Source organism: Vreelandella andesensis, from assembly GCF_003989795.1.
In the GTDB taxonomy this organism is placed as follows: domain Bacteria; phylum Pseudomonadota; class Gammaproteobacteria; order Pseudomonadales; family Halomonadaceae; genus Vreelandella; species Vreelandella andesensis.
In genome coordinates this window covers 1-45293 of the sequence record NZ_RZHG01000024.1, presented here as the reverse complement: position 1 = coordinate 45293, position 45293 = coordinate 1, and the positions used below count along the sequence as shown (strand labels likewise).

The 45293-nt window shown below is 52.1% G+C and carries 41 protein-coding genes and 1 rRNA gene; 20 read left to right on the top strand and 22 right to left on the bottom strand.

The features are described from left to right. The first annotated feature begins 75 nt into the window (after positions 1-75). Positions 76-1646, top strand: a protein-coding gene (locus ELY33_RS13725) for an IS3 family transposase (RefSeq protein ID WP_126942763.1) whose coding sequence is annotated in 2 segments (ribosomal slippage) — positions 76-529 and positions 529-1646 — 1572 coding nt in all. Because the reading frame shifts where the segments join, the coding sequence is not laid out codon by codon here. A gap of 30 nt (positions 1647-1676) precedes the next feature. Here the strand turns inward: ELY33_RS13725 and ELY33_RS18405 are convergent. From ELY33_RS18405 to ELY33_RS13685, 8 genes are all read right to left on the bottom strand, one after another. Beyond that, positions 1677-1985: a DUF2062 domain-containing protein gene (locus ELY33_RS18405; protein ID WP_422822297.1), complete on the bottom strand. Its 309-nt coding sequence runs from the start codon at positions 1983-1985 to the stop codon at positions 1677-1679. Positions 1986-2073: 88 nt separating this feature from the next. Next, complete coding sequence (locus ELY33_RS13715; protein WP_126948475.1) at positions 2074-2664, bottom strand: class I SAM-dependent methyltransferase; 591 nt, start codon at positions 2662-2664, stop codon at positions 2074-2076. A gap of 264 nt (positions 2665-2928) precedes the next feature. Then, positions 2929-3837 (bottom strand): glycosyltransferase family 2 protein, encoded by a 909-nt coding sequence (locus tag ELY33_RS13710; protein WP_126948474.1) that lies wholly within the window; start codon positions 3835-3837, stop codon positions 2929-2931. Positions 3838-3882: 45 nt separating this feature from the next. After that, entirely contained in the window at positions 3883-4836 is a 954-nt protein-coding gene (locus tag ELY33_RS13705; RefSeq protein WP_126948473.1) for a DUF6492 family protein, read from the bottom strand. Continuing rightward, positions 4836-5735 (bottom strand): glycosyltransferase family A protein, encoded by a 900-nt coding sequence (locus tag ELY33_RS13700; RefSeq protein WP_126948472.1) that lies wholly within the window; start codon positions 5733-5735, stop codon positions 4836-4838. The genes ELY33_RS13705 and ELY33_RS13700 overlap by 1 nt, the downstream gene beginning before the upstream one ends. Positions 5736-5929: 194 nt before the next feature. Then, positions 5930-6850 carry a glycosyltransferase family A protein gene (locus tag ELY33_RS13695; RefSeq protein WP_167470092.1) on the bottom strand — a complete coding sequence of 307 codons (921 nt, stop codon included), beginning with the start codon at positions 6848-6850 and terminating at the stop codon, positions 5930-5932. Further along, positions 6847-7689: a glycosyltransferase family 2 protein gene (locus tag ELY33_RS13690; protein WP_126948470.1), complete on the bottom strand. Its 843-nt coding sequence runs from the start codon at positions 7687-7689 to the stop codon at positions 6847-6849. Before ELY33_RS13690 ends, ELY33_RS13695 begins: the two co-directional genes overlap by 4 nt. Positions 7690-7727: 38 nt before the next feature. Continuing rightward, a complete protein-coding gene (locus tag ELY33_RS13685) occupies positions 7728-8735 on the bottom strand; it encodes an NAD-dependent epimerase (protein WP_126948469.1) in 1008 nt (335 codons plus the stop codon). Between the two features lie 527 nt (positions 8736-9262). Between ELY33_RS13685 and ELY33_RS13680 the strand changes: the two genes are divergently transcribed. Further along, entirely contained in the window at positions 9263-9976 is a 714-nt protein-coding gene (locus ELY33_RS13680) for a Crp/Fnr family transcriptional regulator (protein ID WP_126948468.1), read from the top strand. A gap of 37 nt (positions 9977-10013) precedes the next feature. On the opposite strand, the gene ELY33_RS13675 is transcribed toward ELY33_RS13680, so the two are convergent. The 4 genes from ELY33_RS13675 to ELY33_RS13660 form a co-directional block, all read right to left on the bottom strand. Then, positions 10014-12581 (bottom strand): chemotaxis protein CheB, encoded by a 2568-nt coding sequence (locus tag ELY33_RS13675; protein ID WP_126948467.1) that lies wholly within the window; start codon positions 12579-12581, stop codon positions 10014-10016. A 31-nt stretch (positions 12582-12612) separates the two neighbouring features. Then, positions 12613-13215, bottom strand: a complete 603-nt coding sequence (locus ELY33_RS13670) for a PAS domain-containing protein (protein ID WP_126948466.1) — start codon at positions 13213-13215, stop codon at positions 12613-12615. Positions 13216-13484: 269 nt separating this feature from the next. Beyond that, the gene (locus tag ELY33_RS13665; RefSeq protein WP_167470091.1) at positions 13485-14246 is read right to left on the bottom strand and encodes a PRC-barrel domain-containing protein; all 762 of its coding nucleotides are present in this window, start codon (positions 14244-14246) and stop codon (positions 13485-13487) included. A gap of 625 nt (positions 14247-14871) precedes the next feature. Then, the gene (locus ELY33_RS13660) at positions 14872-16698 is read right to left on the bottom strand and encodes a putative bifunctional diguanylate cyclase/phosphodiesterase (protein WP_167470090.1); all 1827 of its coding nucleotides are present in this window, start codon (positions 16696-16698) and stop codon (positions 14872-14874) included. Between the two features lie 426 nt (positions 16699-17124). Between ELY33_RS13660 and ELY33_RS13655 the strand changes: the two genes are divergently transcribed. Next, complete coding sequence (locus tag ELY33_RS13655; protein WP_208644251.1) at positions 17125-19464, top strand: catalase; 2340 nt, start codon at positions 17125-17127, stop codon at positions 19462-19464. Between the two features lie 58 nt (positions 19465-19522). Here ELY33_RS13655 and iadA read toward each other — a convergent pair whose 3' ends face one another. The 3 genes from iadA to ELY33_RS13640 are packed head-to-tail and all read right to left on the bottom strand — an operon-like array spanning position 19523 to position 24233. Further along, positions 19523-20692 carry a beta-aspartyl-peptidase gene (gene iadA, locus ELY33_RS13650; RefSeq protein ID WP_126948463.1) on the bottom strand — a complete coding sequence of 390 codons (1170 nt, stop codon included), beginning with the start codon at positions 20690-20692 and terminating at the stop codon, positions 19523-19525. Next, complete coding sequence (gene cphA, locus ELY33_RS13645) at positions 20689-23328, bottom strand: cyanophycin synthetase (protein ID WP_126948462.1); 2640 nt, start codon at positions 23326-23328, stop codon at positions 20689-20691. Before cphA ends, iadA begins: the two co-directional genes overlap by 4 nt. Next, complete coding sequence (locus ELY33_RS13640; RefSeq protein WP_244208613.1) at positions 23325-24233, bottom strand: cyanophycinase; 909 nt, start codon at positions 24231-24233, stop codon at positions 23325-23327. Before ELY33_RS13640 ends, cphA begins: the two co-directional genes overlap by 4 nt. Positions 24234-24540: 307 nt before the next feature. Between ELY33_RS13640 and ELY33_RS13635 the strand changes: the two genes are divergently transcribed. From ELY33_RS13635 to ELY33_RS13600, 8 genes are all read left to right on the top strand, one after another. Next, positions 24541-25842, top strand: a complete 1302-nt coding sequence (locus tag ELY33_RS13635; protein WP_126948461.1) for an ATP-grasp domain-containing protein — start codon at positions 24541-24543, stop codon at positions 25840-25842. A gap of 56 nt (positions 25843-25898) precedes the next feature. Continuing rightward, positions 25899-27956, top strand: a complete 2058-nt coding sequence (locus tag ELY33_RS13630; RefSeq protein ID WP_126948460.1) for a CocE/NonD family hydrolase — start codon at positions 25899-25901, stop codon at positions 27954-27956. A gap of 337 nt (positions 27957-28293) precedes the next feature. Then, on the top strand, positions 28294-28905 hold the full coding sequence (locus ELY33_RS13625) for a phasin family protein (RefSeq protein WP_126948459.1): 612 nt from the start codon (positions 28294-28296) through the stop codon (positions 28903-28905). A gap of 691 nt (positions 28906-29596) precedes the next feature. Then, a complete protein-coding gene (locus tag ELY33_RS13620; protein ID WP_126948458.1) occupies positions 29597-30073 on the top strand; it encodes a GNAT family N-acetyltransferase in 477 nt (158 codons plus the stop codon). A gap of 3 nt (positions 30074-30076) precedes the next feature. After that, entirely contained in the window at positions 30077-30865 is a 789-nt protein-coding gene (locus ELY33_RS13615) for a phytanoyl-CoA dioxygenase family protein (RefSeq protein WP_126948457.1), read from the top strand. 5 nt (positions 30866-30870) lie between these two features. Next, a complete protein-coding gene (locus tag ELY33_RS13610; protein ID WP_126948456.1) occupies positions 30871-32151 on the top strand; it encodes a type III PLP-dependent enzyme domain-containing protein in 1281 nt (426 codons plus the stop codon). An 84-nt stretch (positions 32152-32235) separates the two neighbouring features. Beyond that, complete coding sequence (locus ELY33_RS13605; protein ID WP_167470089.1) at positions 32236-33339, top strand: ATP-grasp domain-containing protein; 1104 nt, start codon at positions 32236-32238, stop codon at positions 33337-33339. Between the two features lie 549 nt (positions 33340-33888). Then, entirely contained in the window at positions 33889-34833 is a 945-nt protein-coding gene (locus ELY33_RS13600; protein WP_126948454.1) for a co-chaperone YbbN, read from the top strand. 30 nt (positions 34834-34863) lie between these two features. On the opposite strand, the gene ELY33_RS13595 is transcribed toward ELY33_RS13600, so the two are convergent. Continuing rightward, positions 34864-36027, bottom strand: a complete 1164-nt coding sequence (locus ELY33_RS13595; protein WP_126948453.1) for a MalY/PatB family protein — start codon at positions 36025-36027, stop codon at positions 34864-34866. A gap of 39 nt (positions 36028-36066) precedes the next feature. Between ELY33_RS13595 and ELY33_RS13590 the strand changes: the two genes are divergently transcribed. Further along, a complete protein-coding gene (locus ELY33_RS13590) occupies positions 36067-36498 on the top strand; it encodes a hypothetical protein (RefSeq protein ID WP_126948452.1) in 432 nt (143 codons plus the stop codon). A 32-nt stretch (positions 36499-36530) separates the two neighbouring features. Here the strand turns inward: ELY33_RS13590 and ELY33_RS13585 are convergent, their stop codons facing one another. Continuing rightward, complete coding sequence (locus ELY33_RS13585; protein WP_208644250.1) at positions 36531-36890, bottom strand: hypothetical protein; 360 nt, start codon at positions 36888-36890, stop codon at positions 36531-36533. 114 nt (positions 36891-37004) lie between these two features. On the opposite strand from ELY33_RS13585, the gene ELY33_RS13580 reads away from it, so the two are divergent. The 5 genes from ELY33_RS13580 to ELY33_RS13560 all read left to right on the top strand — a co-directional run bounded on the left by ELY33_RS13580 (position 37005) and on the right by ELY33_RS13560 (position 39780). Beyond that, the gene (locus tag ELY33_RS13580; protein WP_126948450.1) at positions 37005-37811 is read left to right on the top strand and encodes a hypothetical protein; all 807 of its coding nucleotides are present in this window, start codon (positions 37005-37007) and stop codon (positions 37809-37811) included. Between the two features lie 64 nt (positions 37812-37875). Then, positions 37876-38283, top strand: coding sequence for an acyl-CoA thioesterase (locus ELY33_RS13575; RefSeq protein WP_126948449.1), 408 nt, complete (start codon positions 37876-37878; stop codon positions 38281-38283). 39 nt (positions 38284-38322) lie between these two features. Further along, positions 38323-38625 carry a hypothetical protein gene (locus tag ELY33_RS13570; RefSeq protein ID WP_126948448.1) on the top strand — a complete coding sequence of 101 codons (303 nt, stop codon included), beginning with the start codon at positions 38323-38325 and terminating at the stop codon, positions 38623-38625. A 12-nt stretch (positions 38626-38637) separates the two neighbouring features. Next, a complete protein-coding gene (locus ELY33_RS13565) occupies positions 38638-39159 on the top strand; it encodes a DUF501 domain-containing protein (RefSeq protein WP_126948447.1) in 522 nt (173 codons plus the stop codon). 69 nt (positions 39160-39228) lie between these two features. Further along, entirely contained in the window at positions 39229-39780 is a 552-nt protein-coding gene (locus ELY33_RS13560; RefSeq protein WP_126948446.1) for an LOG family protein, read from the top strand. A 48-nt stretch (positions 39781-39828) separates the two neighbouring features. Here the strand turns inward: ELY33_RS13560 and ELY33_RS13555 are convergent, their stop codons facing one another. Together ELY33_RS13555 and ELY33_RS13550 are read right to left on the bottom strand one after the other, a co-directional pair. Further along, positions 39829-40341 (bottom strand): hypothetical protein, encoded by a 513-nt coding sequence (locus ELY33_RS13555; RefSeq protein WP_126948445.1) that lies wholly within the window; start codon positions 40339-40341, stop codon positions 39829-39831. A 48-nt stretch (positions 40342-40389) separates the two neighbouring features. After that, positions 40390-40884 (bottom strand): tetratricopeptide repeat protein, encoded by a 495-nt coding sequence (locus tag ELY33_RS13550; RefSeq protein ID WP_126948444.1) that lies wholly within the window; start codon positions 40882-40884, stop codon positions 40390-40392. A 250-nt stretch (positions 40885-41134) separates the two neighbouring features. Between ELY33_RS13550 and ELY33_RS13545 the strand changes: the two genes are divergently transcribed. After that, positions 41135-42166, top strand: a complete 1032-nt coding sequence (locus ELY33_RS13545) for an NADP(H)-dependent aldo-keto reductase (protein WP_126948443.1) — start codon at positions 41135-41137, stop codon at positions 42164-42166. A 93-nt stretch (positions 42167-42259) separates the two neighbouring features. Further along, the gene (gene yaaA, locus ELY33_RS13540) at positions 42260-43039 is read left to right on the top strand and encodes a peroxide stress protein YaaA (protein ID WP_126948442.1); all 780 of its coding nucleotides are present in this window, start codon (positions 42260-42262) and stop codon (positions 43037-43039) included. 11 nt (positions 43040-43050) lie between these two features. Here the strand turns inward: yaaA and ELY33_RS13535 are convergent, their stop codons facing one another. Further along, positions 43051-43626 (bottom strand): isochorismatase family protein, encoded by a 576-nt coding sequence (locus ELY33_RS13535; RefSeq protein ID WP_126948441.1) that lies wholly within the window; start codon positions 43624-43626, stop codon positions 43051-43053. Between the two features lie 143 nt (positions 43627-43769). On the opposite strand from ELY33_RS13535, the gene ELY33_RS13530 reads away from it, so the two are divergent. After that, positions 43770-44618 (top strand): Tim44 domain-containing protein, encoded by an 849-nt coding sequence (locus tag ELY33_RS13530; RefSeq protein WP_126948440.1) that lies wholly within the window; start codon positions 43770-43772, stop codon positions 44616-44618. A 131-nt stretch (positions 44619-44749) separates the two neighbouring features. Here the strand turns inward: ELY33_RS13530 and ELY33_RS13525 are convergent, their stop codons facing one another. Beyond that, positions 44750-44938 (bottom strand): hypothetical protein, encoded by a 189-nt coding sequence (locus ELY33_RS13525; RefSeq protein WP_126948439.1) that lies wholly within the window; start codon positions 44936-44938, stop codon positions 44750-44752. A gap of 209 nt (positions 44939-45147) precedes the next feature. Beyond that, positions 45148-45263: ribosomal RNA gene (gene rrf / locus ELY33_RS13520) — 5S ribosomal RNA — on the bottom strand. Between the last annotated feature and the right edge of the window lie 30 nt (positions 45264-45293).

The following is a 45293-nucleotide window of genomic DNA, read 5'->3' as shown; positions in this document are numbered from 1 at the left end:
CCCCCTCTGTCAACCTAGTTGTCCGGTTGGCGATATTGCCCAAATCTATTCCAGAGGGAGCGGCATGGAGCACGTGTGCCACGTTATTCTGCAGAGCGTAAAGCCGCCGTACTGAAAAAGTTGTTGCCCCCCCATAATCGCAGTGTGGTGTCGGTCGCCACTGAAGAAGGCATCTCTGACGCGACGCTGTATAGTTGGTTAAAACAGTGTCGAGAAAAAGGAGTGCCTGTGCCGGGTTACACCCAAAGCGACAACGAGTGGTCGCCTGACGCCAAGCTTGCCGTGGTCATCGAAACCGCCACCCTCTCAGAAACAGAGCTTGGTGCTTACTGCCGCGAAAAAGGCCTTTATCCCGAGCAAATCCAGCAGTGGAAAGCCGCTTGTCTCCAGGGCGCTGGCCAACAAGAAGACCAGCAAAAAACGGCACAAAAGCAGCGTAAACAAGACCGTAAGACGATCAAACAACTCAAAGCGGAAGTGCGCCGCAAAGACAGAGCCCTAGCGGAAACCACGTCGTTGCTGGTGCTCTCAAAAAAGCTCGACGCCTTGTACAGCGAAGACCCGAACAGCGGCGAGGACGACTGACGCCGTTTGAGGAACGTGCAAGGCTCATTGCGTTATTTGATGAAGCGATAACGGGGGGTGCTTCCCGTTATCAAGCAGCGGCGATTATCGACGTGAGCGAGCGCACACTGAAACGCTGGCGTTCTGCGTGTGGCGCGGTGGCTGAGGATCAGCGTCCACACGCGGTACAAGGCCGTCAGCCGCATCAACTGACTCACGAGGAGAAACAGGCCATTTTGAACGCCTGCCATCGCCCCGAGTATCAGAGCCTGCCGCCGTCTCAAATCGTGCCGTTACTGGCCGATCAAGGGGCCTACTTGGCGTCCGAATCGTCGTTCTACCGGGTGCTGAAAAAGCACGAACAGCAGCACCACCGAGGGCGAATGAAACCACGCCGACCAGTACCTGAGCCGACGAGCTTTACGGCCACTGGGCCGAACCAGGTCTGGTGTTGGGATATCAGCTACTGTTCTTCCGTTGTGCGTGGTCAGCACTGGTATCTCTATCTGATCATGGATATCTACAGCCGCAAAATCATCGCGTGGGAAGTCCATGAGGCGGAATCAGGCGAGTTAGCGAAACAACTGCTGGAACGCGCCTTATTGCGAGAAGGCTGCTGGCATCAGCCCCCGGTGCTGCACTCAGATAACGGTGCGCCGATGACGTCTTATACGCTTAAAGCAAGATTAACAGAGCTGGGAATGTTGATGTCTTACAGCCGGCCGAGAGTGAGCAATGACAACCCTTACTCGGAAGCGTTGTTCCGCACCGTCAAATATTGCCCCGCGTGGCCTACGAAGGGGTTTGCATCGCTGAGTGCGGTACGAGACTGGATGCTGGCGTTCGAACGCGCTTATAACGAACAGCACCTGCATAGTGGCATTCGGTACGTGACACCCGCTGATCGGCATCGAGGTGTCGACCGAGAACGTCTTGAGCACCGCAAAGCGGTTTACGAAAGGGCTAAGCGCCGGCATCCACAACGCTGGTCGGGCAGCACCCGAAACTGGGAGGTGCTCGGTTCGGTGTCGCTCAACCCTGGAAAAATGCACGAAATCGAGCGTAATAAACAGGCTGCTTAGAGGCAGCCATTTGGACAACTGGGTTGAAAATCACCGTGTTCCGGACGTGATGAGTTGAAGTATAGGCCATGCCACTGCAGTATCGGGAGAAAGTATTGAACCCGAGATAAATAGGCTGCCAATATTTTCAAACATCCAATAAAGGGGTACCAATGTTAGTGGATTACTCACCCAAGTTGCCGTAAAGGCCATAGGGAAATTTCCTCTTAGTATCAAACAGCTTGTCAGTACCAGAAGCGTTTGAACTCCCACAGTCGGGGTTAAGCCATAAAAAATCCCAATTGCAAAGCCACGACTGACCGATTCAGGGTCTCCACTGAAGCAGCGAAATTGTCTCATTCTCTTAAGCCATTTTGGATTTTCTCTCAGCCAACGTCGCATTTTTAATTTAGTAAGATATCGTAACCGGTTAAGCACGTTCATCTCCTTAATGATGTACGTTATCTGGTGTTTTTGAAAAAGATGTTTTTCGACATAAATAGACATAGGCAGGGGGTAAGTTAGCCCATACTTTATGACAATTTAACTTATCGTAAGAAGATACAAGAAATGGCTGAAGCTGGCGAGTATACTGAAACGCCACAAATAAACCACCCGGATTTAACACATCATAAATATCGCTGAGAAGATTATCACGTTGCTGCTGAGAGAAATTTGCAAACGGCAAGCCAGATATAATGCAGTCAGCTCTCGTTCCCCCCTTTTGCTGAACAGCAACATAATCTTTTAATCGAAAGGCATCTTTATAAAAGTTAATATTAGGATAACGTTGAGTAAGGTTTTCACGCAGTAAATTTTCGTATTCGAAAGATAAAAAGGATGAGTCCTTATGGCGCAGGGCATTAATTTCTTGCGTTATAACACCTGTACCAGCGCCAAGTTCAACGATAACACGTGTTTTCTCCCATTCTACACAGCGAACCATAGCGGCAGCCAGGTGGCGTGAACTGGGCATGACGCTGCCAATTGCGATTGGAGAGCGTAAAAAATGTTTTAAAAACAACCAGTTTTGCGACATAAAAAGCTCCAAAATTTTAATATTTTTTTATATCTATTTATCGCCAAACACTGTGTTCCAGAAAAAAATTGAATAATTCATACCCGTAGAACACATATGAAAACACAACAGGCTAAAACCTAATAATACCAATATTCACTTATCCTATGGTGAATTGATCGTTCACACTTCATTCATATGAATTAAAAAATGTCTTTTAACTAAAATCAGATGATTTATAACAATACACATCCAGTGCATAGCCAGTTATAAGAAAAAAATAGCTCATCGACGGAACCAGCGTCGGATTGCAACCTCAAAATTATTAACGTGCTTTAGAAACCTTAATCCTGTTAAAGGGTTATAAGTCCAAGGAAATGGAGGGGAAAATGGGAAGCATTCGAGGAAATCTTCTGCGACAGGTAACCGAGGTGACATTTGTTCTTCAACTAATTCTACTTCATTTAACGTAAGGATTTTAAAAGGATAAAAGCCTACCTTTTTTTTTCGTTCGGCCAAACGCAGACCAAGTGTTTTCTTTTTGCCGCGATAGGCTGGAACTTCCGGCAACCACATCGCAAAGGGACGCCACATATAAGCCATCATGCCAAACATCCGCTTTGCTTGCTTATCGTTTTCTGGCTCGGATTGCTGAAAATCCCACCCTGCTTCTATGAGACGGTCTGGTTTAAACACAACTAGATCCGAATAATGGATACCTGCACTTTGCCCAAAATCTTCGCGATAAAAGAAATCAGGTGTCGGCGCCATTAACGGTATCACTGGTCGTTTCTTCAGATCGATACCTCTAATGAAACAAGGATGAATAAAACCAACGGTTGGGTTATCTTCAAACAGTGATTTCATTTCTTCAAGTTCGTCCGTAGAAACAAACCGTACGACTTGAGTGTCATCCTGCAGAAAGCACATTAACCGACTTTCTTTAAACCTTTCGAGGGCCACATTCATATTGTGGTAAAGACCACCATGCTTGATAGAACCCATTTTTTCAGGCGTTATGACTTGGCAAGAGCTTTCTACTAGCCGAAGATACTCTAGAGTTTCAGGATCATCGCTATGGTCATCAAAAATAACAATGGCGGCATTCGGAATACAGCGCTGGATAGATTCCACACAATTACGCAAATACCTGCCACGATTAAAAGAAAAGACACATACCGTTAAATTAGTCATACTTATCTCTATTAATTAACATATAGTTAAGCACTTAATAGCATCTCAATGATCACGATAAAATAAAGCAAGAATAGGCTTTAGGTATTCGTTAGGGTCTTGGAATTCGCGACCGTTCGCCTGAGAGTGAATGGTCACATAATGAATCTGCGGATCGTGCATCATGTCAGACACGGTATTAACAACGGCTTTTGAGTCTTTAGTATCGTAAAGATAACGACAAAAAGATGGGTCGCGCCAGTCGGTGCTCACTAGCGGCTGTTTTTTTATCAAAAACGCTTTATAAAAACCAAACTCAGACCATCTGCGCGGCGGACGATTTAGAAAGACGTTCCACCAATCTTTACCGAATCTTGTTTCGAGTGAGGAAAGGGCTTCACAAAGTAGCAACTGGTTAAAAACAAAAGGAGTATCGAAGTACACATTAACATAATCAGTATCAGGCTTTATGTTAACCAAGTACTCAGATTCATCTATCCAATTTTTAACTTTTCCTTTTGTTTCAGTTCTCTTTAGCCAATTAGCAAAGCATACGGGGCCAGATGTACTTAAAAAGTCTTCGATGACTGCAGTTTTTGTAATAATCACATCTGAATCAAGAATAACAGCAGTATCACATGTCAGCTCACTCGCAAGCTTCAATTTGCATATCTGCTGGGTGTGCCAGCCGGTATAAGACGGCCAGATAGGCCAGGAAAAAATTCGTTTGAGACTGCCACAAATTCGCGTGGAATGTCGTCCTAAGCGCTTAGATAGCCTTCGTGCACGCTTCCTGTGATATTCAACAACTTCAGGTAATACGTCTTTTGTAGAAAGCAATATAAGTCCGCTACGACCGCGAAATTCCTCAAATAATGCAATATCTTCGTCCTGCACAACAACGTAGTGATCAAACCTGGCGAACGACGACTGCTCAAAGGACGCTCTCATTACCCGAAAGTGATCAAGATCGCCCGCCCAAGTCGGCGTAATAAAGACAACCCGATGTTCTTCGCTCATTAGGCGTTTTCTCCCTGACGCCAATCCCGCCAACGAGACTGCCAAATCCGCAGCCAAGTCCGAAAATTACTTCTTGTTCCACTTCCGTTGTAACGTCCTTTAGCTATGTGCCGTATCCGATAAACTCCCGGCACCGCAACCGGTTCACCTTGGCTGCGCAATAGCCAGCGAAAGGCACGATCTTCGTGACATTTAGCGAAATTTTCAACTGGCTGCTGATACAAGTTAATATGTTGGCAATAGCCGACAGCTCGACACACATCACCATGGGCAATTTGCAATGGCCCGGTAGCCTTCGTGATCTTCCGAGTAGTAAAGGAGGAAACATCGATATCCAATATTTGTAAGCCGCTATTAACGGCACTAAGCATAGGATTGTCTTCCGCTAGAAGACCCGTCGTGCGTTCTTCAACCGGGAACAACAAAACATCGCGTCGTCCTTGTAAGCATTCTGCTAAGCTATCCAAACAATTTTCCCGAAACATAAGATCGCAATCGGTAAACCATACCCAGTCGGCTTTTGTAGCAAGCGCTGCACGATTACGACCAATACTACGACGAAACAGCTCCCGCTTTAGAATCGGCTGCCAGTTCCAGGTGACACCAGGAACCTGCTGTTTTTCGAAAAATGTTAATAATTCAACAGTTTTCGTGTCCTCTGGACTATAAAAAATGGTCATAGTGACATCAAGTTGTTTAGGCGGGAAGAGCACTAAAGAGCTTAATTGGTAAACCAGGAAGTGAGAGTAATTCCAGCAGTGACTGACCACTTCAAGGGTGAGATGCCCTGTTTTAGCCGCCCGATCACGTTCCAGCGGCAGCTTCGGCTCGAACCATTGAGGGGGTACCTTCCCCCCTGCTGCGAATCGGAAAAAAGCGAGTTGTAGCGTATTCCACATTTCTATAATCCTAAGCAACTAAGGTTTATATTCCCATTGGGTTTGTATTCCCATTGATAGATAGTGCTTTAGGCTAAGCTGGCAATAGTCTCCGATCCTACATGGCGTACTGTTGAACCTTCCTCTAACCAAAGCCAAAGGCGTAAATAAGTCAATCAAGCGGCGAACTGACATCAAGCGCCGGCTTTAAGAGTTCAATTAGGCGTTTTTGTTCTACCCAAGCCCCTCACAAATCCCTCAAGCTTGGCGAGTTTGCGGAGCAATCGATAGCGTCTTAACGGGTCATAAATCCATGGCTTTTTTAAGCCTTCAACAGCAACCGTCAGGTAGTCTTCAGCGATTGGCGCATGCTCTGTTGAGCGTTTTCTAAGTTTTTCTGTCGTCTCACTATCCATAATATTAAAAGGATAAAAACCTGCTTGGTTGACGATCTCTGCCAATCTGAAGGTAACGTTCTTTTTTTTGTTTCGATAAGCAGGTGGGTTGGGTAGCCACATAGCAAATGGCGCAGGTAAATAACCCATTTCTAGGAAGCTAGCTTTTGCCTGCTGCTCGTTATCAAATTCGCCGGATAAAAATGTCCAGTTTGCTTTACGTAGACGATCACTCCGGGTTATCGAAATGTCTGAGTAGTAAACACCGGCAACTTGCTTGCGGCTGCGGTGTTCGCAGACATAAGTCCCTCGATCTGGGCGGAAAACAAAGCGGTCAAGCGTACGCTGCCGGGTGATTTTTTTCTGAAACACCGGTGCAAGAAATCCACCATTTGGAAACGTTTCAAAATAATCTTCTATAAACTGAATATCCTGCTCATCAATCTTACGAACCAGTTGAGTATCGTCCTGGAGAAAGCAGATGAGACAGTCTTCTTCGACGGAATCAATAGCTCTCTGCATATTGGTGTAAAGCGCCCCATGCTGATTACTCGACTCTTTGTCACTCCGACGCCTAACCTCATGCCGGGTCTCGATTTCATCAAGGATATGCTGGGTTTCAGAATCATTGCTGGCATCATCAAAAACAATAATGCGATGGTTAGACGCGCAGGTCTCGATAGACTCAATGCAGTTCTTTAAGTGAGGCCCACGATTGTAAGAAAAAACGAAGAAAATCAACAGATTGCTCCTGTTGCATCCGACTGTAGGTGCTGCTCAATACCAAATGCTGTGCGAATGGTTCCATCTTTATCAATGTTGATGCGATGCCGTTTATTAGATGCAACGATATCAGGATCAACATAACCTCTTGCATGATCCAGATGAATAACAATGGCGTTGTAGCGGACGTGCTTCGGCTTGATGCCCAAATTTACTAACCTAACGCCAAATTCTCTATCCTCTCCGCCGTAAGCTAAGGTTTCATCAAAGCCATTAACGTTGAGCACATCTTTTTTCCAAGCAGAGCCGTTAGAACCTTTGAAACGGCAGCGGGTCGGCGTAAGCGTGTTAAATAACCTTGCTTGCCTACGCGTTGCTGTCAATTTGCTGTTTTTATATGAGCATGCTAGGCCACGAGCCCTTAGCCATTTCAGATCGAAACATCGATTAGAGATCACGTCATCCTTAGTTATGGCTTCACTGGTAACCATTGGCAATTTATGGTAGCCACCCGACAGGAAATAACCGGGTAAGGCTTCTATTGCATGTACATTTAGGAAATCCTGGCGTGGGATGCAGTCGCCATCGCTAAAAACTAAATACGCTGATGTAGACTCAATAATAGCTTTATTTAAGATTCGACATTTTTGAAATCCGTTATCTTCCTGCCAAACATGCTTGATCGTAAGCCCTGTTTCTTCTCGCATGCGATCAATAAGATAGCGCGTTTCACTGGTAGAGCCATCATCGGCAATAATCAACTCAAAATTATTGTAGGATTGCACACTGTAGCCCCAAAGCACTTTTTCCAGCCATTCTGGAGAATTATAAGTACTGAGAATGACGGAAAGTTTCATCGCTATTCACCATGCTTTTAAAATCGATGCTTATCAAACTATACTTTGTAAAAATCACGGTACCAGTGCACAAAGGCAGTAACACCTTCTTCTAAGCAGGTAGTGGGCTGATAGCCAAATTGATCGATCAAATCCTCTACATCTGCATAAGTATCAGGCACATCTCCTGGTTGAATGGGCAATAGCTCTTTGTGAGCAGCAATGCCCAAAGCATTTTCCAGGGCTGCTATGTAATCCATCAACACAATAGGCTGATGATTACCGATATTGTAAAGGCGCCAGGGGGCACGACTGGTAGCTGGATCAGGTGATTGACCCGACCAATCCAAGTTGGTTTGCGCAGGTTTCTCCAGCACCCGAATAATTCCTTCAACTATGTCATCGATATAAGTGAAGTCACGCCGATGTTGGCCATAGTGATATACGGGAATCGTTTCGCCAGCCAGAATAGCTTGGGTAAACTTGAATAGCGCCATGTCTGGGCGCCCCCAAGGGCCGTAGACAGTAAAAAAACGTAGCCCGGTGGTAGGGATGCCATACAAATGGCTATACGAGTGAGCCATTGATTCATTGGCTTTTTTAGTCGCTGCGTAAAGGCTTATAGGGTGGTCGACGTGGTGATGAGTCGAGAAAGGCATCGTTTCGTTAGCGCCGTAAACACTGGAGCTACTGGCGTAAACTAGATGTTCAATTTCTTGCTGGCGGCACCCTTCCAGCACATTAGCAAACCCAACTAAATTGCTGTCGATATAGGCGGCGGGATTTTCCAGCGAATAGCGCACGCCAGCTTGTGCTGCTAAGTGAATAGCGCGTCTGAATACGTAACGTTTAAATATATTAGCCATTTCCGCACGGTCGGCAACATCGACGCGTAAATGACGATAATTAGGATAGGCAGTTAAACGTAACACGCGTGCTTCTTTCAGCAAGGGGTCATAATAGGCATTATGATCATCTACTCCGACCACATGCTCACCGCTGTCAAGCAGGCATTTGGCAACGGCGGCGCCAATAAAACCAGCCGTACCAGTGACTAGTATAGACAATTGGCCTCTCCATCAGTTTAAAAAATTCAGCGCCTACCCAACCGCTAAATTACTACAACCACATAAATTTTCGTCTCTTTTACTTGATACGGTGCTGGCTAATCTAAAAGAGTTTTCACCACTTCTACGTTACATTGATGCATATCAACGATGGGCAATCGAAAAAAGAAAGCATGCTGCCCTTTCCGATGCGTACAAGATACCAATTAAAACATGAATGCTAGATGAACAATGTAGTGATTAAGTGACTGATCGCCAACATGCTGGTGGTCAAGTGCGAGTACGGCCGTCTACTTACCCATAACGATATTCTTTAAGTGCTTGGATAATAACAAAATATAACCAAATGACGCCCAACAAAAAAGGCATTAGCACGCTATGTACGCTAGCGAGCCGACGCTTGATAAACCCAACGCTAATATCCGGAAGACTGTTAAACGAAAAATCATAGACAGTCCTGCAGCGACATCAAATTGACCATTATCGTCACTGTGCCGCTTGCCAGGTTTTCCTAACCGGAGAGGCAAATGACATCTATTTTCCACGTTGCCGATGCCAATCGGCTGCTCGCAGGGCTACCGTCCGTCGAGCAAGACGCTTTTATGGCTGCCTGTGAAACCGTTGAGCTGGTGTTTGGCGAGGTGCTCATCAAGCCCACCGAGACGATTACTCATGTTTACTTTCCTATCGACAGCTTTATCTCACTGATTGCCTCCCTTGATACTGACGACCAGCTAGAAGTCGCGATGGCAGGGCGAGAAGGAATGTTCGGCATCTCCCTGGTGTTGGGCATTGACGAGTCACCGCTGCTTGCGTTGGTTCAAGGGGCAGGCTCGGCGTTTCGCCTCAATGCGGTTAGTTTTCAAATGCTACTATTGAAATGCCCGGTATTACATCAACGGCTAAAGCACTACATTTATGTCATGATGCGTCAACTGGCTCGGTCAGCAGCCTGTAATCACTTCCATCGAATTGAAGCGCGACTTGCCCGCTGGCTGCTGATGACCCAGGACCGCGCCGGCGGTGAACAGTTACATCTTACCCATGAGTTTCTGGCGATGATGCTTGGCGTGAGGCGCGCGGGGGTGACTTTAGCCGCGATATCGCTGCAAACGCGTGGGCTAATTCATTACCAGCGTGGTGAAATCACCGTGCTTGACCGGCCAGGCCTGATCGAGGCGGCCTGTGAATGCTATAACCAAGATTGTGCACTCTACGCCAGGATATTGCCGGTTATCTAGAAGGAGCCATTCAGCTAACTTTTTCCCTCATTCTTCACTATTCAATATCCTCGCGTAGTGCCTGTTCCAGTTGCTTCGTTTCGGTGATATCGAGCAGGGTAATTACCACCCCATCAATCACATTGTCCAGCCGGCGATAAGGCATTATCCGCACCGTGAACCAGCGACCGTCGGTAGCGAGAATCTGTTTCTCGGAAAACATCAGGGTGCTCAGCGTGTTCAGGGCGTCGTCGTTGAGTTCTGGATACTGCAGTGTGGTGGTGAGGTCACTGAGGGGGCGACCAATATCGCCTTCGCGGATATTAATGATCTTGGATGCCCGGTCAGTGAAGCGACGAAGATTCAAATTCTGATCGAGAAACAGGATGGCGATCTCGATACTGTTGAGCAGATTGTTCATGTCGCTCTGAGCGAGCGCGAGGTCGTCGAGCTTGGTCTGCATTTCCGAGTTGATGGTTTGCAGCTCCTCGTTCATGGACTGCATTTCTTCTTTGGACGTGGTCAGCTCTTCGTTAGTTGATTGCAACTCCTCGTTGGTCGATTGCAACTCCTCGTTGGCTGACTGCAATTCCTCCTGAGACGCGCGGTTTTCCTCGCGCAGTGTCTGAATTTCATCCTCGTACTGTTGCAGCTCCGTAGCGTGGGACAGCTGTGTGGCTGTTTTTGACGTTTGCTTGTTGGCAGCGATGTCATGCGTTGGGGCAATGTCACGAAATACGATCATCTTCATCCCACGCAGGGAAGTCGGCTCACGCAGCGCTTGTACGGTGATATCGACGCTTTGAATGCCACCGCCAGGCGGCTGCACCTCAAGTCTTTGCAACTGCAACGGTTCACGCTGGTTTTCAGCCTGACGCAAGGCGCTGGCGATGGGTATCCGCAAGCTGTCCCGCACCATGGCGTGGAAATTCCAGTTGGCCTTGCCGGCAGCGGGTTCCAGGTACTTCCCCGTTCGCCCGCTAATATAAACGATATCACCCTCGTCATTAATCACTACTGCGGCGGGGGCATAGACCTGCAACAACACCTGGTCGGCTGCCGCTTGCAGGTTGTCATGCGTCGGAGAGGATACGTTGCTGGGGGACACGTGAAGCTCCTTGGTCGTCCAGGGCAAGGGGGGGAATGACTTTACCTGTAATCGCAGGTCGCTGTTCTGAGTATTATTCTGCCGCAAATAAAGTCTCAGCCTAGATTCAATAGGCTCAAAAAGATGAGAGTAGCGGCCTACGGTCTCCGAACTCCCAAGCAACAGTACTCCCCCGGCGCGCAGGCTGAAGTGAAACAAGGGAATGAGTTTGCGTTGCAGACTATGATCGAAGTAGATCAGCAGGTTGCGGCACGAGATCAGGTCGAGTCGGGTAAAGGGGGGGTCAAGCACGACATCTTGCTGGGCAAAAAGCACCCGGTCGCGGATGTCGCTGTTGATTCTATAGCCATCGTCATGGGCGCTGAAAAAACGTGCTAGGCGTTCTGCTGAGACACGTTGGCTGATATCTGCTGAATAGTGGCCGCGGCGCGCGGTGGCAATAGCGTCCGGGCTTAGGTCGGTGGCGAAGATCTGCAGCGTCACATGATGGGGTTGCGGCAGCTTGTCTATCGCCTCGGAGAAAACCATTGCGAGGGAGTAGGCCTCCTCGCCGGTTGAGCAGCCGACCACCCAGGCACGTAGATGGGATTCCCTGCCCGGTCGCGCCAAAAGCTCGGGCAGAGTTGACTCTGCTAGGTATTGCCAGACTTGGGCATCCCGGAAAAAGCTAGTTACCCCAATGAGTACCTCCTTGAACAGCAGGTCGATCTCATTGGGATTGCGTTGAAGATAGTCGGCGTATAACGGTAAGGTAGCGATGTTATGAATCGCCATGCGCCGCTCTATACGACGCTGCAGGGTGCTGGTCTTGTAGTGTGAAAAATCGTGGCGAGTCCGTTCCCGCAAGAGACGCGCAATGCGCTGTAGGGGAGGCGCTGCCGGTTCGACGTCCACCGAAGGCATGCCCGCAACGCCTGGTTCCGGCATCTGGTCGATACAGGCCAGAATGCGCGTGGGCAAGTCGCCAGGCGGGGAAATGATATCGACACAGTTGGCAGCGATGGCGCTATTGGGCATGGCATCGAATTGTGCGGTGTCTGGCTGTTGCACGGCCGTTAAGCCGCCTACTGCCTTGATGGCTTGCAGGCCCTGGGTGCCATCCGAGCCCATGCCGGACAACACCACACCGATCGCCCGTTTCCCCTGAGCGCTTGCCAGGGACGAAAACAACACATTGATAGGCAGACGCAACCCCCTGGGTTCCGCCGGCTCCGCGAGACTCAGTGAGCCGCCGACAATGCTGAGCTCCGTATTCGGCGGAATCACATACACGTAATCGGGCTCGATGGGCATGCCCTGGGTTGCTTCCCGCACCGGCATTTGGGTTGCGCGCTGGAGTAATTCCGGAAGCAGCGCCTTGTGAGTCGGGTCGAGATGTTGCACTACCACATAGGCCATATGGCTGTGTGGCGGGACTCGGGAGAGGAACGCTTCCAGCGGCGCCAGGCCACCGGCGGAGGCGCCGATACCCAGAATACGTGTAGCTGTTTTGGGGGTCTCTGCGGTATCAGGTGTCATGGCAGCCATGGCGCGAAAAGTCTAGTGGGGTTTACGACGAACGGGCGCACTCATAGCAAGCCAGCAGAAGTTGCTCACGGCTTGGTGACAAGGCAGCCTGAAACGTCAGGTGTCGTGAATCCTGCCCTCCTCCATCCCTCTCGGCTACGCAGGAATCCGTGGCGCCGCTCTGAGCGACGTGCTGAAGCAGGTCAAGCAGTGATTGTCGGTTTTGCGCTTTCAGAAAGGTGTCGATTTGCTTTCCTACCAAATAGCCTTGGCCTATGCCAAAGAGCTCGGCGGCGACAAGATTGGCGTTGATGATAATGCCTTCAAGGTCAACGACAAAATAGGCAAGGGGCGCGGCGTCGTATAGTGTCCGGTATAAGCTGAGATCCTCCACGAGTGCCTGTTCATTGGCGGCAAACTCCTCGTTCTGCAAATCAAGCTCTACCTGATGCACCTGAAGTTCATGAAGAAGTTTGAGGGCGTCGTTCGCTTTGTCGGGATTACTGGAAAGCTCGTAAAGCAGATGCAGGGTGTCAACACCCAACGACCAGTGGCCTGAAGGCGGTGTTGTGCCCGCCTGCAAATGCGCTATCGCCTTGTCTCGTAGCAGTGCATGGGGGTTGGCTTCAACGATAGATGAGGACATAACAGGCTCCAAGATGATTCTCTGGACACAGCTGCTTACTGTAGCTTATTGCAACAGAGATTAGTATGAAGATTCAGGCTGACCCTTCTGGATGACCAAACGCACCGCTGGCTTGCTTAAAATGGTCGATGCCCACCCTCTTTAGACGTTGATAGCAACGCCAGCCAGGGCGATGACTGGCGCACTACCAAGAAAGCGCGGCCTGCGCCGCGCTGCAAATACCATGAATATTCGTGCCGTGGTTCACGTTCTCAAGGAACGTGTAATGTTTAGTTGCTCTGCATAGCCTCACGCAGGGTCTGGTTACTATCTACATCTTCGTACTGATCGCTGCCATAGTCGCCGGTTTCTCCGACATCACTCGAACGAACCACGAACTCATCATCGTCACGAAGCTCTAGATCATCTACTTTGTAACCCATCTCATCTTCGCCGAACCCTAAAAAGCCACCTTTGGTAATCACTACATAGATGTCATTCGTCTGGGTGTCTCGAACAACGCGTTCAATGTCGCCAAGCTCTTCACCGTCTTCCTGACGATAAACCGTGTTGCCTTCGATTTCCCCGACGTTCCTGTCAATGAAGGCGTTGCGCTCTGTCGCCTGATTTTGTGACGCATCTTGATTATTAGAATCACGTATTTCAGCATCAACGTTGTCGGCGCTCTCAACCTCAATATTGGCTTCGCCCTGCTTTTCGACAGTAACGTTAGGCTCTGCCTGCTCGACGGTAACGTTGGGGTCCGGCTGCACGATGGTGACTTCTGGCGGCTGTTGCTCGACGGTCACATCCGGCGCTTGTTGCTTAACGCTGATCTCGGCCGGTTCTTGCTCAACATTGACGTTAGCGGGCTCTCCCTCCACGCGCACTTCTGCTCCCTGACCTTCCTGATCAAGGTCGTTATTTTGCAGGCTTCCCTGGTTCATCTGTTGCTGTTCGTTCGTCAGTAATTTCTCATCCTGGGCAAGGAGACCCTGGGTAAGGCCGAGGCTCAGTGCTCCAACCGCGATGGCAAGTGCTGTCCTTTTCATTCGATATTCCTTTTCAATGCGTTTACGTTGGCTTGCAATAGTCATGTTAGAGGACACCTGTGCAATGGCCGACATAGCGTTAAAGTGCCGATGCAAAGCCCCAGGGAGCTACCTACCTGCGGCTTGCGATCACGCGTCTAAAACGTAGGGCATCGTGCGATGAACTCCATAGGGCGCAAAAAGTTTTTTGGGCACTTCTCTTGCCGATACCCTAAGCAGCCTAGTCAATGAGTAAAACGCTTTCTGTGCTCTAACGAACATGAGGGGGCATTGTTCATTAAAAATTCTAATAAAATTATTAAAATACAAATAGTTAGTTATTAAAAAAATAAGCCTTAATAACTATCGTGACGAAATGCGCAACAGCAACCGCTCTCACCCGCTTTACAAGTCATTGTCGGTTCATCGGCCTGGGGTGGGTAATCGAGAATTAGCTGCGTCACGAGTTGGTCGCTGCCAAGATGGGCAGACGATTGAAAGACGATACTCATTAGTAAGGGCAATGGCAGGCTGATAAACGTAAAAGCGGCAAGCAAGCCAGTGCAACAAGCAGGTAGGGAATTAGGATTCCAGGCAATAAAGCTGCCCCAGCGGTGCGCGCAAGAAATCCACGCTTAACTGTCGCTTATGAGTGCGGACCAAGCGGCTTACCGGAACCGAGTAACGTCGTAAAGTCCTGCGCTGAAAGTGGCTTACCGAGCAAAAAGCCCTGGGCGCCATCGCAACCTAGCATGGCGAGACGGTCTAACTGGGCTTGCGTCTCGACACCTTTGGCGATGACGCGTAAGGACAAGTTTTGGCCAAAGTGAATAAGGGCTTCAATAAAACCGGCATTTTCTTGGCTATCGAGCATGTCATGCACAAAGCAAGGAGCGATATTAAGCGTGTCGAGGGGAACGCATTTTAAGCGTTTCAAACTGGTCGTGCCGGTGCCGAAGTCATCAATGGCAATGCGTATTCCTAAACGACTCAACGCGGCCAGCGTCGCTATCGAAACATCGTCTTCATGGTAGACAAGGCTGCTTTCGGTCATCTCCAGTTCTAAAAAATGGGCGTCTAGTCCGGTCTTGGATAAAATATGAGCAATACGGGCGGGCAACGACTTATCGCGTAGCTCCATGGCCGACATGTTAACCGCGATGGGTACGATCGCCATGCCTTCTTCTCGCCACGCTTGTAATTGGCGACAGACCTCAACCAGCACCCAGTGACCTATGGGGCCAATAAGCCCACGGGCTTCTGCGACAGGTAGAAACGCCGAAGGCTGCACAAGGCCCAACAGTGGATTGCGCCAACGCACCAGCGCTTCAGCACTACACATAAGACCGGTGGCGATATCTATTCGGGGTTGAAAATTGAGAAAAAGAGCATTGTCCTTCAGCGCTTGGCGCAGTTGAAACTCGATATGGTGACGCTGCTCTCTCTGAGTAACCATATCGGTCCTAAACAGCTGATAGTGGTTACACCCGTTTTCCTTCGCGTGATACATGGCCGTATCGGCATTGTTAAGCAGCATGGGGGCGTTAATGCCGTGGTCAGGATAAAGGCTAATGCCAATACTGGTGGTAATGCGCAGCTCGTGAGTGTCAATTTGGTACGGTGTGGCGAGTGCGGTCAGGATCTTCTCCGCAATACCGGCAGCATCCTGTGGCTTTTCAATTTCACTTAACAGCACCACAAATTCATCCCCCCCCTGGCGGCATACTGTGTCCGTGTCGCGAACACATTCGCTTAGGCGGCTAGCCACCGCCTGCAAGAGGCTGTCTCCTACAGAATGGCCCAGTGAATCATTGATGGGTTTAAAATCATCAAGGTCTAGATAGATCAGCGCCACCTTATGCTGATGGCGTTTGGCCAGCCCAATGGCTCGAGACAAGCGCTCTGCAAGCAGGATGCGGTTGGGCAGCCCGGTAAGCGCATCATGCTGCGCTTGGTAGGCCAATTTCGAAGATTGGATGGGCGACTGGCAGGCATCATGAAAGACGATCACCGCGCCCCTGATAACACCGTCACGGTCATGGATGGGCGCCGCCGAGTCTTCTATCTCCAGTGGGCTTCCATCTTTACGAATCAGTACGCTGTCTATAGCGAGCCCTACAGTGCGGTTTTCTTCCATGGCGCGCAGTGCAGGGTTAACCGCTGTCTGTTGTGTCTGCCCGTTGACGAGTATCAAAACCTCGGTCAATGGCCTACCCATGGCATCGGTTCGCGACCAACCCGTTAGCTTTTCGGCGACACTGTTCAAATAAGTAATCCGGCACGCCAAGTCGGTTGTCACCACCGCATCGCCGATCGAGTTCAATGTCGCCTGTGCCCATTCCTGAGAGGCTTGCAAGGCAGCCTCCACCTCGGTTAAGCGTATTTCTTTTAGTTTTTGTAGGAAAACATCGTCAGGTGCCTGTGCGTCGCCTTTAGGCTCATTGGCGTTGGGCAAGACATCTTCGGGTTCCATCGTTCCTCTCCTCATTGGTTTTTACTGGCACCCTACATTCAAGAAACGTGGACGTTTCATCGCGGGGGGAGACTGACTCGCAGTGGGAAAGTGGCCGTAATAATAATTAACTTTATGTAGAACACAATATACGTTCTGTGCGCTAGCGCACATAGCGCTTTTTTAGCCATTTGGCGTAAACGTTATAGGGATATAAAAAGCGCCGCGTTCTTTACGGCATAAAGTGCAACGTCCTGTTTTTTAGTAGTCCAGATACCACACGCAGTGCAGAGGCGACGGAGGGGCAGGCCGTGGTCGGATCACATCCTTTTCTTGCCATTCCGTTTGCTGGCGCACAGAGCGCGCTCGTCATCAGCGTCATAGTTAAAGACTAACGTTCACAAAGACGCTGCCTCCTACAGCCTCCAACCTCCGCGGAGAAGACTCATGGTCAATAAAAACAAGTCTGCTAAGGGAGCGCCTAGCGTGCTCAAAACTAACGACATCGTTGCTCAGCAAGCCAGCGCAAGCGATGACTTCGTCGCCGCAATGCCTCATAACACTACCAAGAAACTCGAGCACGGCCACGCCAACGCCATAGCGCCGCCAGCCGGGGAAACGGTGAAGCCGGGCTCCAGCAAGCTGACCGCGAGCACAACCACTGAAGAAGCTGGAACCGCAAAAACCGGCGGTCCCGCAACGCTTGGCACCAACGCCACTATTGCGCCACTCGACGCGTTTAAAGTCGACCCAAGTGATCAACCGCTGACCACCAACCAGGGCGTGCCCATTGGCGACAACCAGAACACTCTGAAAGCCGGGTTGCGCGGGCCATCGCTGCTTGAAGATTTTATTCTCCGGGAAAAAATCACGCACTTTGACCATGAACGCATCCCTGAACGCATCGTCCATGCACGCGGTTCAGCCGCGCACGGGTATTTCGAAGCCTATGATGCACTCGCTCAATACACCTGCGCTGCCCCGTTCGCCGAAAAAGGCAAGGTAACGCCAGTCTTCGCGCGCTTTTCCACCGTCGCCGGTGAACGCGGTTCGAAAGATACCGCCCGGGACGCCCGTGGTTTCGCGGTGAAGTTTTATACCGACCAGGGCAACTGGGATTTGGTTGGAAACAACATACCGGTATTCTTCATCCAGGATGCAATGAAGTTTCCCGACTTGGTCCACGCGGTTAAACCAGAACCGCACCACGGCATGCCGCAAGCAGCATCGGCCCACGACACCTTCTGGGACTTTGTCTCACTGATGCCGGAATCTACCCACATGCTGATGTGGGTAATGTCGGACCGTGGGATACCGCGCAGCTATCGGATGATGCAGGGCTTTGGTGTCCATACGTTTCGCTTGGTCAACGCGCAGGGTGAATCAGTCTTCTGCAAGTTTCATTGGAAACCGCTCCAGGGAACCCACTCTCTCGTCTGGGACGAGGCGGTGAAAATTTCCGGTGCCGACCCCGATTTTCATCGCCGGGATTTGTGGGCAGCCATTGAATCCGGTGAATTCCCTGAGTGGGAGTTGGGGCTGCAGATATTCACCGAGGAACAGGCGGAAAGCTTCAGCTTCGATGTGCTCGATTCGACCAAGATCGTGCCGGAAGAACTGGTGCCACTGACACCCGTTGGTCGTATGGTGCTTAACCGCAACCCAGACAACTTTTTTGCAGAAACCGAGCAGGTCGCGTTTTGTACGGCGCACGTCGTTCCAGGCATCGATTTTTCCAATGACCCGTTGCTCGCCGGGCGTATCCATTCTTACCAGGACACGCAAATCACACGACTGGGTGGCCCTAATTTCCACGAGATCCCGATCAACTCGTCGCTTGCCCCGGTACAGAACAACCAACGCGATGGTTTGCATCGCCAAGCCATTCATCGCGGGCGGGTCGCCTACGAACCGAACTCCCTGGCCGGCGGCTGTCCCTTCCAGGCCGGTACTGCAGGGTTTGTGTCGTTCCCCGATGCCACGGCTGAAGATAAGGTCCGTGGTAAACCGGAGAAATTCGCCGAGCACTACGCCCAGGCCACCTTGTTCTATAACAGCCAGACCGCTGTCGAGCAGACGCATATTGCAGACGGATTCCGCTTCGAGCTGAGCAAGGTCGGTGTTCCCGCCATACGTAAGCGGATGCTGTCCTCGCTGGTGAATGTGTCGCCAGATTTGGCCGCCAAGGTCGCCGCTGGCCTGGGCATGGAGGTGCCCGAGGCCATGCCGAAGGCAATGGAACATCCTCAGCCCCCTGAAATCACCAAATCGCCGGCACTATCGCTGATGGCGCTGCCGGGCGAATGCGGTATTCGCACACGTCAGATTGCGGTGTTGGTTGAAGATGGCGTCCACCATGCGTCGCTTGTCAGCCTTTATGAAGCGCTGACCGATGCGGGTGCGGTAGTTCATTTCATCGGCCCACGGGTGGGCTTGTTCACCGGCGACGCTGGCGAACAAATAGAGGCAGACAAATCGATGGAGAACGCGCCGGGGTTTCTGTTCGATGCGTTGGTATTGCCAGATGGCACCCAAGCGGTTCAGGCGCTCGTCGGTAATGGAGAAACAATGGAATTTGTGACGGACCAGTTCCGGCACAGCAAAACGATTCTTGCGCTGGGTGAAGGGCGGAAATTGCTAGAAAAGGCAGGCATCAAATCCGTCGCAGGGGAGGACCCGGGTATCCTTTTTGCGGAGAGCGCCAATATAGTAGAGATGGCGACCGCCTTCATCGACGCCGTCGCGGCTCATCGCCATTCAACCGCTAACCGGGTTCCTCCAGCTTGATGAGGCATCACGACTGTCGTTGGTATTTATAAGAGATTGCTTATTAGATGGAGCAGCCTCATCCGCTGCTCACATCAAAAATACAGTTTCCCGCCACGAACGTTTGCTGTGGCTGGAGTTCGCTGTTAAGTAGCGCCACATCGGCATCGAACCCGATGGCTAACCGCCCTTTTTTATCATGTAACCCAAGAACCCGGGCCACGCTGGTAGAAATCAACCCCAACGCCAGCTCAAGAGGCAGTACCCCTTCTCGAACAATGCGCTGCCAATCCGCAATCAGCGTCGTATTCCGGGCCACTTTCATGCCCAAGTAAGCTCCCTGGGTATCGAATTCAGGCAAGCTGCCATTGCAATCGGAACTCATGGTGATGCGCTCAGAAAGAACGCCGCGCTCTAATAATCGAGATACTGCATCGAAACTAGAAAGGCCGTCACCGGCATCTTCAAAGGCGGTGACATCGACGCTGGCGTTGAAGGCTAACGCATAGTCTGCAGCTTCCTCTAGCAAGGCGGTGTGGCGATTCACATGGGTGGGGATGACTTGATCGGCGGGAATCTCAGTCTCGGATAGCAATCGACGCAGCGGCTCTAATCCTCGCTTTCCGTCCCCAAGGTGGAAATGGCAGATACCTCGTTTGCCGGCCAACATGGCACCGATGCGCGTATCACTGACGATCCGCTCGATTTCATCCTGGCGTGGCTGGCTCGAGCGATGATCCGAGATGGCGATTTCGCCCAGGCCGATGATCTCGGGTATCCAGGCCAAGTCGCGTTGAAGGTCACCGGTTAGCGTGGGCGGCGGGACGCGATATGCCCCGGTGTACATATAGGCCGACATGCCCTCAGCCTTGAGCCCACGTACCTTGGCAAGCAAATCGGCCGGGGAGCGGCTAATGCTGTCGGTGCCCAAAACCCCCACCACTGTGCCAATTCCCATTGAGGCGATCTCATAAGCGGTAATTTCCGGACAGCGCGTACCACAGCCGCCTTCGCCGCCGCCGCCGGTCACGTGAACATGCTGATCGATGAACGCAGGAACGGCGATAAGATGCCGCGCCTCCACCACCTGGAGTGGCCAACCCGCCGGGATGTCGATATCACGTCCCAAGGCAGCGATTCGGCCATCGGCGATTAGGATATCGGTCGCCTCAAGGGGTTCCGGTGCGAAGATGCTGCCGACCCGCAATAGAGTCAGCAGCCTTTCTTGCTGAGATCCGGCGGGCATCATGGTTGCGGCTCTCCATCGAATGGCGTGGAAGCAGCTGTCCGAAAACGACGCCCCCGGATACGCTCAATGGCGCTATCAATATCATCAATCAACAACACCAGCAGGTCGCCTTCGCTGGCCTCATCGAAGGCCCTATCGACGGCCTGCCGCTCTTCCATAACAACCTCGACCCGGCAGGCGCCCGGCACGGACTCGGCGCCTTCGCGCAGCAGGCGAGCAGCGTCACCCGGGGTGCGGCCGCGGGGGTCGGTCTCATAGATGAAGACAACGTCGTGCATCCTGGCCAGCAGGGTGCCAAGCGTGAATAGGTCCTCGTCGCGGCGGTTGCCTGGGGCACTGGCCACGCTGATGCGTCGGCGGGCCGGTATACAACCGACCAATTCGCTCAGCGCCTCTAGCGCTGGCACATTGTGGCCGTAGTCGATCAGCACCTTCATTCCGTCGGCATCGATGAGGTTGGTACGCCCCGGATTCTGGCCTGGAGTCGGGTGGAAAGTCTGCAAGCCCATCTGGATATCAGCAATCGACAGGCCCAGGGCATAGGCGGCGGCACTTGCCGCCAGGGCGTTGGCGACATTAAAGCGGGCGTGCCCCTCGAAGGTAATCGGCACGTTCACCACCGGGATCACATCGGCCTCGACATGGCCCTGACGCATCACAATACGTTCGTTGTGAACGGTAAAGGCGACACCCTGTTCGCGGACATGCTGACGCACGGGCCGAGAGTTGGGATCCAACGTAAAGAAGATAATATCCCCCCGAGCCCACTCCTGCCCTTCCAGCACCCGAGGGTCGTCAGCATTGAGCACGGCCGTACCGCCTTGGCGGACGGCATCGATCACCACCGTTTTACAGCGCGCCAGCTCATCGAGGGTATGAATGTCATGTTCGCCCAAGTGGTCGCTGGCAATGTTAAGCAGCACGCCCACATCGCACTCGTCGAAGCCCAGACCACGGCGCATAATGCCACCCCGGGCGACTTCCAATACGGCACATTCAACCGTGGGCTCGCGCAGCACAATCGTCGCTGCCTGGGGGCCGCTGTAGTCGCCGCGCAGTATCACATGATTATCAATCTCGATGGCCCCGGTGCAGGCCATGCCGACGTTGCGTCCCGCCTGACGCAGCAGGTGCGAAAGCAGCCGCACCGTGGTGGTCTTGCCATTGGTACCAGTGACCGCGGCGATGGGAATGCGCCCGTTTGTCTCGCTGTCGGGGAATAGCATATCGATAACCGGGCGACCCACATCGCGACCTTCCCCGTGGGTCGGCGAGAGGTGCATGCGAAAACCTGGCCCGGCATTGACCTCAACCACGGCAGCGGACTGCTCTTCCAGGGGCCGAGTCAGTGTCTCCGCCAGCAGGTCGATACCGATGATGTCCAACCCCACCAGCCGCGCGATGCGTTCCGCCACATAGCGCACCTCCGGATGAACATCGTTGGTGACATCGGTGGCCGTGCCCCCGGTACTTAAGTTCGCCGTGGGCTTGAGAAAGACAACCTCGCCGGCTGGAATTACGCTCTGCAGAGTCAGGTTCTGCTGACTGATTAGCCGTTGCGATTGCTCATCAAGCTGGATCTGGGTCAGCAGGTTTTCGTGGCCCACGCCGCGACGCGGGTCGCGATTCTCTTTGTCGATCAGTGCTTGGAGGGTGGCGGTTCCATCGCCAACCACATGCGCTGGAAGACGCCTTGCGGCGGCCACGAGTTTGCCATTGATAACCAGCAGGCGATGATCCTCGCCCCGAATGAACTGCTCAACAATCACAGATGGATTGCGTTGCGAGGCGATACCAAAGGCTTCATTCAGTGCCTGGTCGTCCTCGATATTGGTGCTCACCCCGCGACCATGGTTGCCGATGACCGGCTTCACCGCGACGGGATAGCCGATATGGCGAACGGCATCGAGCGCTTCATCGAAGGAGTCACACACCCGCCCAATGGGTACCGGAATTCCAGCATCGCCGAGTACCTGTTTGGTCCACTCTTTGTCATCGGCGATGCCGAAGCCGATAAGGTCCGTATGGCCGGTCACGGTCGCTTGGATGCGCTGCTGCCGATGCCCGTGACCGAACTGGATATAGCTGTTTTCCTCGCTCAGTCGGGCATGGGGAATGCCACGCTGGGTAGCGGCATTAACGATGGCCGCCGTGGAGGGGCCAAGCATATGGGCGTCACGCACCTGCCTGAGACGGGCAACAACCGAAGAGACATCTATCTCGTCACCATTGAAAAGCCGGGCGACGAGGTCGACTGCTTCCACACCGGCAGCCAGACCGCAGGCCTCATCCCGGTAACGATAGACAACGTTATAGATGCCAGTTTCGTAGGAATCAACCGTCTTGCCATAGCCCACCGAAAAGCCGATCAGGTTCTGAAGCTCGATGGCGACATGTTCGACAACATGACCCGCCCAGGTGCCGCGCTCCAGGCGCTCCAGAAAGCCACCAGGGCGGCCTACCGAGCAGCGATGCTCCTGCAATGTCGGTAGCAGCGCAGTGAGCCGCTCGACAATGCCGGGGACAAGATCGCTCGGCCGCTCCTCGAGCTCACCGATATCCAGGCGCATAAACATAGCCGGATAGCGGCTGTAGTAGTTCGGGCCACGCAGCGCTCGGTGCTCAAGAATGTTCATCGGCTCTCCTCGATAAGGGCATCAAGTTCGTCGGGAACCAGATAACACCGGTTCTCGACGTCAAAGCCGTGACCACTGACCATGGCATGAAGAATCATGTACTCGACGGCCACCGGTTCGCCCATAGCGAGATCCGCGATATTCGAGCTGGCGAGGTCTCGGCTATCAATGAGAATGACATGCCCTGGACCGATGGCTTCAAGGATACCGTGGGGATGGATGATCACACCGGCATCCTCGCCTAGCCCTACCCCTAGATGTTCCGGATTGCTCGCCCCGACCTCCATTAGGCGGGTGAACCGGCCGCGCTCTAGGAAGTGGCTGTCGATGATCAGGTTATCGACGAAGCCCAGGCCAAAGGTCAAACTGACGCCACCCTTGCGCAAGGCATCGGCGGCAGCACCATTATAGATCATGGTGCCGGGCATGGCCGCCGCGCCAGCGCTAGTTCCGGCGACTACCGCGCCGTCTTGAAGGCGCTGGCGGATGGCCTTTAGAACCGGCGAGCCGCCCAGAATGTTGGTCAAGCGCAGCTGGTCACCACCGGTAAAAAAGATGAGGCCACTCTGCTCGATCAGGCGGACCGTATCGGCATCGGCGGCTGCTTGTCGGTCGCGGATTCCCAACGAATGAACGTGACTTGCACCCAGGCGTAGGAACGCCGCTTCGTATTCGGGCAGAACCTGGTCGGGGATACCGCTTGCCGTGGCAATGACAGCAACTTCCTGACAACCCTCGGGGGCTAGCGAGAAGATCTTCTTAAGGATCTCAAGGTCAGAGGTCCTGTCCTCGGCACCGCCGATGGCCACAAGGTGGCCGGATGCCGATAAAACTGGAGAGGCCATATCCCTTTCGTCGCCTAGCGACGCTTTTGAGGGACACTGAATCATTACCGATAGGGGCAATAATGTCGTATCGCGTGATGTTTAACCTAGCAATTCACTTGTTACAACTCACTTATAACAGTTGAAAACCGCCCTAGCCAGATTAATCACATGCCTCAACGTGACCAAACCCTTCCTGCCGCGCAGTGACGTTCCTGCTCTTTTTATATTCGCCAAGCACAGCAGCGATAAGCCGCTATACTCCGATAAACGGACTTCCTCATGCCAAGCCTGTCGTTCAGAATTGGCAAGCCCCCCTACCCTGACGGCTAGCCGTTACCCGGGGTGTCGGGGGCTGAGATAACCGAGCTTTCGCCAGGAGGCGATCATGAGCTATCGGAATATTTTTGTTGTCGGGATGGATGCCTATAACCGCCAACGGCTTGAGCATTTACGTGGGGCTGAGAATTACCGGTTTCATGGCGTGATTGAACCAGCGGAAGTTTATGATACAGAAATATTTCCTATCGAAGACATGTTGGCCCGGGCCGAAACCCAGTTAAAGGAATTTAGCGAGCCTATCGATGCCATCGTCGGCTATATGGATTTCCCCGTCTCGACCATGCTACCCATCCTCTGCGAGCGACTCGGTACGCGCTCCACCAGTCTCGAAAGTTTACTCAAATGCGAACACAAGTACTGGAGTCGGCTCGTTCAGAAGGACGTGATTGCCGACTATATTCCCCGCTTTACCGCTTTCGATCCCTTTGACCCGCAGGCCCTTCAGCATATAGGGGAAGCAGGGTTGTATATGCCCTTCTTCGTTAAACCCATCAAATCGTCAGGTTCGCGGCTGGGCTTTCGCATCGAAAGCCCTGAGGACTTCGCCTATGCCGTAGCGCGGCTACGTGAAAGCATCGGAACCATCTCAGAGCCGTTTAATTATGTGCTGGAGCATGCCAACTTGCCCGACGCCGTACGCTCGGTTGATGGCGGCCACTGCATGGCAGAAGAGATCATTGGCGGGTGGCAATGTACGGTCGAGGGGTACGTCTTCCAAGAAGAGGTTGCCTCTTACGGCATTGTCGATTCGATTCGTTATCCGCAAGTGCTGAGTTTTTTCTGTTATCGCTATCCATCCCGCCTTCCCACTGCCATTCAGACCAAGATGCAGGCGCTTACGCGTCAGGTCATGAGCCATATCGGCTATGACAATGCGGCCTTCAACATCGAATACTTCTGGGACGAAGTACAAGATCGCATCTGGCTGCTGGAAATCAATACCCGCATCGCTCAGTCACATTGCGACCTGTTTGAAAAGGTCGATGGCATCAGCCATCAGCAAGTGACGGTGGATCTGGCGCTGGGGCAGTTGCCCGATATGCCTTATCGCCAAGGAGCCTTCAAGGTCGCTGCGGAATTTTTCTATCGCGTGTTCTTCACCGACGCTACCGTTAGCCAAGTGCCAAGTTGCGAGGAAATTGAAGCGTTGCAGCAAGCCTTCCCCGGTACGCTGATCACACTAAAGGTCGAGGTCGGCATGCGCTTATCCTCCCTGCCTGAGCAAGACAGCTACAGTTACGCCCTAGCTTACGTGTGGATGGGCGCAGACGATGATAGCGCGTTAAAAGAGAACTATGAGCGACTCGCCGAGCAGCTACATTTTGCGTTCGAGGACATCACCGGCTGACGTGTTCGCACCGCGAGCATGCTTCGGCATCCAGTTATAGGAAAAGGAGCACAGCTATGCATATCGTCAGTGATTTTCCCCGCGACGTGCAGGAGCAAGAAGATTGGATCACGCTGTCCGATGGCTGTCGGCTGGGAATCCGTATCTGGCGACCTGTGGATGCCGAGAGCGATCCGGTGCCGGCCATCCTTGAATATCTGCCGTATCGCAAGCGAGATTTGACAGCGGCGCGCGACGTACAGACATACGTTTACTGGGCCGGCCACGGCTACGCCGGGGTACGTGTCGATATACGTGGCAGCGGCGAGTCAGACGGCGTGCTGACCGATGAATACCTACAGCAAGAACTCGACGATGGCGTCGAAATCCTGCAATGGCTGGGTGAGCAACCCTGGTGTACTGGTGATGTCGGCATGATCGGCATCTCCTGGGGCGGGTTCAATGGCCTGCAGATTGCGGCACTGCAACCGCCCGAACTGAAGGCCGTCATCACGCTGTGCTCGACCGATGATCGCTACGCCGATGATGTCCACCATATGGGGGGCTGTTTGCTCGGCGACAACCTGTCGTGGGCCTCGACCATGTTCGATGGCAACACCTGCCCCCCCGATCCACTTTTGGTCGGTGAACGTTGGCGGGAGATGTGGATGGAGCGCCTTGAGCATAGCGGGCTTTGGCTGGCAACTTGGCTCCAACATCAGCGCCGCGACGACTACTGGAAGCATGGCTCGGTCTGCGAAGACTTCTCACGCATTCGCTGCCCCGTCTATGCCGTTAGCGGCTGGGCCGATGGCTACTGCAATGCCGTGTTCCGACTGCTTGAAGGACTCGACGTACCGCGCAAAGGCCTCGTAGGCCCTTGGGCGCACAAGTACCCCCACCTGGGCGTTCCCGGGCCTGCCATCGGTTTTTTACAGGAAACGTTACGCTGGTGGGATCATTGGTTGAAAGGCAAGGACACGGGCATCATGGATGAGCCAATGCTGCGGGTCTGGATGCAGGATTCTGTGCCGCCGTCGGCTCGTTACGAGGAACGTCCGGGGCGTTGGGTTGCGGAACCGAGCTGGCCATCGCCGCGAATCGAACCGAAGCACTTCCGTCTCACCAGTGGCCATGGTCTGCTGCCTGCTATGCAGAGTACAGGCTCTTCTATGGCAGGCGACAACATAGCAGACGACGACATTCCTTTGAGCGTGCGTTCGCCGCTATCGGTGGGGCTGTATGCCGGCAAGTGGTGTTCCTATAATGCGCCACCAGACTTACCCCACGATCAACGTGACGAAGACGGCGGCGCGCTGATATTTCAAACCGCACGACTCGATCAAAACATCGAGATTTGCGGGCAACCCGTTGTCGAGCTCGACATCGAAGCCGACCAGCCAGTGGCCATGGTGGCGGTTCGGCTCAGCGATATTGCCGACGACGACAAGGCGACCCGAATTTCCTACGGTCTGCTCAACCTGACGCACCGTGATAGTGACGAATTTCCACAGCCACTGGAGCCTGGCAAGCGTTATCGCGTGCGCGTACTGCTTAAACATATCGCGCAGAACTTCCCCGTAGGCCACGCCATACGGCTTTCGCTGTCGAGCAGTTACTGGCCGCTGGCCTGGCCGTCGCCAGTTCCCGTCAAGTTGACCGTACACCCTGCTGGCTGCCAATTGATTTTACCAAGCCGCGAGCCACGACCTGAAGAAGAAGCGGCACTGCTCCCGTTTGCCGCACCAGAAGGCGCACCGCCACTCGCGGTCACGCTGATACAACCAAGCCAAGAAGCGTGGCGGGTAATACGAGATCTTGCAAATAATAAGACCACCCTGGAAGTCATTAATGACGAAGGCACCTACCGTCTTGATGACATCGACCTCGAACTCTCATCGCGGGTTATCGAGCGCTATACCTATTCCTACAGCAACTACGACAGCCTGAGCGGCTGGACCGAGTGGGAGCGCTGTTTCCGGCGCGGAGATTGGGAAGTCCGCAGTATGACGCGCACATTGATGACATCCAACGCCACAAGTTTTCGCTTACGGGCGACAATGGATGCCTTTGAGGGCGATAGCCGGGTTTTTTCCAAAAGCTGGGACGAAGAGATCCCGCGTGATCTTGTTTGAACTGACAAAGGCCTCTGTGCCTCGGGGCTTATATACAAACCAGGCGCAAAGCACCCTACCAAATACTGAGCGAACTCAAGCCAGCTAAGCAATACCTTGTAGCCAGTATCATGATGTTTTTGAGTCGTCTCTTGTTTAGGTAGGTGTGCTAGCGCACAGAACAATCGAGTGTTTAAAACTAGTCTATCAATGATTACTTGTAAGTGATGTTATGAGATCGACAGCCTCATAACTTACTTACGATGACTGCTGATAAAAACGATACTTTATCTTTCGATGAGCAGTCGTTTTTCGTCAGTGTATCTTTTTATCCTTTCGCTTAGCATTGAGGTGTTACATGAGTACTGAAAAGACCAGTAAGCACAATGACCAGACCGCTGAAGAAGCGACAAATCGCGCAAAAGAACAAATTGATAACTCAATTGTTGAGCCGGCGCGTGCCTATGGATCATTGACGACTGACTATTACGAACAGCTATTTTCAACCCAATTCGATGCTGTTCGCGACTTTGCAGATAAAAGTTTGGCACAATCTCGTTCTTGGCTTGACGTCAAGGACTCCGACGGCTTTCAGAAGGTGGTTCAAGAGCAACAACAAACCATCCGCGAAATGAGCGAACGGTTGAGAGATGATACCCAAAAAATCAACTCGCTTAGTCAGCAATACCTGAAAGAAAGCCAGCAACTGGCGATGGAAAGCATGCAGATAGGCCGTAAGCAGCTTGAAGAGAACATGCAGATGGGCAAAGAACACATTGCGGACAGCATGCAGAAGGGTAAGGAGCACCTTGAGGAAAACATGCAAAAAGGGAAAGAGCACGTCGAAGAAAACATGCAACGCGGCAACGAAAGCATGCAAAAAAGCAAGGATAACGTAGAAAACGCTCACCAGAAAAATCAGCAACACGCTGATAAAGGCAATAAATCGACCAACACATCAAACAAGTAGACCGATAACTCTGCTGTAGCCGCTTTTTTTAGGGGTCGTTTCCAAAGGGAAACGGCCCTTTTCACATACAATCGCTTAAACCGTTGCCCACTATTTGCCGGGCAAGGTCAACGGCATTGCAGTGTTTGATTGAATTCAGGCTTTAAATTAGCTCTGCCCCGGTATAACTCCTCGATTTAAGTCCTTCAGACATCAAAACCCCAACGCACAAGCTATCTCTCACCATGAGCAGACATTTCATTAATGTCGGCTTGACGCGTCTACATCACATTATTAAACACGCCGCAATATTAAAATTCAATATATCAAGCGATGCTTTTTAAAGCGCCTATTAAAGATATTGGCATATTATTTTCATTGTGTGATTTTAAGTTTATTTTTTCACAGTAAAGACTTGCTACACATCATAAAGACACTTTTCCAGACGCAAATAAAAGTCAGCGCCTGAATGCCTTTAAGTCTGAATTCAACCCATAAATGCAGCCTGCATTATCCGTGACAATGATCAAAACAGTATGACGTTTCTAATTTTACTAAGACCAGAAAATACAGGTGGTAATAATATCCTGCATACGTGAACATCAATGAATAATGTAACTAATCGTTACAGAAAAAACTTATGTAATGCTCAACCGTTGCCTAAGCTCCTCCTCTTCCACATGAGCAGCGGCAAGAGTGCTGGAGGTACATTATGCGCAACCTATCGAGTTGGCAAGATGGCGTTCGTTCGCTTATTTGGGAGGAGCAGCACCGACAAGCTGGCAGGCTTCTGCTCGTAGACGATGTCGAAGCGTATATCGACAAGATATTGATAAACGCCGATTTTTTATGCCTTCACACATCAGATAAATGCTTGGGGTTTGTGGCTTATTACTGCAGAGACACTTCAACCCCAGATGCCTTTATTACCTTATTCATCTTGGCGCCGGAAATTCGCGGCAGCGGTTTGGCTGCTTCTCTACTCACTGGTGTCACCATGCAATCGCGCCAACATAACTGTTCCCGCTTGACGCTATGGGTGAACAAGAATAATGCAGGTGCCCTTCGGTTTTACCAACGCCAAGGCTTCCGCTTCTGCGAGAGCAAAGAACCTATGCTGTTAATGGAACTACCGCTTTGCTTTGAAAAGGACTCAACATTACCATTTTCTAAATTGATGGAGTCATAAGCCATGCAAGAAAGAATGAGCGTTGACGAGTTCGGCCATACCATCAAAGACAAGGGCTGGGTTGTCTTTCCATCTGCGCTGGAAAAGCATTTTATAAACGCGTTACGCAGTGACTGCCTAAAGTGGATTGATATTTGCCAAGACATGCAAATTAAGAATGGCGTTAATACCCAGGGTGATGGAACCGCCCACCACTGCCTGGGCGCGAATGACAGTATTGACCGTTACATCGACATGCACCTTTTTCATCCCTATATTTCACATTATTTCCATGAACAGCCGTATATCTGCCACTCATTAACGCCAATAGGTGGTTTTCCGGATGTGAACACCTATGTGCACAAGCTGCACCGAGATGTGAGAACCTTCATTCCAGGGTATCCGCTCAAGCTAAACATGCTGGTGATGTGTGACGATTTTACAAAAGAGAATGGCACTCTAGTACTGTCGGGGTCTCATACGAGCGACCAACCACCCGACGAAAAAGAATTCGAGAAACACCATGAAAGAATCGTAGCACCTGCTGGTTCGGTTCTGCTCTTCAATTCGCTGCTTTGGCATCAAGGTGCCTTAATTACCGGAGACAAGCCGCGCGTCGCCTTAACGGTTGGCTACAGCCGAGCCTGGGTCAAACCACATATGGACTACGCACGGATGTTAGGTGACGACTATGGCGCGACACTTTCGCCCTTAACGCGACAAGTGCTTGGTTATAACGCCCGGGTGCCCGTCAGCCTTGATGAATGGTATAGGCCGCTGGAAAAACGGTTGTATAACGCCAATCAGGGGTAATCACCATGCACGTAGCTCTCGACTATAGGACGTTACATAAGCTCTCGCATCGTGCCGGGGGAACCTTTTATTTATTTGACGAAAACCGCTTCGTCGAGAACTACTCACAGCTTCGCGAGCGGCTTCGACACTACCATGCCAATACTCAAGTGGCCTACGCACTCAAGGCCAATTATATGCCACGTATCTGTGAGCTTATCGACGAGATGGGCGGTATGGCAGAGGTTGTATCCCGTTTCGAGTTTGACGTTGCCCGTCGTTATTTGCCTGCGGCTCAACTGATATTCAACGGCCCTATTAAACGCGAGGATGATCTGCGCCTAGCCTTGCGGGGTGGCTCAGCGGTCAATATCGACTCTTTCCGCGAAATTGCGTTACTGGAGCGGATTTCCAGTGAATTCAATGAAATAGTGATTGGGCTGAGGATCAATTTTGCTTCGCTACCCGCTAGCCGTTTCGGCTTTCAGGCCGAGTCGGGGGAACTTGAGAATGCGCTTAACCGATTGAAACGCATTCCAAACGTAAGGGTGGCAGGACTCCACTGTCATGTTAGCGATCGGGGGCGCGGAGTAACGGCACATACGGAGCGTATTCGTTTGCTTGGTGAACTGGCTTCACGGTTAGCGCCGCGATATACCATCGAAACGCTGAACGTTGGCGGCGGCCTGCTGGGTGCCATGCCAGAAGCATTGAAGTCGCAGTTTCCGTTTGAGGTGCCGAGCACTGCTGAGTATGCCGATGCGATCGGATTAGCTTTCAAGCGCTATGCACCAAGCCCCGCGATGCAGCTCATTGTTGAGCCTGGTATTTCCATGGTCGCCGACACACATTGCCTTGTGGCTGAGGTCGTGGAAATAAGAGAACGAAACAACATTTATCACGCACTTATTGATACCAGCATTAACAGCACCAACCCGACCCATTCACACAATCAACCGATGCTGTATGCGGTCACCGCAAGCACCAACCCTGCAAGCTCACTACGTGCTTATCGCTTAGTAGGTCATACCTGTATGGAGCACGACGTCATCTGTGAGGTTTTCACAGGCCATCTAGGTATTGGCGATTACATCGTGTTCGAGAATCGTGGAGCTTACTCAGTCAACTACACACCGCCCTTTATTACGCCCGCGCCGGCAGTGCTCAACCGCCAGGGGCAGATGCTTAAACGCGCCGATGACTGCGCCAGCGTGCTTACCAGCTACTGTGCACGCCGCCGTGAATCGCTTCCTGACGATGATTACTCAGCAGGTGCCCTCGCACTTGAACCTTTCACACATGTATAAAAAAAGCACATTGAGTCTACAAACGAGCCAGCCACTTCGAAGCCGCATCACTCGCAACAATTTTACTTCATGAGGAGTAAAACAATGAATATTCTCTTCACCTGTGCTGGCCGTCGTAACTACCTGCTTCACTACTTCCGTGATGCGCTGTCTGGCAGTGGCCGCGTGTTGGCAGCCGATAGCAACAAGAATGCGGCTGCCATGATAGAAGCGGATGCTGCGTTTCTTGTTCCTCGGGTGGAGTCACCGGACTATATCCCTACCCTGCTTACACTCTGCGAACAGCAAAAAGTAGGGATGCTTATTGCTCTCAATGACAATGAGCTTTTTATACTTTCTGAAGCGAAACATCGCTTTAGGCGCATAGGCACCCAAGTGGTCGTATCTTCACCCGGGGTGATCGCCCTGGCGGCCGATAAACTGGCCACTGCCGACTTCGCCACAGAACTGGGCATTGCCACCCCAGCCAGCTACCTACATGTTGACACCGCCCTTAAGGCGGTCGAGCAAGGTGAGTTATGTTTCCCCCTGTTTGTAAAACCGCGTTGGGGGTCGGCATCGCTAGGGGTTGAATGTGTCAATGACATAGACGAGTTGCGATGGGCTTGGCAACTCGGGCTGCGTCGCCTGCCTCGCAACTCACTTCAACCGTATGCCGCTAGAGAGGACGGTTTGCTGATCCAAAACGCTCTGCGTGGCCAAGAATATGGCATCGATGTGGTCAACGACTTAGAAGGCCGATATCAGACGACCTTCGTTAAGCGCAAACTAGGCATGCGTTCCGGTGAGACGGACCAGGCAGTGACAGAAAACTGCCCAGAGCTTGTCGCGCTTGGACGCCGTCTAGGAGAGGCGTTAAAGCATGTCGGCAACCTTGACTGCGATGTATTTATGGGCGCAGGGAAGCCCTGCTTACTCGAACTTAACCCACGTTTCGGTGGCGGATATCCTTTTTCTGCTGCCGCTGGAGCAGATGTGCCATCGGCACTCATCGCCTGGGCGAAAGGAAAGGCTCCTCCTCTTCACTGGGATGCTATCCGGCACAATGTCATGTCCAGTAAATGCGAGCGCATTGTTAGCATTAACCGCTCAGCAACCCCTGTTAGCGAGGAGACACCAAGCGTCAAATCACCCTATGAAACGACTGCTAACAATTTCGCGACAACCCCCATGGCGTTATTCCGTTAACGCACTATTTCGTTAAAGAGACACCGACACTTTTAACTTTTACGAAGATACAATGCTTACGAACCACTTTTTCCTTAGCCCCGACCCAGTTCCCGCGACCAGACATAGAGGAAACCGCTACTAAAAAGTAGCGGCTTGATACTGACAGCATGGCGCTAGCGCTTCAGAAGCTAAATACTGGAATGGCGGGATCGCGAATCATGGCTGCCATGAGGTCTGGGGCATCAACGCTAGCACCTTCAAGCAGATCTTCTTGGGCCATGGCGGTGCTGTTGGCATCCAAGTTGCGATTCTTGGCTACTTAGCAAAGGCAATGAGAAGAAGCTTCCTGCCGTAGCAGCAATTATTACTATGCGAGATAACATCGCTAATAGCCTTCGTCATACTCAAACGGCTTCGGAAAGCAAACCATCACAGACTGACGTTGCCACAAGGGAAAAGCGGTCATTCCCCCCCTGATTTACTTTATTTACGTCCGTTTCCTTGAATCCTTTCCCCGTTGCCTGCATATCCTATTGAAATCCATTCCAAGCGATACAGAGCTTAATTATGTCTATTATTGACCCCCGTACCGGCAACCCGTTGACTGCAGAGCAAGAAAATACCAGCAACGAAGAAGCCACGACAGCTCATCGTTCCGTTACGCCAGAAGAAGTTATCATTGAGCTAAATGCTGGCAATATTCAGCAAGTGCTTGAAGCCTCAATGCAGGTGCCCGTGCTGCTAGGCTGTCATTCACCTTCTAACGCCAGTGACACCACCCTTCTCATGATGCTGGAAAAGCTAGCTGTTGAGTACGCGGGGGCCTTCCTACTTGGCAAACTGGATATTGAAGCCAATCCAGAAATTGCTGGCCAACTAGGCGTGCGCTCAACACCCGATGTTAAGCTCGTCAGCCAAGGAGGATTAGTCGATAGCATCCAGGGAGCACTACCTGAGAAAGAGGTGCGTGAGTGGCTAAATCGCTATTTCCCAGCAACAGGGGATGCACCGCCTAGCCCAGAAGATCAAGCCGAAGAAGCGCTAGCAGCGGGTGATGCAGCGGGCGCTCGGGAAATTTATCAAACATTGATTGGCCAGTACCCAGAGCATTACGCCTATCAAATCGGCCTTGCCCGGGCACTGGTGGCCGAGAAACGCGGCGATGAAGCTCGCAGCGTGCTGGACAATTTACCTCCTGAAGAGCGCGATGCAGCCCCTGCTCGCGGGGTGCGTGCAAGCATCGAATTTAGCGAGCAGGCACTTTCCGTTGAAGAAATCGCCTCGCTGGGCGATCGCAATGACAGTGAAGCTCGGTATCAGCGTGCCCTGCGTCACGTTGCCGACAGCCAATACGAAACCGGCCTTGAGGGGCTACTGGCGTTGATGAAGGATGACCGCGCCTATAACGAAGACGCGGCCCGCAAAACCTTACTGCAAGTATTCGATGCTCTGGGTGCCGACCATCCGCTAACCGTTACTTATCGGCGCAAGCTGTTTGCCCTGTTGTATTGATCCGTGCAGTACTGATCTGTGCAGTACTGGTCATGCTTTCAACAGCGTATCCATTCGCGCTAACGCCGCTTCTAGTTGAGAAGCGGTGGTGCCAAAATTAAGCCGCACAAATCCGGGACAGCCAAACGCAGCCCCATCAGAAAGCGCTACGCCCGCCTGCTCTAGCAGCGTCTTGGCGGGTGAATCGCCTAGGGCCGCCTCACGCATATCCAGCCACGCTAAGTAAGTAGATTCCGGCGCGCTCATGGTTACCCCAGGCCATAACGCTACCCGTGCCTGCAACGTAGCGCGATGATCTCGCAGTACCGCTAACAGCGCTTGGCGCCAAGGTTCACCTTCGCGATAAGCCGCTTCAGCGGCAACCAGCCCCACTACATTGCCATCTGGCAAAAAGCCTTTCGTTGCCGCTGCAAAGCGTTTACGCAGCGTTGCATCAGGAATAACAGCACAGGCACTGGTCAACCCTGCAAGGTTGAACGTTTTTGACGGCGCCCATAGTGTGATGGTGCGCTTAGCCAGTTCGGGAAACATGGCAACCAAGGGACGATGGCGCGCTCCTTCGTTTAACAGAAGGTCGCAGTGCAGCTCATCGGAGACGACCCATAAGTCATGCCGCTCAACAACGGCAGCTAACGCTGCAAGTTCGTCGTCACTCCATACTCGCCCTGTTGGGTTATGCGGGTGACACCAAAGCAGCAAACGGGTTTGCGGTGTTATGGCGGCTTCTAGCGCATCAATATCCAACTGCCAAGGCTCGCCAGGGGACGTCGGCTCGGCTAACATCGCTTGTTGGGCGAGTCGTCCTGTGCGTTCTGCAACGGCCAGAAAAGGTGGGTAAATCGGGGTAATCGTGAGTACCCCCTCGCCGGGCTCGGTCAGCGCCATCGCCGCAAAGTGTAACGCAGGCACAACGCCAGGCAGCCACTGTTGCCAATCGGGCTGAATAGCCCAACTATAGTGGTGAGCACTCCACTGGCAGAGAGTTTCTGTTAGCGTATCGGGCACTTCCCCATAGCCAAAGACACCGTGTTCAACGCGGGCATGTAGCGCATCAATCACAGCGGGCGGTGAGCGAAAGTCCATATCTGCCACCCACAGTGGCAGCACGTTTGCATCATAGCGATGCCATTTTTGCGAGGCATAACCCCCTTTCGGAGAGCGTCGCTCTACGGGCGTAGCAAAATCGAACGCCATAACTAATCTCACTTATGTTCTTGGGAGTAACTACTGAGCATGCCGCAAGATGACTTTTATACCAAGGTGCGCGCGGGGCTGTCAGCATTGTTGCAGCAGTGGCGCTCACTCGGCCAAGCTGACACTGATCAACTGGCGCTAATTTTGGCTGAAACAGCACGCGTTGCAAAATTAGGTACCCCGGAGGCGACGCCAAGCGGTGCCACACTTGAGCAGTGGAGCCGCGACGAGCAGGGCGAAATGCCGTTCTGGGCACCACGCACAGCGGTATTCTTGCTTAACCAAATGCCTGCACGTCCCACCCCACAAAGTGATGCAGAGGCTTGTGCCTGGGCGTACTGTTGGCTGCGTAACCGATCATTTGATTCGCTACAAGCCGCTCATGATGCACTGCCAATCCACTTAAAAGCACCGCTAGAAAGTGCCTTAGAAGCCGCTTGGCGTGACCAGCAAGGCCTCCGTCTGGTGTAGTTGGCAACAAATACCGCGCTCGATACGTGTCGTTAATGGCGTTTGCGCACTGGCGACTTTGGCTTAAAGCCAGCGGGTTTGGTGGCTAGCCAATCTACAAACGCGCGAATGTCATCATCGCTCGTTAACGCCTCTAGGCTTGCGAAACGATCCGCTAACTCGCGCTCACTGTACAGCCTGTGAATGTGCTTATGGCAAGGGTGGCAAAGCCATACAATCGCCGTTAGGCGCTCTTCACGACTGTAGCGCTTTTGATAACGCGGCTTATTATGAAGGGTGCGCGGTATTAGGTGATGTTTTGTCAATGAGGCTGGGCGTTGGCACAGCTCACAACCTGAAGGCTTGGGCGGTGGAGAAAGCGCGTGGGCGCTTGGGTCGATCGAACGCGTCACAGTGAAAGCAGCCTCGCACGCTGGCAACATTTAAACGGTTTAAACACCAAAACCACTCAACAAAACAGCTGTACAACAATAATAACGGTTTAATAACAGCAAGGAAAACACCGCATGATAGAGGTTCCTCTCACTTGGCAACTGGCGAAACTAGGCTTATCAATTGGCATGGTGCTGGGGCTTGGTGCGATCGCGGTGCGTGCCAGCCCCCGTATGGCAGGGCTGCTAGCAGGCTATCCTCTAGGTACGGCGCTGGCGCTATTTTTTATTGGCTTAGAAATTTCCCCGCTTTTTGCAACCCAAAGCGCGGTACACACTCTAGCGGGCTTTACCGCCACAATGGCGCTTGGGGCAGGCTATTTAGTGACCGGTCGTCAGCCAGGCTTTAAAGGAATTATTGGTGGCTTAATAGGTGGTTTTATTGCGTGGTTGGCGGTTAGCACGCTTCTTGCTCAGTTTACTTTTACGCGCCTGAGCGGCACCCTTGTGACCCTATGTGCCATTGCTATATTTAGCCTGCTATTCCGCAGTATTCCTGATGTAAAAAGCCCCGCTAGTCGCGCATTTTCACTACCCGCCCTGGCAACACGCGCTTGTTTGGCGACTGCTATTATTTTTACGATTACGCGCCTTGCTCACTTGCTACCCCCCGCTTGGGCAGGGACGTTAGCGGCATTTCCAGTCACAATGCTGCCCTTTCTGCTCATCCTGCACTTCAATCACGGGGTGGCGCCTGTAGCAACGGTAATCAAGCACTACCCAATGGGCCTGGGCTCGCTGCTGAGTTACACGTTATGCGTTTCCTACACTTACACCACGCTAGGGCTTTTATGGGGCACATTGGCTGGATTCGCTGTCGCAACCCTATGGTTACTGGGATGGATGCAATTTACCGCTTGGTATCAGCGCCGCGCCACTTGACCAAGCGCTCGCTAGGGGTAATTCTGGTTAGCATTAATCACTAACCAACAATAAGGATCCCCTGATGTTTACCCGCATGATTGAGCCTGCTTTTTACGACACCGATGCACTAGGCCATATTAACAACACCCGCCTGCCCGCTTGGTTTGAGCTTGCACGCAACGACTTATTCAGGCTGTTTACGCCAGACCTCAATCCTAAGCAGTGGCGTTTGATTATGGCGCGGATGGAAGTCGACTACCGCGCTGAACTGTTCTACGGCGACGACATCGAATTACGTACCTACTTGACACGCTTAGGCACCAGTTCGTTTACGGTGACTCAGGAAGCACACCAGCATGGTACGCTTACCAATGTGGGACATACCGTATTGGTACAATACGATCATCAAGAAAAACGTGCAGTACCTATCGAAGGCGATTTGCGCGATGCGCTAGCCGCGCACTTACACAGTGCACCAACGCCTGCTTAACTCATTCCCCTCCGTTCGGCGGGGCGCCGGGAGGTCTCTATGGCAATCCGTTATAACCTTTGGATCGATCCAGATAATACGGCGCAGCATCGCGCCGTTGAAGCCGACCTTGAGCGCTATTTTATGGAGCGCTTTGCTGACTACCCGCATATCCGCTTGTTCGGTGCAGACCCTTACGACTATGATGCCCCGTTCAATCGACTCTACGATGTATTAATGGCACGAGCCGCAGAATATTGCGAAGAGAAGTGGCACTACGTCGCCACCCCCGAACAACTCAATCGTTGTTTTTTCCGCGCAGTTGGCCGCTCAAATAAGTTTGTTCAAGATGACCGAAAGTGAGACATCAACGCAATGGTAATCCGTACCGACCAAGCGCCCGATGAGCGCCAGCTAGCTATTATCACTCAACAGCTCGGGCGTGCTCCTCGCGGTATTGAAGCCGTTGCCGCTACTGATGCCTACGGCACTCCGCTTGTGCTGCGCATGGCACCAATTGTTGATGGAAAACCATTCCCCACCCTTTACTGGCTATGCTCCGACCTGCTCAAAATTGAGATTTCGCGGATTGAAGCGGTTGGTGTCATCAAGTCACTAGAACAACGCCTTCAGGAAGAACCGGCGTTTCTAGAAGCTTACCAACAGAGCCATCACGATTACGTTAAAGCACGCTGGGCGTACATGAGCGATGCCCAACGCGAGGAAGTCGCCAAGCTTGGCTATAACGATGTACTCACCGAGAGAGGCGTGGGCGGCATTAGCAACTGGCAACAGGTACGCTGCCTGCACACTCAATATGCCCACCATTTATGCGGTAATAATGTGATTGGGCAATGGATGGACGAACACTACAACGTTCAGCGCTGTCTTCATTAACCACGCCTACACGGCTTGATAACTCACCGCTCATTTATAAGCAACTAATCTGTTATAAGGACGCTTACCATGGCACGAATTTGTGTATATCTCGGCTCACGTGAGGGGAACACGCCTGTTTTTCGTCACGCAGCTAACGCGCTTGGCACCGCTATCGCTAACCGCGGACACACACTTGTTTATGGCGGCGCACGTATCGGTTTAATGGGTCAGCTCGCCAACGCGACGTTGGAAGCAGGCGGCAAGGTGATTGGTGTGATGCCTGATCACCTTGTTGAGCGCGAGCAAGCTCACTTTGGCTTGACTGAGCTCCTGCGCGTGCCAAATATGCACGAACGTAAAGCAACCATGGCTGCCAACGCTGACGCCTTTATTGCCCTACCCGGCGGCATAGGCACCTTTGAAGAACTGTTTGAAATTTGGACCTGGGGATATTTGGGGCTTCACGATAAACCCATGGGGTTACTCGATACCGATGGGTTTTATGCTCCCCTGCTTACCTTTCTGGATAGCACCGTCAGCCACGGCTTTTTAGTCCAAACAACGCGCGACATGCTGATGGATGCACCCACACCCAATCAATTACTGGATGCATTAGAAGTCCAGCTTAATGGAACCTAAAACGACCCGACCAACAGAGGACAGGAGAAACTGAAAAAACTACCAGCGTCAGCGGCTAACGCGTTGGAGTAGTGTTAGTGTGCGCTGATAAGTGAGTTGTAACAGACGCGCATCTTCACCCGCGCGATGGCGATGGATATCACTCTCAGCAATAACAGCTTCTTTTGTGTCGCTCCACAACGCTTGCTGCTCTTCGCTGAGCAGAATACGTAATGCTTCTAAACGAAAGCGCGGCAGCATTCCGGCATGGTGAAACAGCAGCGACAACCACGTGTTGTCGTAACCCCAGCTGTCGCTGTAGGCCTTGCCTATCTCGCGGAGCTCGTCATTTAACCAATGCGCCACTTGACGCACAGGGTAGCCTTCTCGGTGTAAGCGGTCTCGGGAAATTCCGTGCAACAGCTCCGCCTTAGGATCCCAGTGTGTCCACTCTTCCAGCGGCTGAATGAGAAACGCGCAGCAGCTACCGTCGGCACGAGCAATACCAACTTCAATAGGATAGCTGCCGCGCCCAAATCCGGACGCTTCAATATCTAGCACTGTGGGTAGCGTCTCGGACACCGATTTCCTCATTTACTGATCTCAGCGGCCAAACCACTGACTTATCTTCTAAGCTGCCGTCATTTCCGACGTTGACTGACGATCAGCCAAATGTTGCCAATAGGCCGCCCGTTCGCTGTCTACTGCCAAGCCTAACTCACCCAGTCGGTAGGCGCGCGCTAGTCGCTCTGCGGCCAAATAATGCCCCGATTGAGCAGCACGGGCGTACCACGTCACCGCATAATCTTCACGGCGTGGGTACTGAACACACCCATGCTCATGAATTTGCGCTGCTTGATACTGCGACTTTATATCGCCAGCCTGGGCCGCTTCTAACACATAACGAGCACCGCGCGACTTATCGTGCGGGGACAAGCTGCGATGAAACAGCATGTGTCCGTAGATCGACTGCGCATCGGGGTGCCCCGCCTCTGCGCAACGCTTAAGCAAGCGCATCGTCAAACGCTGTGTGCGTGGCGAACGCGGCAATAACCAGCGAGTATGAAATAACTGCTCGGCTAGGCGAAACTCTAGCCGGGTAAACAAAGCTGATGCATGCAGCACGGCAAACCACCCTGCCTATCTGTTGAGATCTTCGGCTAGCCATCTTTCCCGCTTATGACCGCTAACCATACGATTGACCAGCGCTAGGCTGGCCGATGGGCTGGCAAGCATACGCCTGCCTTTGCGCCGACTCAACCCTATTGATTTGCTGCTTTTGTAACGCCTCGCTAACATGCCTCTCTAGCGCCGTTATTCGCGGCGTTCATCAGCGAATATCCTGAGGCAATTTTGCTTCATTGAGGAGACGATAATGCAAACGCGCCCACTGGGTAGAACCGGGATGGAAGTCAGCCGGCTCTGTTTAGGCACCATGACCTTCGGCGAACAGAATAGTGAAGCAGAAGCCCATGAGCAGCTCGATCGCGCGGTCGCTTTTGGCATCAATTTTATCGACACTGCAGAAATGTACCCCGTTCCGCCAAAGGCCGAAACACAAGGGCTAACAGAGTCTTACATTGGTAGTTGGCTGAAAGCACGTAGTGCAAGAGACGATGTTATTATTGCCACCAAGGCTGCAGGCCCTGGCTTAGACCACATTCGCGGTGGCCCAAAAATGACTCGCGACCATCTGCATCAGGCTGTTGATACAAGCCTTGCACGGCTCAACACTGACTATATCGATCTCTATCAATTGCACTGGCCAGACCGTAAAACCAATTTCTTTGGCCAACTTGGCTATACCCATGAGGAGCAAGAAGACTCAACGCCGCTAGAAGAAACACTGTCAGCGCTGAAGGAGCTTGTCGATGCCGGAAAAGTGCGCGCCATCGGCCTTTCCAACGAAACGCCGTGGGGAGTCATGCGCATGCTGCAGCTGTCAGAGCAGCTGGGGCTGCCTCGTGTAGCGTCTATTCAAAATCCTTATAGCTTGCTTAACCGTACATTTGAAGTCGGTCTTGCCGAAATTGCTCACCGTGAAGACGTGGGCTTGCTCGCTTACTCGCCGCTGGGCTTTGGTGTGCTTTCGGGCAAGTATCTCAATGGCGCGCAGCCACCAAAAGGGCGTTTGACGCTCTATGAACGGTTTAAACGCTACACCTCGCCAGAAGCAGAAGCTGCGACGCACGCGTACGCTCAGCTAGCCAAGGAACACGACTTGGACCCTGCTCAAATGGCGCTGGCTTTTGTAAACTCTCGGCGTTTCCTGACCAGCAATATTATTGGCGCCACCACGATGGATCAGCTTGAAAGCAATCTCGACAGCGAAAGCCTTAAGCTGGGCGAAGAGGTGCTAGCCGCTATCGAGGACATCCATCGTAGGATGCCCAATCCCTGCCCTTAATCGCGTTTCCCCACTATCAAACCGATAGCCTCGGCCATTGCCGAGGCTTGGTATAATCACTCTTCTTTTTTGTCACGGCATAAGGAGCACGCCATGCTGAGCGTTATTTCCCCCGCCAAAACGCTGGACTTTGAAACCCCTTCAACAACAGATAAAGTCACTCAACCCGACTTTCTCGACCGTAGCAAACCGTTGATTGAGATTCTACGCGAGTACTCACCGCAACAGCTTAGCAACCTAATGGGCATCAGCGATAAGCTGGCTGGACTAAACGCCGCGCGCTTCGCCGACTGGCAGCCGCCGTTTACCTTGGATAACGCTAAACCGGCGGTTCAAGCCTTTCAAGGAGACGTATATACAGGTCTAAAAGCCAACACCTTCAGTGATGACGATAATCAGTTTGCCCAGCAACATCTTCGTATTCTCTCGGGGCTATACGGCTTACTGCGCCCGCTAGACTTGATTCAGGCCTACCGCCTGGAGATGGGCACCAAACTACCCAACGACGCTGGAAACGACCTTTACGCGTATTGGAAACCCACGTTGACGCAAGTCCTTAATAACGACATTGAGAAAAGTGGCTCAAACGTGCTGGTCAACCTCGCATCTAACGAATACTTTAAGGCGATTGATACAAAGCAACTAGACGCACGCGTCATCACCCCCGTCTTTAAAGACGAGAAAAATGGCTCCTTCAAAATCATTAGCTTTTACGCAAAAAAAGCGCGTGGCTTAATGAGCGCATGGATTATCCAACAACAAATTAACGACCCCGACCAGCTAACCACTTTTGACGTGGCAGGGTATCGTTTCGATAAGGCAGCTTCCGAAGGAGACACGCTGGTCTTTATTCGTAAAGAAAGTGACCGATAAACATTGTGGCACTAGAAGAAGGTCACTGGGCGAGCTGAACGCGGCTTAAGGAAGCGTTTGTGAACGTCCTTGAACATTGGCGTATCACATTGATAAAGCCACTCATAGGCGACCATATCGGCACTGACAGCCACCGCGCCATTGGCACAGGCACGCTCTCGAGCAAGGCGAGCTTCATCGCCGCGGCGGCTCGCCGTCGCTTCACTTAGCCAAAACACTTGATAACCTGCCTCTAACAACCCCAGCGCACTTTGCAGTACGCAAATATGGGCTTCAGTACCACAAATGACGACTTGCTTAAGTCCACGTTCTGCAAGCGCTTCTGTAAACGGCGCTTCTTCCATGGCGCTAAAATGATGCTTCTGCCAAATTTTATGTTCGCCTAGTGCATCTAATAACGCAGGGGCAGTTCCGCCAAGCCTCGCTGGATACTGCTCAGTTAGCCAAACAGGCACCTTTACTGCATTGGCAACACCTGCCAACCATGCAGCTTCTTCGATCGCTGACTCGCCACCATCAATCACGGGTAATAGCCCCGCCTGAAAATCGACGATTAGTAATAAACTTTGAGTTTGATGTAAGCGCACTTTTTCATCCTTTTTTTGTCTTTATACACAGCAACACCTTACCCCGTTTTCTCACTTACTCGGTAAACTTGTCGCTGATTTTTTCAACACGTCAATCCCCAGTCAGGCAACCTTACTTTCTGCATCTCTCATGGAGAATCAAAATGTTACGACAATTTTTTGCCATGTTATTGGTCAGCGTTATGGGCATAAGTGCCGCCGTTGAATACGCCGAAGCCCGTCGCTTAGGCGGCGGTAGCAACATGGGCAGCGTTTCACGCTCAGCTGACCGCCCTGCCAATGCACCTGCGCAACAACAGGCACAAGGTACTCAGCAACAAAGTGCAGGGGCTGCAACCGCTGGCCGCGGTGGTATGGGCGGGATGATGGGTGGCTTACTAGCCGGTGGCCTGCTAGCGGCACTCTTCTTTGGCGGCGCCTTTGATGAATTGCGTCTTATAGACCTACTGCTCATGGCTGGAATTGCTGCCTTAGCAATCTTCGCCTTCCGTGCCATTATGCGGCAGCAGCGCCCTGCTTCGACAACCGCTGGAGGCTATCAGCGCGGACATCAGGAAACCAAGCCCAAACCTAGCAATTTCTCAGCAGCTCCTGGCAGCTTAACTAGCAACTTACGAAGCACGCCCGCATGGTTTGATAAAGAGCGCTTTCTTAGCGGTGCTAAAGAGCACTTTATAACGCTGCAACGCGCTTGGGATAACAATGATCTCAGCCAAATTCAGGAGTATGTTACCCCTGAGCTCTACAATCTACTGCGCCAAGAGCGTGCTGAGCAGCCCGCCAATAACCTTACGGAGGTCGTCAGGCTATTTGCTGAGTTAGGCGATGTCAACGAGTATGATGGCCATGCAGAGGCCACTGTGATATTCCACGGACTACTGGAAGAGAACGGTGAGCAAACCGAGTTTAACGAAACATGGCACCTGACCCGCAGCATGCGTGACCAAGCGCCCTGGTATTTACAAGGTATTGAGCAAAACCCAAGCGCATAGCAATACTTTAGTAACAGCAATGCTGACGTAACAAGAATTTAACTGCTTTAAAACGCAAAACAGCCGCTTCTTAGCGGCTGTTTTACTTTCTACACTAGCGCTACTGTTTAACTAATACGGAATATTAGCGCTTAATTCTCGGCGGCATCTTCAATATTGTCACCCATTTCTTCAAGGCGTTCACCAGCATCTTCCATGCTTTCGTCAATGTTTTCGCCCGCTTCTTCAGCAGGGCCTTGATTATCACAGGCTGCCAAACCGCCCATCATTAATGCCATCAATAGCGCCACTGCCAGTTTCTTCATTAACTGCGTACTCATATCGCCTCTCCTCCTGAGATGGTGCTGCGTGATAATACGTACCACTTTATAGTAGGCGCTAAGCGCACTCCATGCCAGCGTTGCACAGCAAGCCCTTGTTATTAAATTTATTAAAACGGCTGTTTAAAGAAATAAACGTACAAGCAGCAGAAAGTACCAACCAAAAAAAACCCCCAAGGCGTAAGCCCTGGGGGTTTTTTCGAATAGGTGCCTGACGATGACCTACTCTCGCATGGGGAGACCCCACACTACCATCGGCGCGAAGCGGTTTCACTGCTGAGTTCGGCATGGGATCAGGTGGTTCACGCTTGCTATGGTCGTCAGGCGTAACAGGTACTGTATATCATGCTGGGTA

Excerpts from the sequence above, each read along its gene's own strand:
- ELY33_RS18405 (WP_422822297.1), bottom strand. The coding sequence starts at position 1,985 with ATGAGACAATTTCGCTGCTTCAGTGGAGACCCTGAATCGGTCAGTCGT.
- ELY33_RS13715 (WP_126948475.1), bottom strand. The coding sequence starts at position 2,664 with ATGTCGCAAAACTGGTTGTTTTTAAAACATTTTTTACGCTCTCCAATC.
- ELY33_RS13710 (WP_126948474.1), bottom strand. The coding sequence starts at position 3,837 with ATGACTAATTTAACGGTATGTGTCTTTTCTTTTAATCGTGGCAGGTAT.
- ELY33_RS13705 (WP_126948473.1), bottom strand. The coding sequence starts at position 4,836 with ATGAGCGAAGAACATCGGGTTGTCTTTATTACGCCGACTTGGGCGGGC.
- ELY33_RS13700 (WP_126948472.1), bottom strand. The coding sequence starts at position 5,735 with ATGTGGAATACGCTACAACTCGCTTTTTTCCGATTCGCAGCAGGGGGG.
- ELY33_RS13690 (WP_126948470.1), bottom strand. The coding sequence starts at position 7,689 with ATGAAACTTTCCGTCATTCTCAGTACTTATAATTCTCCAGAATGGCTG.
- ELY33_RS13680 (WP_126948468.1), top strand. The coding sequence starts at position 9,263 with ATGACATCTATTTTCCACGTTGCCGATGCCAATCGGCTGCTCGCAGGG.
- ELY33_RS13675 (WP_126948467.1), bottom strand. The coding sequence starts at position 12,581 with ATGACACCTGATACCGCAGAGACCCCCAAAACAGCTACACGTATTCTG.
- ELY33_RS13670 (WP_126948466.1), bottom strand. The coding sequence starts at position 13,215 with ATGTCCTCATCTATCGTTGAAGCCAACCCCCATGCACTGCTACGAGAC.
- ELY33_RS13665 (WP_167470091.1), bottom strand. The coding sequence starts at position 14,246 with ATGAAAAGGACAGCACTTGCCATCGCGGTTGGAGCACTGAGCCTCGGC.
- ELY33_RS13660 (WP_167470090.1), bottom strand. The coding sequence starts at position 16,698 with ATGGAACCCGAAGATGTCTTGCCCAACGCCAATGAGCCTAAAGGCGAC.
- ELY33_RS13655 (WP_208644251.1), top strand. The coding sequence starts at position 17,125 with ATGGTCAATAAAAACAAGTCTGCTAAGGGAGCGCCTAGCGTGCTCAAA.
- iadA (WP_126948463.1), bottom strand. The coding sequence starts at position 20,692 with ATGATGCCCGCCGGATCTCAGCAAGAAAGGCTGCTGACTCTATTGCGG.
- cphA (WP_126948462.1), bottom strand. The coding sequence starts at position 23,328 with ATGAACATTCTTGAGCACCGAGCGCTGCGTGGCCCGAACTACTACAGC.
- ELY33_RS13635 (WP_126948461.1), top strand. The coding sequence starts at position 24,541 with ATGAGCTATCGGAATATTTTTGTTGTCGGGATGGATGCCTATAACCGC.
- ELY33_RS13630 (WP_126948460.1), top strand. The coding sequence starts at position 25,899 with ATGCATATCGTCAGTGATTTTCCCCGCGACGTGCAGGAGCAAGAAGAT.
- ELY33_RS13625 (WP_126948459.1), top strand. The coding sequence starts at position 28,294 with ATGAGTACTGAAAAGACCAGTAAGCACAATGACCAGACCGCTGAAGAA.
- ELY33_RS13620 (WP_126948458.1), top strand. The coding sequence starts at position 29,597 with ATGCGCAACCTATCGAGTTGGCAAGATGGCGTTCGTTCGCTTATTTGG.
- ELY33_RS13615 (WP_126948457.1), top strand. The coding sequence starts at position 30,077 with ATGCAAGAAAGAATGAGCGTTGACGAGTTCGGCCATACCATCAAAGAC.
- ELY33_RS13610 (WP_126948456.1), top strand. The coding sequence starts at position 30,871 with ATGCACGTAGCTCTCGACTATAGGACGTTACATAAGCTCTCGCATCGT.
- ELY33_RS13605 (WP_167470089.1), top strand. The coding sequence starts at position 32,236 with ATGAATATTCTCTTCACCTGTGCTGGCCGTCGTAACTACCTGCTTCAC.
- ELY33_RS13600 (WP_126948454.1), top strand. The coding sequence starts at position 33,889 with ATGTCTATTATTGACCCCCGTACCGGCAACCCGTTGACTGCAGAGCAA.
- ELY33_RS13595 (WP_126948453.1), bottom strand. The coding sequence starts at position 36,027 with ATGGCGTTCGATTTTGCTACGCCCGTAGAGCGACGCTCTCCGAAAGGG.
- ELY33_RS13590 (WP_126948452.1), top strand. The coding sequence starts at position 36,067 with ATGCCGCAAGATGACTTTTATACCAAGGTGCGCGCGGGGCTGTCAGCA.
- ELY33_RS13580 (WP_126948450.1), top strand. The coding sequence starts at position 37,005 with ATGATAGAGGTTCCTCTCACTTGGCAACTGGCGAAACTAGGCTTATCA.
- ELY33_RS13575 (WP_126948449.1), top strand. The coding sequence starts at position 37,876 with ATGTTTACCCGCATGATTGAGCCTGCTTTTTACGACACCGATGCACTA.
- ELY33_RS13570 (WP_126948448.1), top strand. The coding sequence starts at position 38,323 with ATGGCAATCCGTTATAACCTTTGGATCGATCCAGATAATACGGCGCAG.
- ELY33_RS13565 (WP_126948447.1), top strand. The coding sequence starts at position 38,638 with ATGGTAATCCGTACCGACCAAGCGCCCGATGAGCGCCAGCTAGCTATT.
- ELY33_RS13560 (WP_126948446.1), top strand. The coding sequence starts at position 39,229 with ATGGCACGAATTTGTGTATATCTCGGCTCACGTGAGGGGAACACGCCT.
- ELY33_RS13545 (WP_126948443.1), top strand. The coding sequence starts at position 41,135 with ATGCAAACGCGCCCACTGGGTAGAACCGGGATGGAAGTCAGCCGGCTC.
- yaaA (WP_126948442.1), top strand. The coding sequence starts at position 42,260 with ATGCTGAGCGTTATTTCCCCCGCCAAAACGCTGGACTTTGAAACCCCT.
- ELY33_RS13530 (WP_126948440.1), top strand. The coding sequence starts at position 43,770 with ATGTTACGACAATTTTTTGCCATGTTATTGGTCAGCGTTATGGGCATA.
- ELY33_RS13525 (WP_126948439.1), bottom strand. The coding sequence starts at position 44,938 with ATGAGTACGCAGTTAATGAAGAAACTGGCAGTGGCGCTATTGATGGCA.